General features: G+C 63.6%; 42 protein-coding genes, 2 tRNA genes and 4 pseudogenes. 31 read left to right on the plus strand and 17 right to left on the minus strand.

The genetic code is table 11. The features are described 5' to 3' along the window. The coding region (locus BMYO_RS07620) for a transposase (protein WP_143249143.1) at positions 1-611 on the plus strand (611 nt) is incomplete at its 5' end. Positions 612-695: 84 nt separating this feature from the next. Here BMYO_RS07620 and BMYO_RS07625 read toward each other — a convergent pair. Next, positions 696-926: a hypothetical protein gene (locus BMYO_RS07625; protein WP_169834093.1), complete on the minus strand. Its 231-nt coding sequence runs from the start codon at positions 924-926 to the stop codon at positions 696-698. Positions 927-1129: 203 nt separating this feature from the next. Between BMYO_RS07625 and BMYO_RS07630 the strand changes: the two genes are divergently transcribed. Beyond that, a complete protein-coding gene (locus tag BMYO_RS07630; protein ID WP_094667902.1) occupies positions 1130-1885 on the plus strand; it encodes a rhomboid family intramembrane serine protease in 756 nt (251 codons plus the stop codon). Positions 1886-2539: 654 nt separating this feature from the next. Here BMYO_RS07630 and crgA read toward each other — a convergent pair. Beyond that, complete coding sequence (crgA, locus tag BMYO_RS07640) at positions 2540-2989, minus strand: cell division protein CrgA (protein ID WP_094667904.1); 450 nt, start codon at positions 2987-2989, stop codon at positions 2540-2542. An 87-nt stretch (positions 2990-3076) separates the two neighbouring features. Here crgA and BMYO_RS07645 point away from each other — a divergent pair, with 87 nt between their 5' ends. The 3 genes from BMYO_RS07645 to BMYO_RS07655 all read left to right on the plus strand — a co-directional run bounded on the left by BMYO_RS07645 (position 3077) and on the right by BMYO_RS07655 (position 5888). Further along, positions 3077-3883 (plus strand): DUF881 domain-containing protein, encoded by an 807-nt coding sequence (locus tag BMYO_RS07645; protein WP_094667905.1) that lies wholly within the window; start codon positions 3077-3079, stop codon positions 3881-3883. A gap of 164 nt (positions 3884-4047) precedes the next feature. Continuing rightward, a complete protein-coding gene (locus BMYO_RS07650) occupies positions 4048-5175 on the plus strand; it encodes a class E sortase (protein ID WP_169834101.1) in 1128 nt (375 codons plus the stop codon). 68 nt (positions 5176-5243) lie between these two features. Continuing rightward, entirely contained in the window at positions 5244-5888 is a 645-nt protein-coding gene (locus BMYO_RS07655; RefSeq protein ID WP_094667907.1) for an anthranilate synthase component II, read from the plus strand. A gap of 1158 nt (positions 5889-7046) precedes the next feature. Here BMYO_RS07655 and pknB read toward each other — a convergent pair. The 7 genes and pseudogenes from pknB to BMYO_RS07690 form a co-directional block, all read right to left on the minus strand. Further along, on the minus strand, positions 7047-9152 hold the full coding sequence (gene pknB, locus BMYO_RS07660) for a Stk1 family PASTA domain-containing Ser/Thr kinase (protein ID WP_420807300.1): 2106 nt from the start codon (positions 9150-9152) through the stop codon (positions 7047-7049). Continuing rightward, a complete protein-coding gene (locus BMYO_RS07665; RefSeq protein WP_094667908.1) occupies positions 9149-10111 on the minus strand; it encodes a serine/threonine-protein kinase in 963 nt (320 codons plus the stop codon). Before BMYO_RS07665 ends, pknB begins: the two co-directional genes overlap by 4 nt. Then, positions 10108-11574, minus strand: a complete 1467-nt coding sequence (locus tag BMYO_RS07670; RefSeq protein ID WP_094667909.1) for a peptidoglycan D,D-transpeptidase FtsI family protein — start codon at positions 11572-11574, stop codon at positions 10108-10110. Before BMYO_RS07670 ends, BMYO_RS07665 begins: the two co-directional genes overlap by 4 nt. A 425-nt stretch (positions 11575-11999) precedes the next feature. Next, positions 12000-13448, minus strand: a pseudogene (locus BMYO_RS07675) (FtsW/RodA/SpoVE family cell cycle protein); the annotation flags it as partial. Further along, positions 13445-15118 (minus strand): PP2C family protein-serine/threonine phosphatase, encoded by a 1674-nt coding sequence (locus tag BMYO_RS07680; protein WP_094667910.1) that lies wholly within the window; start codon positions 15116-15118, stop codon positions 13445-13447. The pseudogene BMYO_RS07675 and the gene BMYO_RS07680, both read right to left, overlap by 4 nt. Positions 15119-15122: 4 nt before the next feature. Beyond that, a complete protein-coding gene (locus BMYO_RS07685; protein WP_094667911.1) occupies positions 15123-15644 on the minus strand; it encodes an FHA domain-containing protein FhaB/FipA in 522 nt (173 codons plus the stop codon). 30 nt (positions 15645-15674) lie between these two features. Then, entirely contained in the window at positions 15675-16376 is a 702-nt protein-coding gene (locus tag BMYO_RS07690; protein ID WP_094667912.1) for an FhaA domain-containing protein, read from the minus strand. 208 nt (positions 16377-16584) lie between these two features. On the opposite strand from BMYO_RS07690, the gene BMYO_RS07695 reads away from it, so the two are divergent. From BMYO_RS07695 to yddG, 7 genes are all read left to right on the plus strand, one after another. Further along, complete coding sequence (locus BMYO_RS07695; protein WP_094667913.1) at positions 16585-19218, plus strand: prolyl oligopeptidase family serine peptidase; 2634 nt, start codon at positions 16585-16587, stop codon at positions 19216-19218. 102 nt (positions 19219-19320) lie between these two features. Continuing rightward, entirely contained in the window at positions 19321-20412 is a 1092-nt protein-coding gene (locus BMYO_RS07700; RefSeq protein WP_094667986.1) for an alpha/beta fold hydrolase, read from the plus strand. 293 nt (positions 20413-20705) lie between these two features. Continuing rightward, entirely contained in the window at positions 20706-22385 is a 1680-nt protein-coding gene (locus BMYO_RS07705) for a substrate-binding domain-containing protein (RefSeq protein WP_169834094.1), read from the plus strand. A gap of 88 nt (positions 22386-22473) precedes the next feature. Further along, positions 22474-23166 (plus strand): 5-bromo-4-chloroindolyl phosphate hydrolysis family protein, encoded by a 693-nt coding sequence (locus BMYO_RS07710; protein WP_094667915.1) that lies wholly within the window; start codon positions 22474-22476, stop codon positions 23164-23166. After that, positions 23163-24269: a substrate-binding domain-containing protein gene (locus BMYO_RS07715; RefSeq protein WP_143249144.1), complete on the plus strand. Its 1107-nt coding sequence runs from the start codon at positions 23163-23165 to the stop codon at positions 24267-24269. Before BMYO_RS07710 ends, BMYO_RS07715 begins: the two co-directional genes overlap by 4 nt. 20 nt (positions 24270-24289) lie before the next feature. Next, on the plus strand, positions 24290-25462 hold the full coding sequence (locus BMYO_RS07720) for a toxic anion resistance protein (RefSeq protein ID WP_233428213.1): 1173 nt from the start codon (positions 24290-24292) through the stop codon (positions 25460-25462). A gap of 164 nt (positions 25463-25626) precedes the next feature. Further along, positions 25627-26625: an aromatic amino acid DMT transporter YddG gene (gene yddG / locus BMYO_RS07725; protein ID WP_094667916.1), complete on the plus strand. Its 999-nt coding sequence runs from the start codon at positions 25627-25629 to the stop codon at positions 26623-26625. A 109-nt stretch (positions 26626-26734) separates the two neighbouring features. Here yddG and BMYO_RS12195 read toward each other — a convergent pair whose 3' ends face one another. After that, positions 26735-27112 carry a hypothetical protein gene (locus tag BMYO_RS12195; RefSeq protein WP_233428214.1) on the minus strand — a complete coding sequence of 126 codons (378 nt, stop codon included), beginning with the start codon at positions 27110-27112 and terminating at the stop codon, positions 26735-26737. A 66-nt stretch (positions 27113-27178) separates the two neighbouring features. Here BMYO_RS12195 and msrB point away from each other — a divergent pair, with 66 nt between their 5' ends. Next, on the plus strand, positions 27179-28174 hold the full coding sequence (gene msrB, locus BMYO_RS07735) for a peptide-methionine (R)-S-oxide reductase MsrB (protein WP_094667917.1): 996 nt from the start codon (positions 27179-27181) through the stop codon (positions 28172-28174). Positions 28175-28485: 311 nt separating this feature from the next. On the opposite strand, the gene BMYO_RS07740 is transcribed toward msrB, so the two are convergent. The 4 genes from BMYO_RS07740 to BMYO_RS07755 form a co-directional block, all read right to left on the minus strand. Continuing rightward, entirely contained in the window at positions 28486-28860 is a 375-nt protein-coding gene (locus BMYO_RS07740) for a HepT-like ribonuclease domain-containing protein (protein ID WP_094667918.1), read from the minus strand. Then, complete coding sequence (locus tag BMYO_RS07745) at positions 28860-29432, minus strand: nucleotidyltransferase domain-containing protein (RefSeq protein WP_094667919.1); 573 nt, start codon at positions 29430-29432, stop codon at positions 28860-28862. Before BMYO_RS07745 ends, BMYO_RS07740 begins: the two co-directional genes overlap by 1 nt. Positions 29433-29782: 350 nt before the next feature. Continuing rightward, complete coding sequence (locus tag BMYO_RS07750) at positions 29783-33133, minus strand: DUF3427 domain-containing protein (RefSeq protein ID WP_094667920.1); 3351 nt, start codon at positions 33131-33133, stop codon at positions 29783-29785. A 174-nt stretch (positions 33134-33307) separates the two neighbouring features. After that, positions 33308-33724, minus strand: a complete 417-nt coding sequence (locus BMYO_RS07755; protein WP_094667921.1) for a (deoxy)nucleoside triphosphate pyrophosphohydrolase — start codon at positions 33722-33724, stop codon at positions 33308-33310. A 161-nt stretch (positions 33725-33885) separates the two neighbouring features. Between BMYO_RS07755 and BMYO_RS07760 the strand changes: the two genes are divergently transcribed. Together BMYO_RS07760 and BMYO_RS07765 are read left to right on the plus strand one after the other, a co-directional pair. Continuing rightward, positions 33886-34686 carry a hypothetical protein gene (locus BMYO_RS07760; RefSeq protein WP_094667922.1) on the plus strand — a complete coding sequence of 267 codons (801 nt, stop codon included), beginning with the start codon at positions 33886-33888 and terminating at the stop codon, positions 34684-34686. 293 nt (positions 34687-34979) lie between these two features. Continuing rightward, positions 34980-35312, plus strand: a complete 333-nt coding sequence (locus BMYO_RS07765; RefSeq protein ID WP_094667923.1) for a putative heavy metal-binding protein — start codon at positions 34980-34982, stop codon at positions 35310-35312. Between the two features lie 121 nt (positions 35313-35433). Here BMYO_RS07765 and trhA read toward each other — a convergent pair whose 3' ends face one another. From trhA to tgt, 3 genes are all read right to left on the minus strand, one after another. Continuing rightward, complete coding sequence (gene trhA / locus BMYO_RS07770) at positions 35434-36291, minus strand: PAQR family membrane homeostasis protein TrhA (RefSeq protein WP_094667989.1); 858 nt, start codon at positions 36289-36291, stop codon at positions 35434-35436. 442 nt (positions 36292-36733) lie between these two features. After that, positions 36734-36816: transfer RNA gene (locus BMYO_RS07775), tRNA-Leu, on the minus strand. Positions 36817-36948: 132 nt separating this feature from the next. Continuing rightward, on the minus strand, positions 36949-38271 hold the full coding sequence (tgt, locus tag BMYO_RS07780) for a tRNA guanosine(34) transglycosylase Tgt (protein WP_094667924.1): 1323 nt from the start codon (positions 38269-38271) through the stop codon (positions 36949-36951). 621 nt (positions 38272-38892) lie between these two features. On the opposite strand from tgt, the gene BMYO_RS07785 reads away from it, so the two are divergent. The 16 genes and pseudogenes from BMYO_RS07785 (at position 38893) to BMYO_RS07850 (ending at position 57402) form a co-directional block, all read left to right on the plus strand. Then, complete coding sequence (locus BMYO_RS07785) at positions 38893-40950, plus strand: S1C family serine protease (RefSeq protein ID WP_094667925.1); 2058 nt, start codon at positions 38893-38895, stop codon at positions 40948-40950. Positions 40951-41508: 558 nt separating this feature from the next. Then, positions 41509-42129: pseudogene (locus BMYO_RS12445) on the plus strand (hypothetical protein); the annotation flags it as partial. A gap of 171 nt (positions 42130-42300) precedes the next feature. Continuing rightward, positions 42301-43420 (plus strand): annotated as a pseudogene (locus BMYO_RS12625) (HAD-IC family P-type ATPase); the annotation flags it as partial. Positions 43421-43488: 68 nt separating this feature from the next. Beyond that, positions 43489-44121, plus strand: a pseudogene (locus tag BMYO_RS12630) (HAD-IC family P-type ATPase); the annotation flags it as partial. Positions 44122-44791: 670 nt separating this feature from the next. Then, positions 44792-46261: an FAD-dependent oxidoreductase gene (locus BMYO_RS07795; RefSeq protein ID WP_169834095.1), complete on the plus strand. Its 1470-nt coding sequence runs from the start codon at positions 44792-44794 to the stop codon at positions 46259-46261. Between the two features lie 427 nt (positions 46262-46688). Beyond that, positions 46689-47633, plus strand: coding sequence for a zinc metalloprotease HtpX (gene htpX, locus BMYO_RS07800; protein WP_094667927.1), 945 nt, complete (start codon positions 46689-46691; stop codon positions 47631-47633). 236 nt (positions 47634-47869) lie between these two features. Continuing rightward, positions 47870-47943: transfer RNA gene (locus BMYO_RS07805), tRNA-Gly, on the plus strand. Then, positions 47943-48878, plus strand: coding sequence for a DMT family transporter (locus tag BMYO_RS07810; protein ID WP_094667928.1), 936 nt, complete (start codon positions 47943-47945; stop codon positions 48876-48878). The genes BMYO_RS07805 and BMYO_RS07810 overlap by 1 nt, the downstream gene beginning before the upstream one ends. A gap of 252 nt (positions 48879-49130) precedes the next feature. After that, on the plus strand, positions 49131-50198 hold the full coding sequence (gene fbaA, locus BMYO_RS07815) for a class II fructose-bisphosphate aldolase (protein ID WP_094667929.1): 1068 nt from the start codon (positions 49131-49133) through the stop codon (positions 50196-50198). A 201-nt stretch (positions 50199-50399) separates the two neighbouring features. Next, positions 50400-51686, plus strand: coding sequence for an adenylosuccinate synthase (locus tag BMYO_RS07820; RefSeq protein WP_094667930.1), 1287 nt, complete (start codon positions 50400-50402; stop codon positions 51684-51686). 152 nt (positions 51687-51838) lie between these two features. After that, positions 51839-52690, plus strand: a complete 852-nt coding sequence (locus tag BMYO_RS07825; protein WP_094667931.1) for a fluoride efflux transporter FluC — start codon at positions 51839-51841, stop codon at positions 52688-52690. Next, positions 52690-53061, plus strand: a complete 372-nt coding sequence (locus tag BMYO_RS07830) for a fluoride efflux transporter FluC (RefSeq protein WP_169834096.1) — start codon at positions 52690-52692, stop codon at positions 53059-53061. Before BMYO_RS07825 ends, BMYO_RS07830 begins: the two co-directional genes overlap by 1 nt. A 156-nt stretch (positions 53062-53217) precedes the next feature. After that, positions 53218-54624: an ABC transporter permease subunit gene (locus BMYO_RS07835; protein WP_094667933.1), complete on the plus strand. Its 1407-nt coding sequence runs from the start codon at positions 53218-53220 to the stop codon at positions 54622-54624. A gap of 3 nt (positions 54625-54627) precedes the next feature. Continuing rightward, positions 54628-55611 (plus strand): branched-chain amino acid ABC transporter permease, encoded by a 984-nt coding sequence (locus BMYO_RS07840; protein ID WP_094667934.1) that lies wholly within the window; start codon positions 54628-54630, stop codon positions 55609-55611. Next, complete coding sequence (locus BMYO_RS07845) at positions 55604-56560, plus strand: ABC transporter ATP-binding protein (protein ID WP_094667935.1); 957 nt, start codon at positions 55604-55606, stop codon at positions 56558-56560. Before BMYO_RS07840 ends, BMYO_RS07845 begins: the two co-directional genes overlap by 8 nt. After that, complete coding sequence (locus tag BMYO_RS07850) at positions 56560-57402, plus strand: ABC transporter ATP-binding protein (RefSeq protein WP_094667936.1); 843 nt, start codon at positions 56560-56562, stop codon at positions 57400-57402. Before BMYO_RS07845 ends, BMYO_RS07850 begins: the two co-directional genes overlap by 1 nt. Positions 57403-57671: the final 269 nt, after the last annotated feature.

The following is a 57671-nucleotide window of genomic DNA, read 5'->3' on the forward strand; positions in this document are numbered from 1 at the left end:
CCGGGGACGGCGCCCGGTGGATCGACTCGTGCGTGCATGAATGGTGCCCTCAGGCGGAGCGCGTGCTCGACGGGTTCCATATCGTCAGCTGGATGACCGACGCGCTCGACGGGGTCCGCAAACGCCTCTGGAACGACGCGAGACGCGACGGCGACGAGGAGGGGGCGAAGCGCATGCGCGGCGTCAAATACGCCGTGTTGAAGAACCCGGACCGATTGACCGACCGGCAGGACGAATCCCTCGCCGCATTGGGGAACACGGACCCCAAGGGCCAGCTCTACCGCGCATGGCGGCTCAAGGAACTGCTGAGGAACCTGCTCAAGCACCCGCTCGGACAGGCCACGGCGGAGCTCAGGCACTGGGTGTTCTGGGCGTCCCACAGCCGCATCCCCGAGATCGTCGAACTCTCCCAAAAAATCCGCAGACGGCGGCCCGACATCCTCAGGACGATCGAGCTCGGCTACTCCAACGCCAGGCTCGAGGCGTTCAACAACCGGATCAAGGTCACCATCCGCATGGCCTACGGCTTCCACCACGTGAACAACCTCATCGCCCTGGTCATGCTCCGATGCGGCGGCCTCGACATCCGACTACCGAAACCCAACCCCTAACCCACGAAAACAGCAGAAGCCTCAGAAATCCCCTGCACCATTCAGGTTGCAGGGGTTTTCTTTATGTCTTGGATAAGCAGAAACTCAGGCCTCAGCCGGAGCCACCTCGCCTTCGGCTTCACCGTCGCCTTCGGCCTTGTCCTCGGCCTTGTTCAGGCCCAGGTCCACCGGCGAGGAGCTGTTCTCCCACGGCTCCTCCCACGGATCGTAATCCGGGTTCTGCTGCTTGTAGATGTACAGACCAACCACCGCTGCAAGCAATGCGCCGAACAGCAGTGCGAAGAACTTCCAACCGTTAGAAGACTTGTTCTCCATGACGGCTCCTTTCCCTGGGGATCGTCTGGTCGGCATGCCCATTCAGACCGACTCTGCTCCCTATTCTAGGCCCGTGTTTGTGTCGATTGGGTGGAATGACATGCGCCGGCGATTTACATAACCGTTCATACGACCGGCCGGTAGCCTAGACCCACAGCGGATTCCGACATTGGCGTTCGACGCGATTCGATACAGTGGAATGCATGCGTATGCCTACCAAACAGCAGATTCGATACCAATGGGAACGCGGCGGTCCGGTGGTGACTTGGGTGCTCATCGCCGTGTGCGTGGCGATATGGCTGGTGGAGGTGCTGGCGGGATTCCTCTCTCCGGTGCTCCAGAACCTGCTGATCGTGCGGGGTATGGTCGCCCCGGCCACGATGGTGCGCGAGCCGTGGACCATCGTCACGTCGATGTTCCTGCACGCGCCGAACTCGATTCTGCACATCCTGTTCAACATGCTCTCGTTGTACTCTGTGGGACCTGTGCTGGAACGGCTGATGGGCCACTGGCGGTTCCTCGGCCTGTACATGATCTCCGGCCTCGGCGGTGCCCTCGGACTGATGGTCTGGGGTGTGTTCGCTCCCGGCGGGCAAGGCTGGCAGTCGGCCGCATACGGCGCCTCTGGCGCGCTGTTCGGCCTGTTCGCAGCCCTGTTGGTGGTCTACAGGCGCATCGGTGCGGACATCCGCTCGATGATGGTGTGGATGGTGGTGAACTTCGCGCTGCCGTTCGTGGTGGGCGGCGTGGCCTGGCAGGCCCATGTGGGCGGATTCGTGGTCGGTGGCCTGCTTACGTGGCTGTTGACGGCCGGGCTCAAGCCGTGGCGCGGCAAGAGCCTGGCTTGGCGCATGCAGGTGTACGGCTGGTTCGTGACGATTCTCGTCGTGGCGCTGATTCTGCTATGCGACACCGCCAATCCCTATGGGTGGCTGCGGTTCGGCTACTTGTTCCAGTGATTGCAGCGTTGTGTGGATAACCGAATGCCGGGCATTGTGGAAAACACAGTGTCCGGCATTCTGGTATTTGTGGACGCGTGAATCTTGAGAGGGCGCGAATCTTGAGGGGTGCGAATCCGGAGATCAGTACGCCCTCGAGTTATGCACAGGAGTAAGCGTAGTGATTCCGCGGGCTACGTTGTTAAGTTGTGCACAGTTGTGCACAATAGTGGATAAGAATGTGGATAACTTGGTGTGGAGTAGGATGTCCACCGGGCGACGGTGCATAACTGTGGATAGCGAAATCGACGATGACGGTGGATAACTGCGATATCCACCGCTGATTTCATGCGGTTGACACCCTTGCAGAATGCGTCAAATACCGCAATGCACACGGTTGTACACCGCTTATTCACCGGAAATCCCGTGTTGTCCACCACTTATCCACGAGTTATCCACACGGTTGTCCACATTCGGTGGATAACTGCTCGCGGAACTACAAGCGTGTAATTCATCCACATAGAGTGGATAATCCTGTGGATAACTCGTGGATAAGTGGTGGACAACAGGTGGGTAACTACATCCAGGCAAACAAAAACCGGTCCCGTTAGGGGACCGGTTCAATCACAGGTATTGCGGACCGACACCAAGTGGATGCCGTCAGGCGCGCAAGGTTCAGCGCCAACCCATCGTCATCAGGAATCCAATCATGATCAGCGCGAAGCCGATTGCAAGATTCCACGCACCGATGTTCGGAATCGGCCATGCGCCGGCCGGGGACAGGTAATACACCACGCACCAGATCAGACCGATGATCATGAAGGCGCAGAACACCGGCACGAACCAGCGCGGGTTGGACTTGGTGCCCTTGATGGTCTCCTCCACGCGGCGGGTGTTCTCCTCCTGACGGCTCATCATGCGCTGCATCTGCGGGGTCATCGTGGACTTGTCCGCAGTGGAGTTCAGGACGGCCTGAACCTGATCCATATCGACGCCGTAATTCTCGTCCTCAGCGGCCTCGGTGCCGTCAGTGGTCTTGTCGCCGTCAGTGTCCTTGGCGGTCACCTCGTCCTGCCAGTCCTTCTGGTCGTTCGAGTCGGTTTCGTGCAGCTCTTCGTTTGCCATCAGCTTAGTCTCCATTCAATAGGCTAAAAGTCATAATAGTGGTTACACTCGAAACCAGCGAACACGCCGAGGAAAAGACGGGCATTTATGGTCAGACAAGTGGGTAAGCATGGTGTGAGGCGCTCGCTTGCGGCCGGTGTGGCGGCATTTGTCGTCATCGCGCTCAGTGGGTTCCTGTTGAGCACCAACGTGCGTGTGAACAAGACCGCCACGGTGAACAACGACACTGCCGACCTTATCGAGCACAGCGTGGACGAGGTGGCGGATCTGCAGAAGGACGTCACCGAATTGCAGTCACAGGTGACCACCCTGACCGACGTGCTCGGCAAGAAACCGTCACAGGGGAGCGGCACCGATACGTCGGCCGGTGACGGCTCCTCGGCGTCCGACGATTCCGGTTCCGGCCTTATGCTGCCCGAGCTCGAAGGACGGGGCGTGACCGTCACCCTCGACGACTCCCCGTTGTGGGAGAACGCCGTGAACAACAACGGTTCGACCTCGAACATCGATGATTACGTGATTCACCAGCAGGACGTGGAATCGGTGGTGAACGCGCTGTGGGCCGGCGGCGCGCAGGCCATGATGATCATGGACCAGCGCGTGCTGTTCAACTCCGCCGTGATCTGTTCGGGTAACGTGCTGTCCCTGCACGGCAAGAAATACGCGCCTCCGTTCACCATCTCCGCCATCGGCGACCCGCAGGGCATGCGCAAGGCCCTCAACGATTCCAAGGCCATCACCATCCTCAAGCAGTACGTGACCGCGTTCGGCATCGGATACAAGGTGGACAACCGGGATGATCTCAAGTTCCCGGCTACCACGGCCCTGTTGCAGCAGCTCAAGTACGCCACGGTGGATACGTCCAAGGTCAAGGATGAGGAGGCCGGGCAATGAGCCGCGGCCGGCACGCTGGCGGCCCCGTCCGCAGCGGTAGGGATGGCGGCAGGGGCGACAGCAGGAGTGGTGGTGATGCGATTCCCGGGGGCGACGCGTTCCCCGCAGCGTCGCCCCGGATTCTGGCATCCCAAACTTCAACGTCCCCAGCCGCAGCATCCCGGATTCCAGCCCCCCGACCCTCGACGCCACAAGCCTCGGCATCTCAAACGCGGCGAGGTCCGCTATGGCAGGCGCTCGGCATTTTGGCCGAACTGCTGATCACCGTGGCCGCAATCTGCGCGCTGTACATCCTCTGGCAGATGTGGTGGACCGGCGTGGAGGCCGAGCAGACCCAGAACCAGACGCTGCAATCGGTGTCATGGAGCGATCCGGCCGGCGCGGACGGCGATGGGGCCACCAGCATCGCCAAGGCCCAGGAGGGCGATCCGCCCGTCGAACCGGAGGACCCGCAGTACGGCGACCTCATCGCACAGGTGTATATCCCGCGCTTCGGTTCGGGCTGGCATCGCAATCTGGTGGAGGGTACCACGCTCGAACAGCTCAACCGCCACGGTCTCGGCCGGTACCAGACCAGCCAGCTGCCCGGTCAGGTGGGCAACTTCGCGTTCGCGGGCCATCGCAACGGCTACGGACAGCCGCTCGGCGACGTGGACAAGCTCCAGACCGGCGACCCGATCATCATCCGCACCAAGGATTACTGGTACGTGTACCACTACACGCGCTATCAGATCGTGCTGCCGACCGACACCTATGTGATCTCCGCCAACCCCGAGAACCCGGACGCGGCCCCGACCAAGCGCATGGTCACCATGACCACCTGCGAGCCGAAGTACTCCACACCCACCCACCGGTGGATCAGCTACGGCGAATTCGCCTACTGGGCCAAGGTGTCCGACGGCGTGCCCGAGGAGCTGGCCACCACCGACTCGTCCGGCGCGGTGAAATTCGCGGTGACCGAGACGCCGTCCGTGGCCTCGCGCATCGGGTCGATGGAGCGCGTGGCAATCTGGGCGTTGGTGGCATGGGCGATCGTGTTCATCGCAGCCGCCGTGGCCTGGCGATGGCCGGTGCTGCGTGCGATCCGCATGGGGGAGCGCCGTCGCCCCGACGCCAGCATCTACGGGACCGTGCTGCGGCTGCAGCCCGGCGTGCTGCCTATCCGATGGCTACTGCTCGCGCTGCTGCTCGTGGCCGCGTCCGCCGCGCTGTTCCAGTGGGGCTTCCCGTGGGCCGCCGCCCACATCCCCTTCCTCCAGCAGATGTCCAATTACGTGGCCGTGCCACAGTGACGTGGCGCGCGGACTGAGTAGTATGGCTTGCAAGACCCGCCTTTTGGACAGCAATCAGGGGAGCAAGCATGACTGATTCCGCGCATATTCTGGTGGTGGACAACTACGATTCGTTCGTCTACACCATCGTCGGATACCTGAAAACCCTTGGCGCCACCGTTGACGTGGTGCGCAACGACGCCATCGATCCCGCCAAGCCCGGTGTGCTGGACGGCTACGATGGCGTGCTGATCTCCCCCGGCCCCGGCGCCCCGGCCGATTCCGGCGCCAGCGAGGGCGTGATTCGCCTCGCCGCCGAGACCGGCACGCCGATGTTCGGCGTATGCCTTGGTCTGCAGGCGCTCGCCGAGGTCTACGGTTGCACGGTGGACCACGCACCCACGATCATGCATGGCAAGACCAGCCTCGTGGAACACATCGATGACGAGATCTTCGAGGGCGTGGCCAATCCGATGACCGCCACCCGCTACCATTCTCTGGCCGTTGAACCCGACTCCGTGCCGGACACGCTTGAGGTGACCGCATGGACGCAGGGCGACCACATCATCCAGGGTATACGCGTCAAAGGCAAGCCGATGTACGCCGTGCAGTTCCACCCCGAATCGGTGATGACGCAGGACGGCTACCGTCTGCTCGCCAACTGGCTGAAGGTCTGTGGCCAGGACAGCGCCGTCGCCAAGTCCGCCGGACTCCAGCCCAAGGTCACGAAGTAGTAGGGCTAGGGCCCACAGCTTGTCTCACACCGATGATTTTGGCCCCCTCAGTAATGAGGAGGCCAAAATCATCGGATTCATGTCGGCTGCTAGTGCGTCCTACGTCAAAAGTCCGCTGATTATCCAGCTTCCACAGTCTAATCGCGGTTTTACGTACTAGACTCGCCCAAGTCCGAGTGCCACAAAACGTTGCAATAATTACCAGAACTCGCCAAGCCAGACAATCCGGCACAGCCTTCTATTCCGTCTGAGAATACGCCTCCCGATAAGCTTGTCAATACGGCTCTGGGATTATGTTTTGTCATCGCAGTCGCCGTCATCCTTGCGACGACTGGCATTGCAATCTTCGTAGCGCGTCGGTGTAGGAATGGGTACGACGGGCGTGTATAACCGATGAGCCATGATTCGGGTCGCCCATGAATGCCATCACGGTATCATGAGCGGCCCGAACTGATTTGTCGTTACCTGTTTTCGGACTGATAGCTGAGAATCAAATCTGATTGATTCATTTGCGGTACGATGCGTCGATTCAACGTTTTTCGAGCTGTTGTACCGCAGCAGTGTGCCCCGACAGCCGAAGCAAACGTTTTCAATCCGTATCGGGGCAATACGCCTGTTCTAAAAACCGCGGAAACAAGCCATTCCTGGCGCATGGGCGAAATCGACCGCCCTCAGCCCTGCGGTACGATACACGAAAAACGCGCGATTTCGCACATCGTACCGCGCCTTCTTGTACACAACACGCCAAAAAGAGCCTTCTGAAGATTTCGTACCGCAGCCATATGCCACGCACTCCTCACGAGCATCACCCACCGCAGTTACCGGCCACATAGTACAGCGCTGCGCCACACTATAAGCGGCTCCGTATGGGACAAAACCTAGACACATTCCTCGTTTCTTAGGCAGGCCCCAAAGAACAGGACGGCACAACAAGGCAGGCAGTGCGCGCAAGACGCCGATGAATAGTTGACCGCGCCTAAGCAATGGAAACACATAGCCCTTACACGCCAAAATCGGAAGAACTGTCTAAGGTGTAATGATAATAAGCTTCTGACGCAAGCCTAGAAATACGATTGGCTTCCTCAAGTAATCCAGTGTTGATCACTTGAGGAAGCCAAAACCATATCCGCTTATGCGTGGGGTTGCCCCTGTTGCGGGCTACTCCTCCGGGGTGGTGGGCTTGGTCTCGCCGCTGTTGCCGTTGCCATTGCCGCCGGTCGTGCCGCCGCCGGGGGTGACGGTGCCTGAGCTGCCATCGCGGGTGGTGACGGTGACCGTCGAGCCCGCATCGGCTTCCGAGCCACCGGCCGGGCTGATGCTCACCACCACTGCGGAGGCGTCCGTGGGCCCGTTGGCGACCACGGCGAAGCCCTTCGCCTCAAGCATGAGCTTGGCGGTCACATAGCTGGTGCCGGCCGCAATCGAAGGCACGGTGGCCTTCTGTTTGCCGGTGGACACCCAGATGGTGATGGTGCCGCCCTGCTGGATGTCGGACCCCGAGCTGGGGTTCATCCGCGTGATCGAGCCCTCCGGCACCGTGTCCGATTCCTCGGATTCCACGATGAAGTTGAACTTGCCCGGGCCGGTGCCGCTGTACTGCGAAAGCACGCTGTCCTTGGTCTGGCCGACCAGATCCGGCACCTTGGTCATGCCGTTGGAGACGTAGATTGTGATGGTGGTGCCCTTGGGCTGCGACTGGCCCGCCGCCGGGTCGGTGCGCGTCACCAGATCGGCCTCCACCGTGCTGCTGGGCTCGCTCTTGACCGAGGAGCTCACCTTGAATCCGGCGGCCTCCAGCTCGCTGCGGGCCTCGTCCTGCGACTTGCCCTTCACGTCGGGCACCTTCGTGCTCTGCGGGCCGTCCGAGAACCAGACCTCCACCTGGGTGCCCTTGGCCACCTTGGAACCCGCCTCCGGCGACATCTTGGTGCAGGTGCCGGCCGGTTCGGTGGACTCGGTGTCGTGCTTCTCCACCATGGTCAGGCCCAGCGCCTTGAGCTTGGCGTCGATGCCGTCCTTCGAGATGTTGGCGGTGCAGGTGGGCACAGTGACCGTGTCCGCGGCGGTCGTACTCGGTTCGCGCAGCATGAACACCACGCCGAACACGATGGCGACGACCGCGATCACGCCGATGATCGTGCTGACGATGATGGTCTTGCGCTTCTTGGCCTTGGCCGCGGCCGCACGTTGCGCCGCGCGGGACTGCACCGAGGCGAAGCTGCCGCTGGGAGGCATGATCTGCTCGAACTGGCCGGTGGCCGGGTTGTAGGCCTGCGTGGGCTGTGTGCCGGTCGCCGGCGGCACCGGACCCATCGGCATGGTGCCCTTGGTGGTCTCCGCGTTCTTGCGGGCCTGCACGTTGGCCATGTCGCTTAGCGGGTTGAACGCGGCCGCCACCGGCATGCCGCCGTTCATGAAGGTCAGGATGTCGTTGCGGAACTCCGCGGCCGTGGCGTACCGGTTCTGGCGGTCCTTGGCCATGGCTTTGGCGCAGATCGCGTCCCAGATCTTCGGCAGACCGGGCACGATGGCGGACGGCGGCGTGGCCACCTCGGACACATGCTGGTAGGCGATGGCCACCGCGGAATCGCCGGTGAACGGCGGTCGGCCGGTGAGCATCTCGTAAAGCACGCAGCCGGCGGAATAGAGGTCGGAGCGCATGTCCACGGTCTCGCCGCGCGCCTGTTCGGGGGAGAGGTACTGCGCGGTGCCGACCACGCCCTGCGACTGGGTCATCGTGGCGGCCGAATCGTCCAGCGCGCGGGCGATGCCGAAGTCCATGACCTTGACCACGCCCTGCTCGGAGATCATGATGTTGCCGGGCTTGATGTCACGGTGGATGATGCCCATGCGATGCGAATAATCAAGCGCCGAAAGCACGCCGAGCATCACCTGCTCGCAGTCGCGCTGGCTCAGCGAGCCGTTCACCTTGAGGATGTCGCGCAGGGTCTGGCCCTTGACGTACTCCATGACCAGATACGGCAGCAGCTCGGTCTGGCCGCCCTCGGTGGGTACGGTCTCCTCGCCGGAGTCGTAGATGTTGACGATGTTCGGGTTGTTCATCTGCGCCACGGCGTGCGCCTCGCGGCGGAAGCGGGCGAGGAAGATGTCGTCGTTGGCCAGGTCGGCGCGCATGATCTTGATGGCCACCGTGCGCCCCAGACGGGTGTCGAGGGCCACATGGACCTCGGCCATGCCGCCACGGCCGATGAGCTGGCCAAGCTGGTATCGGCCACCGGCCAATGCAGTAGGCATGTTGCTCATTGCTTATCCCTTCCAATCCTCGAGATCATCGACACCGGGGTGTCCAATACGATGCGCGGAGTACTGGTGACCCTGCGCGGCAATCGGCCGCCGGTCGCCACCGTCATGGTCCGGTCGTTCATTTCGGTCTGCTGGTCCAGCAGCCTCCGTTCGATGCGCGCCAGCGTACGGGAGACCACCAGCGCGTCCTTCGGACGGTCCAGCGGGTCCTTGGCCAGCATCGACATCACGAACTCGCGCAGCTGTACGTCCACCGAATCAGGCAACGGCGGCACCGGATCGTTCACATGCGCGGCAGCGATGTCCACCGGCGTGGCACCGGTGAACGGGCGGTGGCCGGCCAGTCCCTCGTAGGCCACCACGCCGAGCGAATAGATGTCCGATTGCGGCGTGGCCTGCTGGCCCTGCGCCTGTTCGGGGGAGATGTACTGGGCGGTGCCCACCACCATGCCGTCCTGGGTAATCTGGCCCTGACCGGTGGAGTAGCTCACGCCGAAGTCCGTGATTTTGACCTGGCCGGAATCGGAGACCATGATGTTCGCCGGCTTGACGTCGCGGTGGATCACGCCGTGGGAGTGCGCGACGAATAGGCCGCGCGCGGTCTGGATGAGAATCGGCAGCAGCTCGGTGGCCTCCATCGCGCCCTGCTCGTGGAACAGGTCGGCCAGCGACTTGGAGGGCACGTATTCCATGATGAGGAACCCGATGCCATCGTGTTCGTAGTATTCGAACAGCGCGGCGATGTTCGGATGTGCCAGATTGGCGGAATTATGGGCCTCGGCGCGCAGTCTGCGCAGTTTGGCCTCGGCGTTGGTCACGTCCGAGCGCAGGGCCTTGATGGCCACCTCGCGCCCGAGCTGGATGTCGTAGCCCTTCCAGACCTCGCCCATGCCGCCTTGCGCCAGACGGGAGTCCAGACGGTATCGGCGGTGGATCAGCTGTCCTTCGACCAGTCTCATTGCTGCAGAGCCTCCTCAATCATCGCGCGCATGATCGGGCCAGCGGCGAACGAACCATACAAATCAGTGTTATGCACCATCACGGCCACGGCGATCTGCGGATCGTCGGCCGGAGCGAAGCCGATCACCCAGCCGTCGATGCTGGTGTTGCCCACGCCGATCTGGGCGGTGCCCGTCTTGGCGGCCACCTGGATGCCGTCGATGCCCAGCTGCGGATTGGCCTTGGTGACCACCTGCTCCATCATCGAGGTGAGCTTGTCCGCCGAATCCTTGCTGAAGGCGTTCGCCATCACCTGCGGTTTGGTCTGGGAGAGCACGGTCAGGTCGGAGGCGCGCACGCGGTCGACGATCGTGGGGTGCATGAGCTTGCCGTCATTGGCGATCGCCTGGGCCACCATCGCCATCTGCAATGGCGTGGCCGTGGTATCGCCTTGGCCGATGGAGGCCAACGCGAGCCGGTCCGGAGTGGGATCGCTGGGGAAGGTCGAGGCGGTCGCCTTCATCGGCGTGCCGGTCGAATCCGAGCCGTCGATGGTGATGGTGCTGCCGAAGCCGAGTTTGGTGGCCATGTCGCTGACCGTATCCGCCCCGAGCGCGACGCCCAGCTGGGCGAACGCGGTGTTCGACGACCACGCGATGGCGTCCTGCAGGGTGATCTGGCCGTTCGTGCCGTCCGCCTGCGATTCGGCGTTCGGCAGCTGGGTGGCCGTGCCGGGCAGCGTGTAGGCCGCGCCGGCGGGAATCTGCGTGTCCGGCTGGTATTTGCCGGTCTCGAGCGCCGCCGACGCCACGATGGTCTTGAACGTGGACCCGGGCGGGTAGAGCTGCGAGGTGACGCGGTTGATCAGCGGGCTGTCCTCTTGGGCGGCGAGGTCCTGATACGCCTTGCTGGCGGCTGCGGCGTCATGCGAGGCCAATGTGTTCGGATCGTAGCTCGGCGTGCTCACCATGGCCAGGATGCGGCCGGTCTTCACCTCGATGGCCACGGCTGCGCCGTCGCGCGAACCCAGCTGGTCGTAGGCCACCTGCTGGAGCTTGGGGTCGATGGATGTTTCAATCGAGGCGCCCTGATTCGACCCGCCGGTGAGCATGGCCTTGGCGCGCTGCCAGACCAGCGAATCGGCCTCGCCATTGAGCAGCATGCTGCGCGAGGCCTCAAGGCCGCGGTCGGCCGTCTGCGAGATGGAGAAGAAACCGGTGACGGGCGCATACAGCGGGCCGTTGGAGTAGACGCGCTGGTACTTGAAGGCGTCGTTGACCGGTTCGGATTTGGCCATCACCGTGCCGTCCGAGGCGAGGATGGCACCACGGTCGGCACCGAGCTGGTGGTACAGCGACCGGGCGTTGCGCGAATCGTTGTTGAGCTCGTTGGCGCGGATGGCCATGAGAATCGTCGAAGACAGGCCCAGCACCACGAACAGCGCCACCACGGCGGTGAACAGCTGGCGCAGATACTTGTTCATGCGCGGTCACCTCCATTGATGGTCGGGGCGCTTGGCGTGGCTGGAACGGTTGGTGCAGTCGGAACGGTTGGTGTGGCTGGAACGGTTGGAATAGTCGGAATGGGCGGCACCGGTGGCACCGGTGGCACCGGTGGCACCGGCGGCAGGGAAGCCGTGCGGGTCGACGGCTCCGGGATGTCGAACCGGGAGGGGTCCTGCTTGGTGATGTCGATGATCGGCTCGTCGTCGTCCAGCGGCTCGTCGCGGTATGGGCGGTACCCGGGCTCGTCGGCGGAGCGGGCGCCGTGGGCGGTGGAAGGCACGGTGTGCGAGGCATGCGCGGCGTGGGCCGCGTGCGAGCCATGCGGTTCCTCAATCGCCTCGATTGCCTCGGACAGCGCTGATTCGGGCGCGTCAGGCTTGCCGAACTCCCCGGTTTCCCCCGACTCATACGGTTCGCCGGGCGCCGCCGAGGAGACGGCGGAGGCGCTGCGCGGACGGATGATTTCCTCGGTGGCTTTGGCGCGCGCCTTGAGCTCCTTGTCGCGCAGCACGGCCAGCGCCTCGTACTGGAAGGTGTCGGAGGTGAGCTCCGGCTCCGGCGCGTTCGCCGCGTTGGAGATGATCACCAGCAGGGCCGCGAGGATGTAGTTGGCGATGAGGCTGGAACCGCCGGCCGCCATGTACGGCAGGGTCAGACCCGTGAGTGGGATGACCAGCGTGATGCCGCCCACCACGGTGAACACCTGGAACGCCATCGTGAACACCAGTCCGGAGGCCAGCAGCTTGCCGAATCCGTCCTTGACCTTCATGGCGGTGATGAATCCGGAGGCGATGATGATCAGGTACATCATGAGGATGGCCAGCAGGCCCACGAGGCCCAGCTCCTCACCCAGCGAGGCGTAGATGAAGTCCGAGTTCGCGAAGGTGGTGAGCGCCGGATGGCCCTGACCCAGACCGGTGCCCAGCAGACCACCGGAGGCGAGGCCGAAGATGCCGGTGACCAGCTGCCACGAGCCGCCGTACGGCTTGTTGTATTCCTCCGCGCTGAACGGGTGGAGCCAGGCATCCACGCGCTGTCCCACATGGCTGAAGAGGCCTGCGGCCAGGACCGCGCCCGCCGCGAAGGCGATCAGGCCGATGATGATCCAGCTCTTCCGCCCGGTGGACACGTACAGCATGGCCACGAACATGGCGAAGAACATGAGCGAGGTACCCAGATCGTGCTGCATGATGAGCACGCCCATCGAGGCGAACCACACCACGATGATCGGGCCGAGGTCCTTGATGCGCGGCAGTTGCAGGCCGAGCACCTTCTTACCACCCACGGCCAGCTGGTCGCGATGGTCGAACAGGTAGGCGGCGAAGAAGAACGCGAGGAACAGCTTGGCGAATTCGCCGGGCTGGAACTGCCCCAGACCGGGGAGCTTGACCCAGATGCGCGCGCCGTTGACCTCCTGGCCGAGCACCGGCAGCATCGGCGAAAGCAGCAGCACCAGGCCCACCACCATCGACACGTACGAGAAGCGCCGCAGCACACGGTAGTCCTTCAGGAAGATGATGAGCGGCGCCACGATCACCAACGCCAGACACAGCCACATCAGCTGGCGCATCGCCGCGGCCTTGCCCAGACTTTGGTCGATGCGGGCGATCATCGTCACGCCCGTGGCCGTCAGCAGCAGCACGCATGGGATGATCGATTGGCTGGCGTACGGCTGGAACCTGACGGTCAGCCCCCACAGCACGAGGAACAGCGCCACCACGACACCCAGCATGATGAGGTATTCGCGGGGGAACGAGCCGGTGGTCCGCTGGAACATCTGCACGAAGGCCAGCGCACCCACCCCTATCGAGAACAGCAGCAGGAAGATTTGGCGCAGGCGGGTCGCAATCATTGCGCACCCCCCGTGGCGGCGTCGTCCGCCGCGCCGATGCCGGACTGGTCGGACGAGCCGGAGTCGGCGCCGGATGAGCTAGATGAGCCGGAGCTAGACGAGCCAGACGACCCGGCGGACGAATCAGCCTTCGCCTTGTCCGTGCTCTTGGCCAGCGCCTTGGCCTTCTCGGCCTCGGCTTGCTTCTGCTGCTCCTCGAGCTTGGTCATCTCGCTGCGGATGATGTTCACATGCGACTGCGCCTCGGCCATCGAATCCACCGTGATGCCCTGCGACAGCTGGTCGCGCCATGTGGCTGGCAGATCGGAGGCGGCGATGTCCGTACGCTCCACCTCGTGGGACAGCTCAAGCCCGAACAGGTTGGTCGGAATGCCCTGATAGATGGTCACGTTGCCGCTGGCGCTGCCCACGTAATACCGGGTCTGGCTCCAGGCGTACGCGCCCCAGGCGGCGCCGGCCAGAGCTGCCACCACCAGTACGCAGGTGACGATGGTGGCGATCATGTTGCGGCGCCTCCTGCCGCGCTTGGCCTTCTTCTGCTCGGCCTGCTCGGCGTGGATGGCCTTGGCCACCTCGGGGTCGTTCGGATCGGCCGAAAGCCGGCCGTCGGGCTTGCGAACCACCGGGATTTCGCCGGTGTCGGGATTGGTGCGCTCGCCGGTCTCCTCGCGGACGGTGGACGGCTGCGCCACGCGTATGGTATCGGCTTCGGCCGCGGTGCCGTCCTTGGTGTCGTCGTGGGCGCCGGCCGGCTGGATGAGTGCGGCCGCACGCTGGGCCGGGGAATCATCCTCCTTGAGCGCGGGGGCGGTGGCAACCGGCGCGTTGATGATGTCGGCGATGGGCTCGAGATTGCCGCTCGCCGCGCCGCCGATGAGCGGCGTCTGGTGGGGCAGGTCGAAGGCGCTGGCGTCCAGGGCCAGCGTGGCGTCCGCGATTACGGCGGTCACGTTGTCGGTGCTGCCGGCGCGCAAGGCCATCTGCACGAGTCGCTGCGCGCATTCGCCCTGATCGGACAGCGCGGTCATGGTCTCCTCGATGGTCGAGTCCTCGAGCACGCCGCACAGGCCGTCGGAGCACAGCAGCCAGCGGTCGGCCGGATGGGCCTTGCGGATGGAGATGTCCGGGTGCGGGTCGATGTCGAAATCGCCGAGCACACGCATCACCACGTTGCGCTGGGGATGGTTCTTCGCCTCGGCGGGGGTGATGCGGCCGGTGTCGATGAGGTGCTGGACGTAGCTGTGATCGCAGGTGACGCGGCTCAGATGGCCGTCGCGGAGCAGATAGGCTCGCGAGTCGCCGATATGCGCGATGACCCAGTACCCGGCCACCAGCGCCACGGCGGTCACGGTGGTGCCCATGCCGGCGAGCTTGCGTTCGCGCTTGGCCTTGCCGACGATGGCGTCGTGCGCGGCCATGATGGAGGTCTCCATCATGCGCGAGATGGTTTCGATGTCGCCGCCGGTGTCGTCCTGTTCGATGTGCGCCAGCGACCGGATGGCGATCGAGGATGCCGTGTCGCCGCCGGCGTGACCGCCCATGCCGTCGCAGATGGCGATGAGATGCTCGCCCGCGAAGGAGGAGTCCTGGTTGTTCGCGCGTACCGTGCCCACGTCGGACACGGTGGTGGAGTACAGGAACAACGGTTGCGAAACGGCGGAATTGGGCATGCGGCTACCTCAGTTCGAAGGTGGTGGCGCCGATGCGCACGGGAACGCGGGCGGGCAGGATGGTCGGGCGGTTGATGCGCTGCATATTGACGACGGTGCCGTTGGTGGAGCTCAGATCCTCGATGGCCCACTGGCCGGAACGGGAATCCTTGTAGACGCGGGCATGGTGGGAGGAGACGAACTCGTCGTCCAGCACTACGGTGTTCGAGGCGGCGCGTCCCAGCGTGATCTCGGCGCCGTTCAGCGGTACGGAGCTGCCCGCCAGCGGGCCGTCGATGATGACCAGCAGGGTAGGCTCCGCCTGCGGTCCGGCGGCCTGGGGATGCCGTGAACGGATTGGTGCCTGCGGTGCGGCCCCCTCGGTCTTATGGGCTTCGCGTTCACGCTCGCGACGGCGGCGTGAACGCGACGGCTTCGGGCTGAACGTTGCGATGTCCCGATGCAGCGAACGTATGCACAGCCACACGAAGACCCACAGCAGGACCAGTAATCCGTACTTGAGAAGGGCGAATGTCAGTTCGGTCATGTGATGCCGACTTTCGGGCGTTGCGCTCGGTTACTCCTGGGCTTGCGCCGAGGCCCAGTAGAGGATGCGCGTGCGGCCGATGGTGATGGTGTTGCCGTCCAGCAGCGTGGCGGCGGGCACCTGATGGCCCTCGACGTAGGTGCCGTTCGTGGAGCCGAGGTCGCGCGCGATCACGCCGTTGTCAGTGATGTCGATCTCCAGATGCTTGCGGGAGATGCCCGGATCGTCGATGACGATGTCGCAGCCGGAGCCGCGGCCGATCACGGTCTTGTCCTTGGTGAGCAGGTACTGGTTGCCGTTCACCTCGAGCACCGGGCTGTCCTCGGTCTGGGCGTCCGTGGTGACGGGCACGGCGTTGCCCTGCACGGATTCGGAAGTGAGGTTGAAGTTGCCCTTGGACAGGTCCAGATCCTCCTCGAAGATCACGACCACGGGCCCAACGAAGGCGTAATGCTGGCTCTTCGCGTACTCGGTGAGGTTGTCCGCGAGCTCGTTGGCCAGCGTTTCGCTGCCCCAGGCCTCGATGCGGTCGAAGTCCGGCGTGCTCAGCTTGAAGCGGTATTCGTTCGGGGCGACCGTGCGGTCGCGGCCCACCGGCATGGCTTCGGCGTCGATCTCGCGCTCCAGGGCGCTGGAAAGGTCGACAGGCTGCAGGTCCTTGGAGCCGAATTTGGCGAATACTCCGTTGACCGCACCCTCCACGCTTTTTTCAAAACGGTCGAGAACGCTCATAGTCCTCCCTTTCTAATCTTCACCCATCCTACGCGGCCATGGGAATTTGGCGCAAAAAACAGGGCCCGTGTGTGGTGATGGGTGCAAAATTTCCAAAAATTAGGCATTTCTATGGAGCTTCCATGGGCGTGGCGCACCACTCCGCGCCACGGTGCGGCATGCTGGCGAGCCCACTGGTTTTGACCGCACGCCTGCGTAGGTTGGTGGTATGAGTGAAACGCCTGATATCAATGACGCAATCAAAGATTTTCCGCGCCGCAAGGCCCGTACGCTGCGGTTCTCCTGCGGTGCTCCCCGTTCCGCACGCGTGATCGGCGACGGCTCGCGCGCCTTGTTCCTGCGCTCGGATGGCCCCGAGGATCTGGTCACCGCACTGTGGATGAGCTGGTTTGATGCCGCCGGCGAGCATCACGAGACCAAGCTCGCCGACCCGCGCGACCTGCTGGGCGCGGTCGCCGACAGCGAGGACGTGCCGGCCGAGGAGCGGGCCCGCCGCGAACGCGCCCGTGAGGGCGGCGCCGGCATCGTCAGCTATTCGGTCTCCGACGCCGGCGATCGCGTGGCCTTCACCATCAACGGCCGTCTCTATCTGAGCGAGATCGGCGAGCAGGCCGCGGACGGCGCGCCCGTCGCCCGAACCCGCGAGCTGGCCGGCGCCTGGCTGGACGAGGACCCGCAGATGTACGCGCCGGTGCTCAACCCGCGCATCTCCCCTGACGGCACGCATGTGCTGTACACCACCGGCTCCTACCTCATGCTGGTGGATATCGGCGATTGGCCGGACGACGCGGCGGATGCCGCCGATGTCATCGCCGAGGAGCCGGCCGGCGAGGTGGCCGACGGCGTGGAGGTCGAATCGGATGCCGTCGAGGAGGCGTTGAGCGAGGGCCTGTACGGCGAGGATGACGAGGATGACGACGTCGCCATTGACGCGGCGGAGGGCGACGATGCGACGCTCGACGACCGCATCACCGCGATCTATGGCGTCTCCGTGGAGGACGAGGACGGCAATCCGGCCGAAAACACCTGGAAAATCGGCCTTGCGGAGTTCGTGGCCGGCGAGGAGATGGACCGTTACGACGGTTTCTGGTGGTCCCCGGACTCCCAGCATGTGCTGTTCGAGTCGTTCGACACCGCCGACGAGCCGATCTGGTACATCAGCGATCCGGCCGATCCGGAACAGCCGGCCGTCGGCCGTCGCTACCCGCGTGCGCTGACCCGCAACGCCGACGTCTACCTCACCGTCATCGCGCTCGCGTTCGACGAGGACGACCGGTACGTCGGCATCACCGCCAACGCGGATGTGGAATGGGACCGTGAGGCTTACGAATACGTAGGCGCCGTGAGCTGGAGCCGCGGCCATGACCCGCTCGTGCTGGTGCAGAACCGCCGTCAGACCCGCGATCAGGTGCTGGAGGTGGCCGTTGCCGCCGCCGAAGCCGACGATTTCGCCGCCGCTGATTCCGTGGAGTCCTCTGAGTCGGCTGATTCCGCCGAGTCCGTCGCCGATCAGCCAGCGGCATGGCCCGCGTTCGGCGCGACCCGCGTGCTGGAGGAACACGCCAATGACCAGTGGATCGATCTGGTCGCCGGCACCCCCGCCTTCACGCCGGACGGTCGCCTGGTCTGCGCGCTCAACGACATGGAGGCCGACACCAACCGTCTGACCGTGGACGGCCGCCCGTTCACCCCCGCCGGTTGGAACGTGCGCTCGGTGCTGCATGTGGATGACGCCGGCGTCGTCGCCGTGGTGCAGCGCGAACCCGATCTTGCCGGGCCGATGCCGGACGTCTGGCAGGCGCGCGGCGGCGAGCATGACGCCCGCAGCTTCGACGTGGTGCTCTTCGACTTCGACGACGCCGTGCCGCCCACCCCGTACACCACGCGCCCCGGCGTGTGGACCGCTTCGTGGGGCTCACGAGGCGTGGTGCTTTCCGGCCGGGATATGGACCACATCCGTGCGCAGATGACGCACAGCGTCGGCGACGGCTTGTCCGCCGACATCGCCAATGACGCCGACACCCCCGGTTTCACGCCGAACGTGTACTTCGCGCGCCTTGGCGAGCACCGCCTGTACACGGCGATCGTCGCGCCGAGCCCGTCCAGCCCGTACGCGCACGCCGAGAAACTGCCGGTGCTCATGAAGCCGTACGGCGGCCCCGGTTTCCAGCAGGTGGTGGATTCGCAGTCGTACTACTACGAGAGCCAGTGGTGGGCCGATCAGGGCTTCCTCGTGGTCACCGCGGACGGCCGCGGCACCACCGGTCGTGGCCCGGTCTGGGATCGCGCGATCTTCGAGGACATGAAGGACGTGACGCTGGCCGATCAGGTGGAGGCCGTGCAGGCGCTGCCGGATGCCGTCAAGGCGCTCAACGAGGCGGCCGAATCCGGTGATGCGGCGACCGCAACCATCCCCGCCCCCGATCTCGACAAGGTGTGCATGATCGGCTGGTCGTACGGCGGATTCCTCTCCTCGCTCGCCGTGCTCGATGCGCCGGACGTGTTCAAGGCCGCGTGCGCCGGCGCCCCGCCCACCGACTGGACGCTGTACGACACCCACTACACCGAGCGGTATCTGGGCCTCGACCCCGAGGTGTACCGCCGCAACGGCATCATCCAGGACGCGCCGAAACTCAGCCGTCCCTTGATGCTCATCCACGGGTTCGCGGACGACAACGTGACCATCGCCCACAGCCTGCGCCTCTCCCAGGCGCTCATGGCCGCGGGCAGGCCCCACACCTACCTGCCGCTCACGGGCATCACCCACATGACCAACGACGAGACCGTGGCCGAGAACCTGCTCACCCTCCAGCGCGACTTCCTTAAGGACGCCTTGGCGTAGGCCGTCGCGGACGGGATGCCGTGGGCCGGCCGCGACGATACACCATCGCGCGGCCTGCCCAATAATGCCCGCCATCCCGTCGTCTGCCCTAAGATGGGTGGCATGCAGGTGACGATGATCGACGAATCGAAATACGCCGAAACCATGACGAATCTGGTGCTGCCCGCCTTGGCCCAATGCCGGGAGGAAGGGTGGTTCGACCCGTCGTCGGCCGAGCGCGCGGCCGGTCTGGAGCCGCTGGCCGGCGAGGCCATCGGCGGCGGGCATCCCGGCCAGCTGCACTATCTGTGCTACGACGCCGCCAAGTTCGACGCGATTCGCGAGCAGGGGGCGACCGCCACCTTCCGCGGAGCCATCGTCATCAGCCACGGATTCACCGAGTTCGCCGACAAATACAACGAACTCATCTGGTACTTCCTGCTCGCCGGCTATTCGGTGTGCGTGCTGGACCATCGGGGCCACGGCAAGTCCGCCCGCAACGTGGACAACCACTGCATGGTGTGGATCGATGATTGGCGCCGGTATGTGGTCGATCTCGCCGCCTTCTCCCAGACTATCGGCCAGCAGTACGCGGCCGGCCTGCCGATCAACCTGTTCTGTCATTCGATGGGCGGCGGCATCGGGGCCGCGGTGCTTGAGCAGTACCCCACGCTGTTCGACAAGGCCGTGCTTTCCGCGCCGATGATCGCCCCCGCGACCGGCATGCCGCTGCGGGTGGCCCGCGTGCTGGTCAGCGCGCTATGCGGGCTCGGGTTTGGCAGGAAGCGCGTGTTCGGACAGAGCGACTTCACCCCCGAATTCTCGATGAAGGGCAACGAGGGCGCCTCCGAAGCCCGCGAACGCTGGTATTTCAAGCTGCGCTGCGACAATCCGGAATACCAGACATACTGCGCGTCGTTCGAGTGGGTGCGTCAGGCGCTCAAGCTCAGCCGGGCGCTGCTCAGCCCCTCGGCATGCGCCGAAGTGGAGACGCCGGTGCTGCTGTTCCAGGCGGGGAGGGACATCTGGGTGCTCAACAAGCCGCAGAACCGGTTCATCGACCTCATCAAGGACGGCGGCGACGAGGCGACCCTGGTCCGGTTCCCCGAATCGCGCCACGAGATCTTCTCGATGCCCAACAGCACCTACAAGCCCTATCTGGAGCGGATTCTCGCCTTCTTCGACGACCCGATGATCGCCAGCGCCTCGTACTGATATCGGAGGCGATGCGGCGGACGCTGTTGGGCCATAGCGGTTCCCCTCCTTGAGGGGAGCCGTTTGAGTTTCGGGTTTCTCGCGTCCTTCCTGGCTAGCGGCTCCCTCCTTGAGGGGAGCTGTCGCCGCAGGCGACTGAGGGGAGAAGTAGCGAGCAAGGGGTCAATGCAGCCGTCATCGGCCCCGACTCAACTACGTAGCCGAGTGTTGCTCTTCATCTAGAGTTCACTTTGCATCCATCTTTCGGTCCAACGCATTTCAGTCGGCGGGAGAACAATGGAAGTATGGGCATCATGTCTTCTCTTCGCCGTCGCGCAGTTGCGGTCGCCGCTGTGATCGCTGCCGCCTCGTTTGCGCTTGCCGGTTGCTCCACTCAGCAGAACGAAACCAATGGTAGCGGTGTCTCCGACACCAACACACAGACGTTCACCCCGGCGGATGGCAAGCCCACCGCCACCCTCTCCGTGGCCTCCGGCTCGGAGAACAAAGAGGTCGCCGCGGCGATCCAGAAGGCCGCTGACCAGTCCAAGGTGGCCATCACCATGCACTACATGGGCTCGCTCGAAATCATGAACGCGCTCAAGAAGGGCGGCGAGAACTTCGACGCCGTCTGGCCCGCCTCCTCGATGTGGATCTCGATGGGAGACACCAAGCACATCGTCAAGGACGCCACCAGCACCTCGACCACCCCGATCGTGTTCGGCATCGCCAAGTCCAAGGCCGTCGAACTTGGCTGGGCGGACGCCAACGGCACCACCAAGCCCGTGAAGACCACGGACATCATCGACGCCGTCAAATCCGGCAAACTCAAGTTCTCGATGACCTCCGCCACCCAGTCGAACTCCGGCGCCTCCGCATACCTCGCCTTTATGACTGCCCTGCGCGGCGGCGAAGGCCCGCTCACCGACGCCGACCTCGCCAACCAGACCCTGAAGGACCAGGTCAAGACGCTGCTGACGGGCGTGGACCGCTCCTCTGGCTCCTCGGACTGGCTCAAGGATATGGTCGTGGCCAACCCGGACCGCTTTGATTCGATGGTCAACTACGAATCGCTGGTCATTCAGGCGAACAAGACCCTCGAGAAGAACGGCCATGACCCGTTGCTCGCCGTCTACCCGGCCGACGGCATCGCCATCTCCGACTCGCCGCTCGGCTACGTGGACCGCGGCCAGAACCTCAAGTCCGCCTTCGACTCCTTCGCCAAGGCGCTCGCCGCCAAGGACTCCAAGCTGGAGTTCGAGCGCGCCGGTCGCCGCACCGGTCTCGGCGGCGTGCTCGCGTACGCCTCGGACAGCAAGGTCAAGGAATCCTTCCGCGCCGATTGGGGCATCAACACCGACGGCTCGGCCCTGAAGACCATCGCTCTGCCCGCCGCGTCCGTGATCAACAGCGCGCTCAACGTCTACCAGACCGCGCTGCGCAAACCCAGCTGGACCGTGTGGGTGGTGGACTACTCCGGTTCCATGTACGGCGAAGGCAAGGACGGCGTGGTCAAGGGCCTGAACGCCGCGCTCGATCCGGCCCAGGCCAAGGCCTCGTACATCGAGCCCGGGGACGACGACGTGAACATCCTCATCCCCTTCGAATCCGAGGCGCACAGCCCGATCAAGGCCAACGGCCAGAACACCGGCAAACTGCTGAACGAGGCGCAGAGCACCGAAGCATCGGGCGGCACGGACATCTATCTCGGTCTTGAATCGGCCCTCGAACAGTTGCCGGATGAGTCGGAGGCCGCCAAGTACACCACCGCCATCGTGCTCATGACCGATGGCCGTTCGGAGACCGGCAGCCGTTCCCGCTTTGAAAGCGACTACAAGAACGACAATCTGGATCTGCCGATCTTCTCGATCATGTTCGGTGACGCCGACCCGAGCCAGCTCAAGGAACTCGCCACGCTCAGCAACGCGAAGGTGTTCGACGGCCGGTCCGGTGATCTGGCCTCCGTGTTCCGTCAGGTCAAGGGCTTCAACTGATGGGGCAAGCGATGGGCCGTTCGGCGGGTCGGTCGGCTGACGGACCGGCCCACCCGCCGATGGGTCGCACGACAGAGGGGAGATAAGCATGCTGCAGGTGATATGCGGATTCGTGGCCGGACTGCTGTTCGCCGGATTGGGCTTCTGGCTCGCCGGCGGCGGCGTGGTGGGCCTCGTGGTGGCCGTGGTGCTCGCCGCGCTCGGATACGTGGCGGCCTCCACCCTGACCGAGCCCGAGCGCCGCATCGGCAAGATGCTCGCCTCCGCCCTGCCCAACGGTCAGAAGGCGGCGGACGCCATCGACGCGGCCAACGCGCGGCTCAACAACATCAACATGCTGACCCGTCAGGTGCGCGACCCCGTGGTGCGCAAGGAGGCCAACGACTTCGTGGTGGCCACTCAGGATCTTGTCAAATACGTGACCCGTGACCCCTCCGCCTACCAGACGCTGCGCCATTACATCACCGTGTACGGCGAGCAGACCGAGAAGCTGCTGCGCTCGTACGTGGACGTTGAGAGCTCGGGCGCGCACGACCAGATCGCCAAGGCGCGTCAGGAGACCATCGAGGCGCTGCAGGTGCTCGAACAGACCGCGGCCGGCGAGCTGAGCCGGGCCGTGAGCTCCAAGACGCTCGGCATCGCCGCGGATTCCGACGCCATCCAGCGGCTCGCGCGCATGGACGGATACGACACGGATACGGCCGTCGCCGAGAAAGCCGCATCGGCTGCATCGGCTGAAGCGGCTGAAGCGTCCAAGGAGCCCAGGGAAGGGGCACAATGAAACTCTCCAAATCGAAGATCATCGGACTGATCGCGCTCTTGGCGGTCGTGGCCGTGGTGGGCGGCACGCTGGTGTGGCGGCAGGCCCAGCCCAAGCCGGCGGCCCCCGTCGAGCAGGTGAAGATCACCGGATACCTCGGCGGCGAGAAGATCGGCCTGTTCGACGACCCGAAGTTCCAGGAGGCCGCCGCCAAGCAGGGCATCGACATCGACTACCGCAAGGCCGGTTCGCTGGCCATGATGGACGCTGACCGTTCCGGTATGGACTACCTGTTCCCCTCCTCGCGTGCGGCAGTCGAATACGGCAACGCCAAGGGCGTCAAGGCCGAACAGAGCGACATCGCTTTCAACTCGCCGATCGTGCTCTACTCGCATAAGGCCGTGGTGGACGGGCTCGTCTCCGGCGGGCTCATCACCAAGGACGGTTCCGGCGCGTACCACATGGACATGGCCAAGGCCGTCGAGGCCATGAAGGGCAACAAGACATGGGCCGATGTCGGCTATCAGGCCGGCTACGGGCAGTTCCGCATCGACTCCACCGACCCGGTCCAGTCGAACTCCGGCAACGAATACGCGGCGCTCATCGCCACCGTGCTCAACGGTGGACAGCCGGCCACGGTCGATTCCGTGACCCGCGACAGCGCCACCATCGCCGACATCTTCGCCAAATCAGGCTGGATGGAGACCTCCTCCGAGGACTCGTTCAACCAGTTCCTCACCTTGGGCGTCGGCTCCAAGCCGATGATGGTGGGCTATGAATCGCAGATTCTGGATCTGGCCGTGAACCAGCCAGACGCCTTCAAGCAGATCAAGGATGACGTGGTCATCGTCTATCCGACGCCGACCGTCTGGAGCACGCACACGCTCATGGCGCTGGACGACAAGGGTGTGAAACTGCTCAATCTGCTCAAGACACCCGAAATCCAGAAGCTGGCGTGGGAGCGTCACGGATTCCGCGCCGCCAACTTCGCAGGCACCGACTCGATCAGCCGTTTTGGCGTGAACGGCACGCTCGACCAGATTCCGGCCGTCTCCGAACTGCCCAACAACGACGCCATGCAGAAGCTCATCACCACACTCCAAGGCGTCCAAGCCAAGCAATAACAACAAGAAAGAAACCAATCATGGCCAATCAAATCACCCTTGCGGACCTCGCCAAGGGCAACTCGCCCGTCACCAACCCGATGCTCGCCACCCAGTCAACCGGCGGCGACCTCGTGCCCAGCCCCTCCGAGGCGCAGGCCGTCGCCGCCCTGACCCCGGACCAGCAGATCGCCAAACTGCCGGCCGCGGACCAGCAGACGGTCAACCAGCTGGCCGGTCAGATCGACTTCACCCGCGACGGCATCGAATCCAGCTATGGCAAGGACGCCCAGCGCGCCACCTCCACGTTCGCGGACGAGATCCTCTCCGACACCCGGTCCAAGGACACCGGCGAGGCCGGCGAGCTGCTCAACACCATGCTCGTGACCATCGATGAGGCCGAGCTCGGCGGCTTCCGCAAGATCCCGATCATCGGACAGGTCGCCGTCTCCATCGACAAGCTGCGCCGCCGCTACCAGAAGGTCGACTCGCAGATCGACGAAATCATCACCAAGCTCGAGCGCGCACAGGCCAAGCTGGTGGCCGACATCTCGATGTATGAGACGATGTACGCCCAGAACGCGCAGCAGTACCGCGAGCTCAAGATCACCGTGCTGGCCGGCAAGAAGGCGCTCGCCGACTTCCGCGCCAACCAGCTGCCGGCACTCGAGGCCGAGGCAGCCAAGAGCGGCGACCCGATGCAGGCCCAGCTGCTCAAGGACTTCAAGTCCAAGCTCGACCGCTTCGAGAAGCGACTGGACGACCTCGACCGCATCTCCGTGGTGACGTTGCAGACCGCCCCGCAGATCAAGATCATCCAGAACGCGGACCAGACCATCGTGGACAAGATCGACACCACCATCTCCACCACCATCCCGGTGTGGAAGAGCCAGATGGTGATCGCGCTCGGTCTGTCCAACCAGCGCAAGGCCCTCGACCTGCAGAACAAGGCCGACGACGTGACCAACAAGCTGCTGCAGAAGAACGCCGCCGCCCTGCACAAGGGCGCCGTGGACGCCGAGAAGGCCAACCAGCGTTCCGTGGTGGAGATCGACACTTTGGAGAAGATCAACTCCGAGCTCATCGCCACCCTCAAGGAGACCGTGCAGATTCAGCGGGAAGGCAAGGCCAACCGCGAGGCCGCCCAGGTCAAGATGCGCCAGATCGAGTCCGACCTCAAGCGCGCCCTGCTGGAGAACGCCCAGCAGATGTGACCTGATTCACGCGGGGCCCGTTTACGGTTTCATGCCTGACGGGTCGGTGACGGGGTCAGTCGCGATACCGAAATGCCGGACAAGGCCGATGCCTGCGTCCGGCATTTCGGCGTCTTGGAGCATGTAGAGTGGCCCCGGAACCGAGAATTGGGGAGGTGCGGCGCATGGCGAACGATGGCAGCGGGCAGAAAGGCTCATCGACGGCGGCTTCGGCTGGGACTTCGGCTCCGGCCACGACTCCAACCACGACTTCGGCCGCATCGGGTGGCCATGTGGTCTCCGCGCGCGCCACGACGATTGGGCTTATGGCCATCCTGCTGTGGAGCTTCATGGCCGGCACAGTGCGCATCGTGGCCGAGGACTTCGGCGCCACGCTCGGGTCCGCGCTGATTTACACCGTCGGCGGCATCCTGCTCCTGATCTTCCGCAGGCCGGCGCCGATCCGGCAGTTCCCGAAGAAGTACCTCATCGTCGGCGGACTGCTGTTCATCTTCTACGAATCGTCGATTTCCCTCTCGCTGGGGCTGGCCTCGACGGCCGCATCGTCGGTGGAGGTGAGTCTGGTCAACTACCTGTGGCCGACGATGATGGTGCTGCTTGCCGCCGGGGTCTCCCACCGCCGCCATGCGGTGCTCAAGGTGTTGCCCGGTGCGGTGGTGGCCACGGTGGGCGTGGCGCTCGCCGTCGGCGGCAACTCCGGACTTGACTGGCATCTGGCCGCCACGCACATCGCGGCCAACCCGCTGCCGTATGCGTTGGCGTTCATGGGGGCGTTCGCGTGGTCCATCTACGCCGTGTTCACGCCGGCCATGGCGCATGGCGTGGACGGTACGTCCCTGTTCTTCCCCTGCGTGGCTGTGGCGCTGTGGATCATCCATTTCGCGTCCGGGCAGGGCATGCCGGCCACGACTCCGGGGCCTGTGGCCTGGCTGTTCGTGCTGCTTGCCGCCTGCGCGATCGGCGGCGGATATGCGTGCTGGGGGTACGGCATCCTGCACGGTTCGATGGAGCGGTTGGCCATCGCATCCTACGCCACGCCGGTGCTGTCCACCGCGGCCAGCGCGGTGCTGTTGGGGCTGGCGTTGTCGCTGCCGTTCTGGTGCGGTGCGCTGCTGGTGGCCGCCGGCTCGGTGCTCAACTATCTCGTGAGCGCCCGCAAATAGGCCGCACGCTCGACGCAGCTACTTGATGTTTCCCGTGAAACAGGTCTGAGGGTAGTCGTTGTGTCACCTCTGACCTTGCAGCGATATGCCGGCCGGTGCTGCGACGGCCCTATTTGCCGCGTCGCTCGGACGGCCGACGCAATGGGTCCAGCAACGTATTCGGGTCGGAGATGCCCAACATGCTGCGGCCGCCGGTCGAATCGGGGTGGCGGGCCAGAATCGCCAATGAGATCGCGCCCGGAATCATGATGATCGCCGCCATCGCGGCCAGTCCCCAGCTCACGAACGCGCCGAGGCATATCAGAATGACCGCCACGGCAACCACCGTGCCGATGATCGTCAGCCGTGCCCGGGCGGGGCTGGACTCCTTGGTCCATGTACCCGTACGGGGGTTATCGGCCGTCGTGCGCCTATCGGCTTCCATATCGTGCCTCTGTGCGCCGCCTGCGTTCGTCCCGCGCCCGTCGCTGCCATGCGTATTGCTCATAGTCTCCAGCATATTCCCGTGGAAAGTCATGTGTCTGGAGCCGCGAGGCGTAGTAACGTTGGCCGCATGAGCGAGAACGTGAGCAACGCAGAGGCCAGCACCCAGACCGCATACTTCGCCGGCGGCTGTTTCTGGGGTCTTGAACGGTACTTCCAGAACATCGACGGCGTTACCGACACCACGGTCGGCTACGCGCAGTCGACCGTCGAGAACCCCACCTATGAGCAGGTCTGCTCCGGGGCGACCGATGCAGCCGAAACGGTGAAGGTCACGTTCGACCCGTCTCGGGTGAGTCTGCGTACGTTGACGCTGCTGTTCCTCGAGGTCATCGACCCGTTCTCCGTGGATCGTCAGGGCGCGGACACCGGCCGTCAGTACCGTACCGGCCTGTTCTACACGGACGGCGCCGCTGGCGAGGCGCAGAAGGCCGTGTATATCGCGGCGCTTGAGCAGCTGGTGGATCGCCAGCCGCAGCGTCCGGCCGTGCTGGTCGAGCCGCTGCGCAACTTCTACCCGGCCGAGGCGTACCATCAGGATTATCTGGTCAACAACCCCGGCGGTTACTGCCATGTGCCGGTTGCGGCCATCGCCAACGTGAAACGTCGCCAGAAGTATGTCGAGAAGATCTGGGATCTGACGCTTGAACAGTTCGCGGTCACACAGAACGCGGCCACCGAGCGCCCGTTCGTCAACGAGTACGACCACGAGTTCGAGCCGGGCATCTATGTGGATATCGTCAGCGGGGAACCGCTGTTTTCCTCGCGTGACAAGTTCGATTCCGGCTGCGGTTGGCCGGCGTTCTCGCGGCCGTTGAACGCCTCGCTGCTCACCGAGCATGAAGACCATCGCATTCCGGGCCGCGACCGTATCGAGGTGCGCACGTCCGAAACGCAGATTCATCTGGGTCATGTGTTCGAGGACGGCCCTGTCGACCGCGGCGGCCTGCGCTACTGCATGAACTCCGCCGCGCTACGGTTCGTGCCGCGCTCGCGGATGGAGGCCGAAGGCTACGCCGCTTGGATTCCGGCCGTGGACGGTGAGGCTGGTGCTAAGGACGAGTAGTCGGTAATTGGTAAGTGCCGCAGGCGAAGGCGGCATTGCTTACCATCCATGGCTAGCTGCCGGCGTTACCGTTGCCTGATATAGCGCGTGCTGCGCCCGGCGCCGATTTTGATGATTGAGCCTGAGCTCACCAGCGATCGTAGCGCGCGTTCCACTGTGGTTTCGCTGATGTCCGGCAGTCGTTCGAGGACTTCTGCTTTCGATATGCCTCATGTTCCGATTTTCTGCATCATATCATGCCAGAATGATGCAGAAAACTTATGCTGATGCAGCAAATGATGCAGAAAACAGTATGGCGCTGGATTGATGGACTAGTCGTCAATCGCGTCCACCAATGGCCGCAATTGTGCGACAAGACGTGGTGCATCCCTGGTTACGGTGTCGTACAGTGATTCGACATCGATTTCGTCGGAATCGTGGACGATCACATTGCGCAATGCACGCAGTTCTTTCCAGGGCAGATTCGGCATGGTATCACGGAAGCCGTCTGAAAGGTTGCGGGCACACTCCTGCACTTGTGTCATTTCCATCGCCACGGAATTGAAGCGTATGCGGTTGTCGTCCAGTGCTGCGGGTGACGGTATCCCGCTGATGTCGTTGATGGCGTTCTCGAGATGCTCCAACAGTCGGATCAGTGTGCTTCGATCGCGGAATGCTTGGTCTTGGTGATGGTGCGATGCCTGCATTATGCCACCTTGATAAGGTCAGGGGTGATGTGGTCAAGAAAACGTTTGCTGGAGCGGCTCCTTTTGGCGTGGCGGAGCAAGGAGTCGTAGGAGATAAGGGATACTTTTCGCCTGAGCAGGGATTCCAAGTCGTCGACGAGCTGTTGCTTTTCCATTATCGAGTAGGAGGCACCGGGTTTGAGGCGATAGATGAGGTCCACATCGGAGTCCGGCCTTGCATCTCCTCGCGCCACCGATCCGTATACATACATTTCGTCGATATGATGTCGCTCTGCGAGCTGGGCCACGATGAGCTTCAGCGTCGCAATCTCCAGAGGGCTATTGGAGCTGGCGGGCGACGGGTTTCCGATATTGGCCGTATCGCTGCCGGCGTTCGTTGTGCTGTTCGAAGGATTGTCCGAGATCAATGCCGCTAATGCGCGTTCATATCGCTGTAGAAAATCCTGCGTCGGGTTACCCTCGCGCTCCGCTCGGGAAAGTGCCGACTGCGTGGTTCCCATCGACTGTGCTGCAGCGCTCTGGCTGATGTGTGAGCGCACGCGTTCCTCGCGCAACTCGGCAATTGACTTCATACCGTCAACATATAGCGTATGCGCTATATGTTGAGGCCGGCGCGGGGTGCGGGCGCAGGAGCAACGTTGTCGGCCGGACGTCCGCTGCCTGTTCTATCCAGGGCGATAGCGATGGCCGCTTCCGTCCGCTTTCCGTCAGGAGATGGCTGCTTCTGACGGAAACGGGACGCAAATCCGCGGATTTCCGTCCGTTTATGGTCAGTAGTTGGGTGCTCCTGACCAGAAACGGACGCTATGGGGCTCTTGAACGTCCGGTTGTGGTCGGAAGAACGTCACTAATGACCGCAACCGGACGCTTGGCGGCCTTCGCTGCGCCGCGGAAGCGGCATTCCGTCGGTCGCGAGGCCGCCTCACCCCGCCAGATGCCGGTATAGCTCCGGGTCAAGTGGCCGCGCGAGCCTCAACGTGGACAGCGTGACGTTCACCGTGCCGGTCCCGTCCGCGTTTGGTTTGGTGGTCAGACGCGGATTGTCGAAGGCGGCGACGTGCCCCACGTAGTAGTACTTGCCGTCCTTGGCCTCCGCCTTGCGCATGACGAACAGCGGCACGAAATGCGTGCGCTCCCATTCCATGGCGTCGCCAGCGCCTTCGCGCACCCAGCGGAACTCCGGTGACTGCGGGGTGCGCCCGTTCTTGCTGAAGTACTTCATCTCTTGGGCGTTGAGGAATTCATCCTCGTACTGACTGGCAGCGTATTTCACGAAGATCGGCATGGTGCCGGTCTCCTTGTCCAGCAGGTAGCCGCCCACGTTCTGTGGTGTGTTCTCCTTCCTCCATCCGCACAGCCGCATCACGTCAGCCAATGAATACTTGCGTTCGTAGAGGAACGCATGGTCGAACGAACGCTGCTTGTCCTGCGCCTCGCGGAACAGATCGCGGCAATTGACGAGCCCGACTCGCACGGTATCCGCAAGGAACATGCGGAAGGTGCGGTTGCCTGCCAGCATGGAGGCGAATCGGTTGCTCAGCCGATATCGGCGTTCCCCGGAACCATCTGTGGAAGCCAATTCCTCGATCAACGGCAGATTCCCGAAACGCTTTCGATTCGGGTCGGTGAAGTACGAGTAGTCCAGCACGCGCAATGCGGAATCGAACTGCGCATCGGACAGGTCAGCCTGCGGGAAGCCGCGCCGAATGGCGGCCATCAGCTCGTTCCTGCTCATCGGTTCCGATGCTTTCCAGACGGTTGTGGTACCGGAGACGTCACCGATAGAGGGCCCATCGACCCCGGTCTGCTCATCCGCAAACTGGCACAATTGCGACAGTACCACCAGCTCATGCGGCCTCAGGCCCGGCAGCAGCAGTTCCGTCGCCATCTTCAGCACCGCGTCTTCGGCGTCGGACACCGGCTCCAGCTGGTCGAGGAAACTCGTCTCCTCCGACTGCCCACCACGCTTGCGTCCGCCGAAGTTTTTCTCGCGCGATCGAACGAAGTCCAGATAATTGCTGCGCTTCGATGCCAACGTGAACGGCAGGGACGGGTCGAAGCGATAGACGTCCATCAGCATGGGGATGCGTCCGAGCTCGTACCTCATCTGCCGGTACTGTTCGGACAGCCTCTTCATGTCGGACCAATCGGCCGTATCCAACGAACGCAGCACCCGCTCCTTGGCGATGGGGTCGAAGCTGATGGATGACAAGCCGATGGACCGGCGCTGCAGATTCTTCCGCGCGATGTCACGATCGCCGGTATTGCCGTACAGCGCAACGGGGATGAGGAAGTTGTTGGCGTAGTTGCCGATGAAATCGATGACCACCACGCTGTCCTTGTGCGGGAACTTGCGCAGGCCACGGCCAAGCTGTTGGGTGAAGACGATGCTTGATTGCGTGCTGCGGAGCATGACCACCTGATTCAGCGCGGGGATATCGATGCCCTCGTTGAACATGTCCACGGTGAACAGGTAGTCAAGCTCGCCGGATTTCAACTGGCGTACGTATTCCTCACGCTGCTCTGGCGAGATGGTACGACCATCCGCATCCTTGCTGGTCACGGCTGTCGTCCGATAGAGGCGTTCATCCTGCTGATTCCACTGCTCGTTGAACAGGCGGGAGAGCTCGTGCGCCTCCTCCTGACGGCTGCAGAACACCAGTCCAGTGACCGGGACGTTGTACTGTCCGTATTCCTGTAGCTTGTCGATGATGTAGCGCACGCGTTCTTTGGTGGCGAGCTGGCTGATCTCGTACTTCAACTGGGCCGCGTCCTCGGCAGTGGTCGTGCCGTCGGCGACTTGAATACGGTGGCTCTCCTGGTCTGCGTCCGCGTCCGAACCGAGATATTCCGCGACGCCGTAGTAGTGGAACGGGCAGAGCATGTCCTCGTCCAAGGCCCGTTGCAGGCGGATCTCATAGGCGATGTTATGGCCGAACAGCTCGAAGATGTTGATGCCGTCGGTGCGTTCCGGCGTGGCCGTCATGCCCAGCATGAAATCGGCGTCCTTGAAATGGTCGATGACCTTCTGATAACCGTCGGCGCCGGCGTGATGCACCTCATCGACCAGAATGTAATCGAATTCGTCCGAAGCGAACTGGGCCAGCACCTGAGGCTGACGCATCGTCTGTACGGTGGCGAACACATAACGACGATCATGCTGTTTGCTGGTGCCGGTGTACAGGCCCAGGTCTTCGCTCGGACAGCCGAGCACTTTCTGATATGACTCCTTCGCCCTGGTGAGGATCTGTTGTTGCTGGGCGATATACAGCATGCGCTTGGGACGGTAGTCGCGGACATCGAATGCGGAGAGGTAGGTCTTGCCCGTACCGGTGGCCGAAATGATGATCGCGCGGTGCTCGCCTTGTTCGCGCAAGGCCTTGAGGTTGGCCAGAGCCTCCCGTTGCATCGCATTGGGCTGGATGTCACGGCGGCGCTCAAGGGACTCCAGAATCGTGCGGCGCGGGGGAGCGTATCGCTTGAAGTCCTCCTCGTATTGGCGTATCCATTCCTCGGTGAGCGGCACCGAGTCACGTACCTGCGAGTCGATCTCCTGACGGAACTGGTCCACCAAGGTGCCGTCGGCCAAGGAGGAGACCTTGAGATTCCATTCGCGCTGCCGGCTCAAGGCGAATGTGGTGAGGTTCGAGCTTCCGACGTAGAGATCGTAATATGGGCGTCCGTCCTGCATATGGCGGGCGAACACGTACCCCTTGGGATGGAACGGCTGGCCTTGCGCCTTATCGGCCTTCGGCGCGCCAGGCTCGCCGGACCGCGCGGATTCTTCGGACTCGCCACGCTCTGACCAGATGCGCACGTCGATATCGGCCGTGCGGCCCAGATGCAGCAGTTCCCAAAAAGCCTTCGGATCGTTGAAATGATTCTTGGTGGAGGTGATGATGCGGCTGGGCGTGGTGTTGCGTGAGGGAGCGCCGTGCGATTGCGGCTGAGCGGCATTGGCTGAGGCGGCGGTTCGGGCGTTGGCGTTGACCCGATGACTGCGGAAGTCCTCGAACAGGCTAAGGATCGCCTCCGACGATACAAAGGCAACGGACATGTCAAAAGAATCGCTGGTGGCGAGCTCACGCCTCAATTCGCCGTCCATGGTCAACCCATCCGGCCTGTTGGAGATGAGCGCCGGCGCATATGTGCCAGGGGCGTCTTTGCGTGATTCGATCAGACCGGACACCACATCTTCGAGGATGGACTGTGTGCCGGAATCGTATGATGCATCGTGCGCGGGGCTATCGGCGACGGCTGACGTGCGGGGCATATGGATTGGGGATGCCGCAGAAGCCGGGAAGGCCGATGCTGCTATGACCTGGGTACTGGACGGTTCCATGTCTCATCGCTTTCGAACGTGCAGGGAATGTGGTCGGCTGGTCAGGTTTGGTCGTACGGAGTCAGTCGGAGCCGGTCGGGGTGCTGGGCGGAAGAGTCGTGCCCGTCAATGTTTCACGTGAAGCATTCCTGTGGCGAGTATCGCCACGGCTTCCCGGTCAACCGGCGCCCAGTCGAGTTCAGGCATTGCGGATGGCACGAGCCAGCGGATATCCGTATGCTCGGTCAGCCTTGGGGTGCCGGAAGTCAGATGGCAAACGAATGTGGTGAGGCGCACGGTGCCGAAGTCATAGTGGTACTCGCTGGTGCACACCTCATCCGCGACGTCGACCTCGCACAGCAGTTCCTCTTCGATTTCGCGGCGCAATGCCTCGCGTGCGGTTTCGTGAGCCTCGATTTTGCCGCCGGGAAACTCCCAATAGCCGCTCAGTGATTTGCCGGGGCCACGCTGGGCGCATAGTACGGTCCCGTCTTTGACGATGGCGGCTCCGACGACGTTGATGATCTTGGTTTCCGGCTTCATGCTGCCCAGGATACCTCGCCGCAAGATCCACTATCGATCCACGATCCACGGCGGTTTTGCAGGGCCGATCCTGATTCAATGAACAGCGTTGGAAATCGTTGGAATGCGGGCGCTTTGGGGATGCTCTGGCGTCTGTGGATTGAATGGCAGAGGAGATAGCGATGACGAACGTACAGCGACTTGATGAGCGGGCCTATATGGCGAGTGGACGACGACGAGAGAGAACCTGTGGCGAGGCTGGATTCCAATACGAAATTGCTTTCCCATCCTGGGAAAGGGTCGAGCAACAGATGCATGAATTAGACAAGCGAGTGGAGGCCGAAGCGCGCAAGCAATATGAGCGACGTGAAATCTATCCTCTTGACTGGTGCTACCAGCTGGATGCTACGACGTTCATCTCGATGGCGGCCTTCGAGAGGATTCTTGGCGAAGAGCAAACACATTATATGCTGTGGAAGAACCGCAATGCAGATGTGTGGACGACAACGTATTGGGAGCTTCCTGAGGTCGTGGATTGCTTGTTGGAGCGCAGCATTGCTGACGGTGATGGGAATGAATGCTGTTTCACAGATGCGCAGCCGATCGACTATGCAAGGTCATGCACGTTCACGCCGGGCGAGATGTTGCGGCGTCAAAAAGCCGAGCAGGATGTGGAGCATGCTGCGGACGATGGGCTCAATTACGCGCTATATAGGCACCCTGACGTCGATGTAATCGAATGTGCGGGATATGCTGTGTTCGTTTCAACGCGCAATCCGAGCCGGACGGTCCGTGTCGAATATCGCGGAGATACGTGGATCATGCAGGCATTCGAGCAGTGTCGTCCTTGGGGTATTCCCGCACGCTTCGATTGGCGTGATGCACCGCTTGATATACCCGGGACCGAGTATCGGCAACGATTCCAAGCGGCACGGTCGGCGTTCGACTACGCGATTGCATGGGTGGATGCTGAAGTGCGGTAAACGCGGTGACCGTATCGAACATAGGTGCCGGGCGCAGCGTCGTCCGCCAACGACTTTTCCGACCATACTAGTAAAAGTGCCTCAGAAGTGTGGACTTTTACTAGTATGACCGGAAAAGTCAGGCCACATCCCTCGAAAGTCCTTGATTGACTCAGCGATTGATGCGCAAAGCATAGCCGGACCGCACTTGGGCGGGTTTCTCCGAGTAGCATATGAGGTGAGGGCATTTTCGCGATATGCGCGGAAGACGTCAGGAGACGTCACGCCACATGCCAAGCCAAAGGAGACCGGCCATGATTCTCGTCACCACCACGCCGTCCGTGGACGGATATGTCATCACCAACTATCAGGGCATCGTGTTCGGCGAGGTGGTCGCCGGCGTGAACATGTTCAAGGACATCGGCGCAGGGTTCCGCAACATGTTCGGCGGACGCAGCCAGGGTTATGAGGAGGAGCTGACCAACGCCCGCAACGAGGCCATCGCCGAGATGCAGCAGCGCGCCGAGGCGCTGGGTGCGCACGCGGTGGTCGGCGTGGACGTCGATTACGAGGTGCTCGGCACGGACGGTTCCATGCTGATGGTCACCGCGTCCGGCACCGCCGTGCAGCTCGCGCGCAGGGGCTGATTCGTACGTTTGCCGAGGTTCGTCGCCGAGGCTCGGCATGGTAACGGCGCGTACCCCGATCTGCGTGTCGTTGCATGATGCGCGCGCCTGCTCAGACGCCTAAGATGCGCTAAGAGAAGGTCTACAACGCGCACACAATCAGATAAATCGCCACAACGTGACATGTATACCCGACTATCGTGCCCACATGAAACACCTCGTGAAACTCGAACCATCCGGGAATGGGATTCGGCTTGCGCAGTGCGAAGCATACGGCGCCGGCGATATACGCCGCGCCGCCGCAGGCGATGAGTATGGTCGCCGCCGGACCCACCGCGGGCGCCGTCCATAACTGCGGGATGAGCGTCACCGGAGCCAGTCCCAGCACCACGTAGACGGTGGTGAACACCCAGTTCGGGGCCTGAAGCCAGACGATATGCAGTATCGTGCCGATTGCGGCGGTCACCCAGATCACCGTGAGGTACGGCCTCCGGATCGCCGGACTGAGCGCGAACAGCACGGGCGTATTGGTCCCGGCGATGATGAGGAAGATGTTCGAGTAATCGATGCCGCACAGCACGCGGGTCACCTTCGCGCTGTGCCAGGATACGACGTGCAGCAGCGCGCTGTTGCCGAACAGCAGTATTGCCGAGGCGCCATACACCGCGCAGGCCGCTTTGACGGGACCGGCCGGCGCGATGCAGATCAGTACGATGGACGCCGCAATGCACAGCGGCAAAGTGATGAGGTGCAGCCATCCGCGCAGGCGGGGCTTGCGATTGCCGAACGCGTCGACGGGGACGATCTGACGCCTAGCCGCTTTCAGGGCCGCTTTGGCCTGACGGTAACGGTCGCGTGCGTCCCGGTAATGCGCTGCGGCACGCGCCAAAGCGGCGGCGTCCGTTCGCGCACGGCTCCTTTGGTTTGCGGACGCAGAAGGCGCGACCGATGTGCCGGAAGCCATTGTCCGCGTGGCCGGTGCGCTGGTGGAAACGCTCATGTTCATCACCTCGGTGTGGCCGGCGTCGCTTGGCCGGCCATTAACTTACGCTACCGTAACCAAGTATAGGCGGCCGGGGTCTCGGATGTGTGACGTTCGCGCTCGCGTGAATTGCAGCGAGAATGGTTGTGGCTAGGCTCGGCGGCATACGACGGACGATCTGGTCGGCGTGCAGACGCTGCTGTTCGAGCCGTGCGGGCATGAGATCGTGGGCGGCGGTGATCACTACCGGGATTCGGACGCTGACAGCATGGTTGCGGATTGGTGCAGACGCTGCTGTTCCGTCCAACTCAGTGGGATTGAATAGTGAGTCATAGCTGAAGCATGCTCTCGGATGCGGGAGTCTGAAAACGGCATATTCTCCGGCATATTTTCCTGTGTCGGCATATGAAAAAACCTCGGAACCGTTGATATTTCAACAGTTCCGAGGTTTTCATCTGCGTGCGAGTGGGGGGAGTTGAACCCCCACGAGCATACACTCACTGCCACCTGAAGACAGCGCGTCTACCATTCCGCCACACTCGCAGACAATCGACTAACTTACACCCGGACCCGGGATTGCGCAATCGTCGGCGTGTCGCGGTTTGGGTGTGTCGATGATTGTCGGCGCATGGCGATGGCGTGAAAAGCGCTGCCATCGCCATGCGCCCCTCATACTTACAGCCCCGGCTTGCGTGTGCCGTTGCCGTAGAAATGCGCCAGCGTCTCGTCGCGGAACTCGTCGAAGTATCCGCCGTCGATCGAGGCGCGGATGTCGTCCAGCAACTTCACGAAGAAGTGCTCGTTGTGAATCGTGGCCAGCGTGAACCCGTTGAACTCACGGGCGCGCAACAGGTGATCCACATAGGCGCGGGAGTAGTTGCTGCATGTGTAGCAGTCGCAGCCCTCTTCCAAAGGCCCGAAGTTGAACTTGTTCTCCGCGCGCTTGATGTTGTATCGGCCGTTACGCGTGAAAATGGCGCCGTTGCGAGCACAGCGCGCGGGCGCCACGCAGTCGAACGTGTCGCCGCCGTTCTCCACGCATGCGAAGATGTCATCCACCGAGGCGATGCCCAGAACGTGACGCGGGCGGCTTTCCGGCATGGCATCGCAGATCCACGCGCAGGTGTCGCCGATGATGCGCTTCTCGATCGCGCCGCCGATGCCTACACCGTCGAAGTCGAGCGAGGCGATCTGCGCGGCGGCTTTCCGGCGCAGGTCCTCGTAGTTCGCGCCTTGCACCACGCCGTACAGCGCCTGATACGGCTTGCCCACTCGTTCCGCGGTCAGGCGCTCGTGCTCGGCCACGCAGCGCTTGGCCCAGCGGAACGTGCGCTCCACCGAATCCTCCTGATACGACCTCGTGTTCATCAGCGTGGTGAGCTCGTCGAACGCGAACATGATATCCGCGCCCAGCTTGTGCTGGATGCCCATGGAGATCTCGGCGGAGAAGCGGTGCGAATCGCCGTTCAGCGGCGACTTGAACGTCACGCCATCCTCGTCCACCCACGCCATGCGTTCCTTGCCCTTGGCGATGATGTCGTCCGACTTCATGCCGGTCACATCCATCGCGAGCGTCTTCTTGAATCCGACGCCCAGCGACATGACCTGGAAGCCGCCGGAATCGGTGAACGTCGGTCCATCCCAATGCATGAAGCGGGCGAGGCCACCGGCGGCGTCCAGCACGTCCTCGCCGGGGCGCTCGAACAGGTGGAAGGCGTTGGCCAGCAGGCATTGTGCCCCGAGCGCCTTCATCGACTCGGGCAGTACGGCCTTCATTGCGGCCTGCGTGCCCACCGGCACGAACGCGGGAGTGCGGATGTCGCCGTGCGGCGTGTGGATGATGCCGGTGCGGCCGTACCGCGCTCCGTCGTGGCCCAGACCGTTCGCGGTGGAGGGCAGACGTGTGATGGTTTCGAAGTGGAAGGCGCCTCGATCGCCGGGCTTGCCCGGTTCGGCGCCGAGAGGATGCTCAAGAAGGCTTGTTTGGCTCGTCGTCATACGTTCACTTTAGGCAAAAGGGCGGGAAATTGTGAATAACTCGGTTGCAAGGGGTACATTTCCGCTTTCCCGGACAGCTATCTGCTTTGCAAGGGGTACCTGCCCAAGTAGCGAACCTGTCAAAACGGCGGAATGACATAGACATTGGGCGTTCAATACCTTGGGTAAGCCATTCGAGGTACCCCTTGCAAAGCAGATAGCTGTCCGCACAGTGCGGAATGTACCCCTCGCAACGGAGAAAGGCGTTTTTGCCTGGTTGATTGTCTGAACAGGTACCTGTCCATGGCGCAGATGGGGCACGGATGGGGAGCGAGTGAGACGCTCCCGGCGGCGTTCACGGACCGCGGAATTGAAAAAGGCCCGGAGAAGGCGCGCGCCATGCGCGGGGATACCCGTAGTATGCCGGGAACGGCTGCCTGATTCCCCGCATTGAGCGCGCCATGCCACGTTGCCCATAAGACTCCTCGGAGATTACTCATAGACTTTCAATGAACGTTCAGAAAACCTCCAGATTGACTGCCTTTACTACAGGGTAGAGCACGAAAGGCATCGGGCGGCCGATACGATAGGCGCGGTCCCGAGGCCAAGAGACGTAACGAACACATCCACAAAGGAGCAGCAATGGCTGACGAATTCAACCCGCAGGGCGTCGACCAGACCCCGCACGGTAATGACGCGCATGAGACCTCCACGGCCTCGACCGGTGAGCACACGACTCCCGTGCCCACCCCGTCCATGTCCAACATTTCCGGCACCTCCAACGCCGGCGAGCCGACCGAGCAGGAGCCCGCCCAGACCGCGGTCACCGAGCCCATCCCGGACTATGCTTCCGCCAAGGGCGAGAGCACTGTGGTCTCCAACGCGCCGACCACTCCGAGCGCACCGACCGCATCCACTACGCCGGCCGCGCCCGCCGCCGGGCAGGACACCCAGACCGCGCCTACGGCCCCGCTGTACCGCCCGGCCCCGGAATACGGCGCCTATGGCCCGGTACCCACGCAGAACGCCGCGACCCCTCAGAGCACGAACGCCCAGAATCCCCAGTCCGGTCAGCAGAACGGCTTCCATTTCCCGTTCGGCGGCAACAACGCCGCACAGACCCCGCAGGGCCAGCCCGGCAACCGCAACCCGTACTTCACCAACAACCCGCAGCCCAGCAGCAACGGCAACCCGTTCGCGCCGGCCGGCTCCCAGAACGGCCACAGCGGTAATGCCAACAACGCCGGCGCCAACAACGGCAACCCGTTCACCACCCCCAATGGCCAGAACCCCGGCGGCATGTTCGTGGGCAACGGCGCGCCCGGCCAGCCCGGCACCCCGAACGGCCAGAACCCGATGCAGCCGGGTCAGCCCGGCCAGCCCGGCAACGGCCCGGTCGCCGCGGGCAAGCCCAAGGCTGCCGGTTACGTCCTCACCGCCGTGATCGCGGCCGTGGTGGCTTCCGCCCTGTGCCTCGGCCTCGGCTATGGCGCCCTCACCAGCGGCCTGGTCAAGGTGCCGACCACCAGCTCGCTGACCAGCGTGAGCTCGAACAAGTCCGGCTCCGGCACGGCCACCGCCAAGAGCGGCGAGGCCGTCGACTGGACCTCCGTGGCCTCCAGCGTCTCCGACTCCGTGGTCTCCATCCAGACCCAGCTGAGCAACGGCACCGCCAAGGGCTCCGGCGCGATCATCGACACCGACGGACACATCGTCACCAACAACCATGTGATTTCCGGCGCCCAGCAGATTCAGGTGACGCTCGCCAACGGCAACGTCTACAGCGCCACCCTCGTGGGCACCGACACCACCACCGACCTCGCCGTGATCAAGCTCGACAACCCGCCGAGCGACCTCAAGGCCGTGACCTTCGCCGATTCCGACAAGCTCGCGGTGGGCGAGAACGTGATGGCCATCGGCAACCCGCTCGGCTATGACGACACCGCCACCACCGGCATCGTCTCCGCCCTCAATCGCCCGGTGACCGTGACCGACGACAACAACAACGAGATCGTCACCAACGCCGTCCAGATCGACGCGGCCATCAACCCCGGCAACTCCGGCGGCCCGACCTTCAACGGCGCCGGCCAGGTGATCGGCATCAACTCGTCCATTGCCTCCACCGCCACCTCCTCCGACTCGGCTGGCTCGATCGGCATCGGCTTCGCCATCCCGTCGAACCTCGTCAAGCGCGTGGCCGATGAGATCATCAAGGACGGCGCGGTCAAGCATGTGGCCCTCGGCGTCACCATTTCCTCGGCCACCGTCGAGGCCGATGGCGTGACCCGCGGCGGCGCGAAGATCACCACCCCGTCCACCGGCGGTTCGGCGGTCGTCTCCGGCAGCCCCGCGGCCAAGGCCGGTCTCAAGGCCGACGACACGATCGTGGCCTTCAACGGCAACGCCGTCAACAACAACTACTCGCTGCTTGGTTACGTGCGCGCCGCCGCTCTCGGCGACAAGGTGACCCTCACCATCGTGCGCGACGGCAAGACCATGGATGTGGACGTCACGCTTGATCAGGAGGAGGCCTCCGTGAACGGCTCGTCCAGCTCCAACACGAACGGTAACAGCCAGAACAACCAGAATGGCAATGGTCAGAACGGCTACGGCAATGGCTCCAACGGTAACGGTAACGGCAACAGCGATGGCGGCACCGGTGACGACGGCGGCTTCTCCGACCCGTTCGGCCTCTGGTAAACCCAAGTTCCGGTGAGGCTGGGCCGAGCTGGCCGGGGCAGTGCCTGACCGATAAGCGAGCAGTGCCGGAACTTGCATAACTGAAAATACGTCACATGACGCTGGACGGTCGCCGCCGAGCGCCATGTCGGACAATCGAAGGACCGTGGAGGGTGAGCTCCCACGGTCCTTTTGTTATGCGTCGTACGGTTCGTACGGTTGCCGCCGCGCCCTGCGCGATATGGGCTTGCGCCGCCGCGTTTCTCCGCGCTGCTTGGCCGTTCGCCGGCAAGCACGCTGATTGCGGCTTGCGCGGCTGGGATCATCTTCCGCGCGGCTCGACTCGCGATGCGACGAAAGTCCCATATATCCGGCACCATAGGAGATGCAAGAGTTTGCAATAACTGAATACCGATTCTTTACGCCGTGTATCGGAAGGTCGCGCGGGGCTCGCAACGGGTCCGGCACAGACGCCGATGGGTTAACAAGGCGTGACCACAGTGCCGATCACGGCAGGCCACGCACGTATACCCGCAATGCCGCCGCGATGGGCTCCGTATACGATCGTAAGGAGCAGTGATGAGCGATCTCATCGGTCTCTTCAGATTCTTCAGGCGAATCCTCGCCGCCGCAATCCGCGTCTGCCGGCTGGTGCCGATGCTTCCCGTAGTGGTGCTCTCGGCCATCCCGTTGGCGTTGCTCGGCGATTGGCGTCCGTGGGGCAGCATGGCCTCCCCAGGTGCCGTGGCATCGTCCGCCGGTGGGGCGGCGAACGGCGTCTTGCATATCCCGGTGCTTGGCGACCCCGGCGTGGGACAGTGGATTACCATCGTGCTCGTGCTCATCATCGTGATCGACACGGTGCGCGGCATGATTGATGACCTGCGGCACGGTCAGGTGGGCGTCGATTTGCTCGCGGTGATGGCGATGCTCTCCACCGTGGCGGTCCATGAATATTGGGCGGCGTGGGCCGTGACCCTGATGATCACGTCCGGCGAGGCCATCGAGGAGTACGCCCAAAGCAAGGCCGAGCGCAACCTGACCGCGCTGGTCGAGGCGGCGCCGCGCACCGCCCACGTAGTGAACCTGCCCGGTGTGGGGCGTGGCACGACGGATGGCGGGGACGATGCGCAGGGCGTGGGGGATGCCGGTGGTGACGGTACCGCCGCGCAGGGCGGATTCCGCCGCGTGTCCGCGAGCGTGGCTTCCCCGCTACGGGCGGAACGACCTGCTGTTCGGCCGGTGCCGCAGACCGGGCGACGGCTGCGCGCCGAAGACCGGCCGGATGCCTGCGCCATCACCGGCCGCAGTCCCGAAGACTGTGATTCCGTAGTCATCAAGGCGGATAAAGCCATGCGATCGGCGACTCTGGCCGCCGTTGCCACGGCCCATCATTTCGATACGTTGCCGGTAGAACAGGTCAGGCCGGGCGACGTGCTCATGGTGCTGCCCGGCGAAACCGTGCCGGTCGATGGCGAGTTGCTTTCCGGCGTTGCCACGCTGGATCTGAGCGCCATCAACGGCGAGCCGGTGCCGCGTGAGGTGTTCGCCGGTGCGCGCGTGATGTCCGGCGCGGTCAACGGTTCGACGGCGCTGACCATGCGGGCCACGCAGGCCGCCGCCGACTCGCAGTACCAGCGCATTCTGGCGCTGGTGCATTCCGCGCAGGAGTCACGCCCGGCCGTGGTGCGGACCGCGGACCGGCTCGCCGTGCCGTTCACCGTGCTCTCCTTGGTGATTGCGGCCGTGGCGTGGGCCGTGTCCGGTGTGCCGACCCGCTTCGCGCAGGTGCTGGTGCTTGCCACGCCCTGCCCGCTGCTCATCGCCGCCCCCGTGGCGTACATCGCCGGAACCGGGCGGCTTGCGGCGGCCGGCGTGCTCATCAAGACCCAGGACGTGCTGGAGAACCTCGGCAAAGTCACGCAGGTGTTCTTCGACAAGACCGGCACGCTGACCGTCAAACAACCGCAGGTGGTGCGTGTGGAGATGCTGCCCGAAGCGGTGGTCGCGCAGCCGTGCGACGGGATTTCTTCTGCCGGTTCGGTTTCCCTTGATTCGGTGGCCCCTGGTTCGGTTTCCCTTGATTCGGTTTCGTTCGGTTTGGTTTCTTCCGGTTCGGCCGGTGCCGTTCCGAGCGTTCCCGCGTCGCGGGCCAGCGGTGCCGTGCCGTCTGGCCACCTCCTGCGTTTGGATGAGGATCATGTGCTGATGTTCGCCGGCGTGGTGGAGAGCTATTCCGTGCATATCCTGTCCAAAGGCATCGCCAAGGCCGGCGCCGCGGCGATGGAGCGGTTGCGCAAGCGCTATGAGGACGGCCAGCGGCTCTGCCCGGAACCGGAGGCCAGCTGGTCGGGCCACGGCCGCGATTATCCGGTGGTGAAGAACGTGCAGGAGGATGCGGGCAAGGGCGTGTCCGGCGAGGTCAACGGGCACATGGTGCGCGTCGGACGACTGTCGTTTGCCGCGGCGCGGGATGATGGGTTCCTGACGGCCAACCCCCTCAGTCCGCTTCGTGGCCGGATCCCCTTGCAAGGGGGTGCCGAGGAGGGCGGCGAATCGTTGCGCACGCGCTTCGGCCGGTTGCAGCCGGATGAGATGGCCTCCTACGTGTCGGTGGATGGCCAGCTGATCGCGCGTATCGTGCTGCGTGACGTGCCGCGCGTCAATGCCAAGGCCGCGCTGGACTCGCTGCACCGTCTGGGCGTCGCCAAGCTGGCGATGCTCACCGGCGACAAGCGCGCTTCGGCCGAGATCATCGCGCGCGAGGTCGGCATCGACGAGGTCCACGCCGAGCTGTTCCCGGAGGACAAGGTGGCCGCGGTCAAGGCAGCGGCCGGCGGCAGCGGAACCGTCACGATGATGGTCGGCGACGGCGTGAACGATGCGCCGGTGCTCGCCGTGGCCGACCTCGGCGTGGCCATGACCGACGGCACCTCCACCGCCGCTTCGGAAAGCGCTCAGGTGGTCATCATGAACGACGACATCGCCGCCGTGCCACGCGCCATCGCCATCGCCCGCCGCACCAAGCGCGTCATGTTGCAGGCTGTGGTTGCGGGTCTCGCGCTCGCCGTGCTCGGCATGATCGCCGCCGCCTTCAACCTGATTCCGGTCGTCGCGGGCGCATTCCTCCAGGAGGCCATCGACGTGGTGAGCATCCTCTGGGCGCTCACCGCCGTCCTCGACCGGGAGTAATGCGGGCGGTGCTATGGCGTCGTCCGTGAATCCTTGCACTGGCCGACACCTGGTGCAAGGATTCACGGTGCAGCTAGGGAGGAAAACCGCAATCCTACATTAGAAAAGTCCATAATCCTACATTAGGGAAAGCCATAATCTGACATTAGCGACGCCCATAATCCTACAGTTCATCTTGTTGGGGCCGTGACTTCGCTGAGATGCGAAGGGGCCCTGTGCCAGAATCACCCATTTGGTGGATTGCCCAATCGTTTGGTAAGTGCCATGGCCGAGCGGCCGCTGAAACCCCGCCATTTCAATGGACGGTTCAGGTGGATACCTGCCAAGTGAACGTCGAATCTACCAAATGAATGAACAGAGTGGTTTGTCTCGCAATTGTTTGATTGGTATCGGCCTTCTCTGATGAGGGGGCTGTCAGCGAAGCTGACTGGGGAAGAGAAAAGCTGAAACCCTCAATTATTTAAGAGACGGACCAATAGGAGCATCAAGCGCGAGCTGCCTGTGAATTGGGTGTTCATGAGTTACTGGCTCGTACCCGTCGTCAATCGCGCCTCGTCAATCGTGCCTAACCAAGCGCGCCTTGCCAAGCACGCCGTCTATGGCCAAACACGAAGAATTCCCACTGCTTGCCCCCTGTTGCAACGGAAGGCTTTGCGTTACGCTAGAGCGCGTGACTGAATCTTCGAATACTGCTGCAAACACCGCGAACGAACTCCGCATCGCCGTGATCGGCGCCGGTCCGGCCGGCGTCTACTCCTCCGACATCTTCCTGCGCCAGCTCAAGAAACTGGGCGACGAGCTGGGCGTCGGCACCGAAGCCCGCATCGACCTGTTCGAAAAGCTGCCGGTGCCGTTCGGCCTGGTCCGCTACGGCGTGGCCCCGGACCACCCGTCCATCAAGTTCATCGCCTCCGCGCTCGAGAAGACGCTCGACAACCCGGACATCCACCTCTACTGCGACGTGGAGTTCGGCAAGGACGTCACCCTCGACGACCTGCTCGCTCGCTACGACGCCGTGCTCTTCGCCACCGGCGCCGTCAAGGACAAGCCGCTCAACCTGCCCGGCGCCGACCTCGATGGCGTCTACGGCGCGGCCAAGTTCGTGGAATGGTACGACGGCTATCCCACCGGCGCCCGCGAATGGCCGCTCACTGCCGAGAACGTCGCCGTGATTGGCGGCGGCAACGTGGCCATGGACGTCGCGCGCGAGCTCATGCGCAACGCCGACGACCTCAAGGCCAAGACCGACATTCCGGACAACGTGTACGAGGGCATCGGCAAGAACAAGGCCAAGGTGCTGCACTTGTTCATCCGCCGTGGCGTGGCTCAGGCCAAGTTCAGCGTGCAGGAGCTGCGCGAGATGGAGAAGCTGCCCGGCGTGCAGCTCATCATCAACGAGGACGACTTCGACCTGGACGATGAGACCATCGAGGTGGCCGGCAAGGACAAGCTCACCCGCCAGATGGTCGAGGAGTTGTTCGCCGTGCGCGAGATGGCCGAGGACATGGAAGACGACGGCGACGTGGACTTCGAAGGCAACCCGGCCGACCGCAAGTACTACATCCACTTCAACTCCGCTCCCACCGAGATCCTGGGCGAGGACGGCAAGGTCAAGGCCATTCGCGTCGAGCGCACCGAAACCGGCGCCGACGGCAAGATGCACCGCACCGGCGAGTTCACTGACTATCCGGTCGAGGCCGTCTACCACGCGATCGGATACAAGCCGGCCGAGGCGCCCGGCATCGCCTACGACGAGCACGGCGCGCACCTCGCCAACGCGAACGGTGACGGCCGCATCACCACCGAGGCTGATGGCGGCGAAGTGCGCGAACGCCTGTACGCCACTGGCTGGGCCAAGCGCGGCCCGGTCGGTCTGATTGGCTCCACCAAGTCCGACGCGCTCGCCATCGTGACCAACATGCTCGAGGATCTGGCCAAGGCCGCCGAGGGCGGTCGCGTGGCCGAGGACCGTGACCCCGAATCCATCGATCGACTGCTTGCCGAGCGCGGCATCAGGCCGATCGACTTCGCCGGTTGGAAGAAGGTGGACGCCTTCGAGCGCGCCGAGGGTGCGAAGGAAGGTCGCGAGCACAAGAAGGTCATCGAGCCAGACCAGATGCGTGAGCTCGCCCTCGCCTGATCGGGGCGTCCGGCCGGCCTCTGCCGGTCGGTTGACTGATTTATTGGCCGGTCGGTGGCCGGGCCGCGGCTGGTCTGGCCGTGTCTGGCCCGGACGGGACGAAACGTAAGTCAGCGACGAGGTCGTGTTACGTTTCGTCCCACTTTGGCATCCAAAAACGGGACGAAACGTAAGTCGGTGTCGTCTGAAACTTACGTTTCGTCCCGTTTCGCGTGCTGTGCTGTGTGCCATGAGCTGTGTCGTGTGCCGTGTGTCATGTGCCATGTTGTGCCGTATGCCGCGTCGCATTGGCCGCGGTCCTGTCCGATCCCCTTTGATTTCGTAACTTTGATGCCGCAACTCTGCGGTTCCCACGGTGCATTGCGCCCGGTGTAGCCCTCGGCGTACGTCCAGCTAAAACTCAGTTAGTGAATTTAGTGTGTGAACCATGGATGCCAAAGTACGGGTGCATGGCCATATGAATGGCCTGAAGACGACGCTGCTGTTCGCCCTGATGTGGGGCATCATCATGCTGATTTGGTGGGCCACCGGTGGCGGTCGCCAGACGTTGGGCATCTATATCGTCATCGGTCTGGCCACCACGTTCTTCTCCTACTGGTTCTCCGACAAGCTCGCCATCGCCTCGATGGGCGCGCGCGAGGTCAGCGAGCAGGAGGCCCCCGAAATCTACCAGATCGTGCGCGAACTGAGCGCCAAAGCCGGCAAGCCGATGCCGCGCATCTACATCGCGCCGACCATAAGCCCCAACGCCTTCGCCACCGGCCGCAACGAACGCCACGCCGCCGTGTGCTGTACGCAGGGCATCCTGCAGATTCTCAACGCTCGCGAACTGCGCGGCGTGCTGGGCCACGAGCTCATGCATGTGTACAACCACGACATTCTGACCTCCGCCATCGCCTCCGCCATGGCCACCGTGATCACCTACCTCGGCTACTCGCTCATGTACTTCGGCGGCGGCAGCTCGCGCGATGACCGTGAAGGCGGCTCCGGCGGTTTGGGATTGATCGGTGTGTTGCTGAGTATGATTCTGGCACCGATCGCCGCATCCTTGATTCAGATGGCCATCTCCCGCACGCGCGAATACGACGCCGACGAGGATGGCAGCCTGCTGACCGGCGACCCCGAAGCCCTCGCCTCCGCGCTCAACAAGATTTCCTACGGTGCGCAGACCACGCCGATGCGCAAGACCGCCGGCACCCAGTCCGTCTCCGCCATGATGATCGCCAACCCGTTCTCCGCCGCGGGATTCTCGAAGCTCTTCTCCACCCATCCGCCGACCGACCAGCGCATCGCGCGCCTGATGCAGATGGCCCAGGAGATGAACGGCACGCCGGTTTCCGCGCCTGCGTACTCCACCCGCGTGCTGCGGTAATTCCAGTGGCGGATGCGCTGCCGGGGTGGCCGGGGCGCTTATTCCGCCCGTGTGCTGCGGTGGCGCGGCCGCGGCGGTGCTTTCAGTGAGTGATAGCGGGCCGGGCGCGGCGCTTGCACGACGCGTGCGGGGCGTGATGATGAAACACGGCCGTGAGCCATGATTGCGAAACGGTCGCAGCGTTTTCGGCGGGGTCATGGTAGACTGGCCCTCTGTGTTTCGCGAAAGCGGCACATGCGGATGTAGTTCATCGGTAGAATGAAAGCTTCCCAAGCTTTAGAGGCGGGTTCGACTCCCGTCATCCGCTCCATGTGTACTTCATTACATACCTCTGAATCGCCGAAACCAAAGCCCACCCTCGAGCGCACGCCGCGCGACATCCTCGTCGGTGGCGCACTGGCGCTTGCCGGCGGCGTGTTGTGGGGTGTCAACGCCACGGTCTCCAAGATTCTGATGGGTACCTACCACGCCGATCCCATGTGGATCGCGTGCGTGCGCGAGCTGCTGGCCGGCCTCATTTTCCTGATCTGCTCGGCCGCGTTCACGCCGAAGCAGCTTGTGGGCGCGCTCAAGGACCGCGGCTCCTACGTCAAGCTGCTGGTTTGTTCGGTCGTATGCGTGCTCATGGTGCAGGTCTCCTACCTCAAAGCCATCGATTGGACCAATTCCGGTACCGCCACGGTGCTGCAGACCCTGAACCTGCTGTTCGTGCTGGCGTTCGTCTGCATCACGGGACGCAGGCTTCCGGGCAAACGCGAAAGCATCGGGGTGGCGCTCGCCTTCGTGGGCACGGTGCTCATCGCCACGGGCGGTGATCTGACCCAGCTCAGCTTGCCGTTGCCGGGACTTCTCTGGGGACTGGTGGACGCCGTGTGCACCTCGGTGATGTCCATCGCGCCGATCGCGCTGATGGCCAAGTGGGGCAACTTCACCGTCAACGGCATCATGTTCGTCATTTCCGGCGTAATACTGCTGCCATTCGTGCGCCCGTGGGCCACCGCGCCGGCGCTGGACGGATGGGGCGTGGCGCTCATGGCGTTCACGGTGGTCGCCGGCACGTTCGCCGCGTTCTGGTTGTTCCTCGCCGGCACGCAGCGCTGCGGGGCGATGCGCGCCACGATGCTCGGCACCAGCGAACCGGTCACCGCCACCATTTCGGGGGTGCTGTTCGCCGGTGCCGTGTTCACGCCCACCGATCTGGTGGGCTTCGCGATGATCATCATCATGGTGTTTCTGGTGCGGTGAGGATGCGTTGGCTGCGGGTTTGCTGCTCGTCAGGGCTCCCCTCAGTCACTTCGTGACGGCTCCCCTCAGGAGGGGAGCCATGTGAGGCCATTGCGCAATAGGGTGTTCTCAGTCAAATGGTGACTACGGGGGCGCATGTGAGCCAATTGCACATGGACAGATGCCCTCGTCTTGTGCGCGGTGTGACCAATTGCACAGCCGCATCGCACCTGCGGTCCTCCCGGCGGGCAGGGCTCGAGGGATAATGAAGCCATGACGATCGCAACACCGGAACGTTATGCCGAAATGCTCGACGCCGCCCGTCGCGGCGGATATGCCTATCCTGCCATCAATGTGACCAGCTCCCAGACGCTCAACGCGGCGCTCAAGGGTTTCGCCGATGCCGAATCGGACGGCATCATCCAGATTTCCGTGGGCGGTTCCGCATATGTGTCCGGCCAGGGCGTGAACGACCGCGTCACCGGTTCGCTGGCGTTGGCCGCCTTCGCGCATGTGGTGGCCGCGAAGTACCCGAACATCACCGTGGCCCTGCACACCGACCACTGCGCCAAGCAGTATCTTGACGAGTGGGTGCGTCCGCTGCTCGCCTACGAGGCGGACGAAGTGGCGCACGGCAAGGAGCCGACGTTCCAGTCGCACATGTGGGACGGCTCCACCGTGCCGCTCAAGGAGAATCTGGACATCGCCGAGGAACTGCTCGACAAGTCCCAGGCGTCCCACACCGTGCTCGAGATCGAGATCGGCGCGGTCGGCGGTGAGGAGGACGGCCACTCCGCCGAGATCAACGAGAAGCTGTACTCCACTCCCGAGGATGGATTGGAAGTGGCCCGTCGTCTCGGCCTGGGGGAGCGCGGCCGCTACATGGCCGCCTTCACGTTCGGCAACGTGCATGGCTCCTACAAGCCCGGCGTGGTCAAGCTGCGCCCGGCACTGTTGGGCGAGATTCAGGCCCGCGTGGCCCAGGCCGTGGTCGACGGCGAACTGCCCAGCGCGGCCGGTAACGTGGCCTTCCCCAACGGCAAGCCGTTCGAGCTCGTGTTCCACGGCGGCTCGGGATCGCGCCCGGAGGAGATCGCCGAGGCCGTGAGCTATGGCGTGGTCAAGATGAACATCGACACCGACACCCAGTACGCCTTCACCCGTCCGATCGCCGACCATGTCTTCGAGAACTACGACAAGGTCTTGAAGATCGACGGCGAAGTGGGCGAGAAGAAGTTCTACGACCCGCGTTCCTGGGGTCGCAAGGCCGAGGCGGGTATGACGCAGCGTGTGATCGAGGCCTGCCAGCAGCTCGGCTCCGCCGGCAAGGCGCTCAAGTAGCGTCAGGAATTCGGGCGGAACGAGGATTGGGGACGAGCGAATATCGGGTGGAGCGTCATACGTGACATCATCACCCTTGGGGATTCCATCGATTCCCCTGGGAATCCCAACGATCCAAAAAGACGTGAGACCGCCCTTCCACGGGTAGAGGCCGTAAGGTAACCTTATCCCCGGCGGAAACGTACGAGCGGGGAGGCTAACATGCCGGGAATTGTTCTTATTGGCGCGCAGTGGGGCGATGAGGGTAAAGGCAAAGCGACCGATCTGATCGGCACCAAGGTCGATTACGTGGCCCGCTTCAACGGCGGCAACAACGCCGGCCATAGTGTGGTGGTGGGCAACGAGTCGTATGCGCTGCACCTGCTGCCCTCCGGCATCATCAACCCCCACCTGACCCCGGTGATCGGCAACGGCGTGGTGGTCGATCCCGAGGTGCTGTTCCAGGAGATCGACGGCCTTGAGGCCCGTGGCATCGACTGCTCCCATCTGCTGGTGAGCGAGGCCGCGCACATCATCGCCCCCTACCACCGCACGCTCGACAAGGTGACCGAGCGCTTCCTCGGCAAGCACAAGATTGGCACCACCGGCCGCGGCATCGGCCCGGCCTACGCCGACAAGATCAACCGCGTGGGCATCCGCGTGCATGACCTGTTCAACGCCCAGCATCTGCACGACAAGGTCGAGGCCAGCCTCCACCAGAAGAACCAGATGCTTGTCAAGCTGTACAACCGCCGTCCAATCGACGTGGACCAGACCACTGAGGAGCTCCTGAAGCTCGGCGAGCGTCTCAAGCCGTACGTGGCCAACACCGGCCTGATCCTCAACAAGGCGCTGGACGAGGGCAAGACCGTTCTGTTCGAGGGCGCCCAGGCCACCATGCTCGACGTGGACCACGGCACCTATCCGTTCGTCACCTCCTCCAACCCGACCGCCGGCGGCGCCTGCACCGGCACCGGCGTGGGCCCCACCAAGATCACCCGTGTGATCGGCGTCTCCAAGGCGTACGTGACCCGCGTGGGCGAGGGCCCGTTCCCCACCGAACTCTTCGACGACTCCGGCGAGTGGCTGCGGAAGCAGGGCCATGAGTACGGCGTGACCACCGGCCGTCCTCGCCGCTGCGGTTGGTTCGACGCGGTCGTCAACCGCTACGCCTCCCAGGTCAACGGCCTGACCGACATCGTGCTCACCAAGCTCGACGTGCTCACCGGTCTCAAGGAGATTCCGATCTGCGTGGCCTACGACGTGGACGGCGAGCGGTACGACGACATGCCGACCGATCAGGCCGCCTTCTCCATCGCCAAGCCGATCTACGAGACCATGCCCGGCTGGGATGAGGACATCTCCACCTGCCATTCCTTCGACGAGCTGCCCGCCACCTGCCAGGCGTATGTCAAGCGTCTGGAGGAGATCAGCAACTGCCGCATCTCCGCCATTGGCACCGGTCCCCAGCGCGACCACATCATCTCCATCCACTCGCTGATCGACTGATTCGTCGGCAGACGAATCGGACGGTGACTGGCTGATGAGCTGATTGCCTGATTCCGGCTGTCCGTGTGGGCCGAGCCCGTGCCTACTACGGCACGTTGCCCATGGATATTACCCACGGACGCCCGGAATCGCGCCGATGAGCGAGGCTGAGCATGACCGAACACGACGATTACCGGACACCCCGACCGGCATCGGGGCAGTGGGCCGCACCGGACCGGCGGCAAGGGCCCGAACCTGCGCCCAGCACGCAGGAGATCTCCGCGGCCCAAGTGCGCGCCGAATCCGTACCTACGCCGCAAGGAGCGGCTGCGGCTGCCAAACCGCCGCAGATTCCGCTCGCGCCCATCAAGCGCGTGCAGGCCCGGTTCAACCCGTTGGCCGACGGCATGATGTATCTCGTGGTGTTCCTCGGCGGCATGCTCGGCACGGCCATGCGGTACGCCCTGAGCTTCGCCCTGCCCGCCACCGCGGCTCCGGAGGGGTTCTGGAGTTCGTTCCATGTGCCCACCTTCACCGCCAACATGGTGGCGTGCTTCGTCTTCGCGTGTCTGGCCTCCTATCTGTCGCAGGCCGCGTGGATTCGCAAGCGCACCCGCCAGCTCACCTCGCGCGGCATCGGCATGGGCATGTGTGGAGGTTTCTCCACGCTGTCCGCGCTGGCCATCGAGGAGCTCGTCTCGTTGCAGGCCGACCGCATCGCCGCCGCGGTGACGTATCTGCTGATCAGTTTCGCCTGCGGATTGCTCGTGGCCTATCTCGGTGCCAGACTCGGCCTTCTGGCCGCCTCCCGTAAGACCGCCAAGGCCGCGGAGAACGCGCTGCTGCAACGGGCCAAAGGCGGGGAACGGCATGTGACCGCCGGTCAGACCGTCGTCATGGCGCCGGATGCCGCCGACGCCGACGCCGCCGGTGCCGGTGCCGGCGCGCCGCCCTCCTATGAGCCGGCGCCCATCACCGATGAGATTCCACTCACCGGCGACCCAACCACGGGGGAGGCCCGCTGATGACGTTCCTGCTCGTATGCCTGTGCGGCGGTCTCGGCGCGGTGGCCCGGTTCGTGCTCAACACGTCGATTCAGCGGTGGTGGAACCGGCTGTTCCCGCTCTCCACGTTCGTGATCAACGTGATCGCCACGTTCTGCGCCGGCGTGGCCGCGGCCGCATTCGCCCATCAGGTGGTGGCCGAATCCACGTACCTGCTGTTCGTCACCGGGTTCCTCGGCGGTTTCTCCACGTTCTCCACCGCAATCAACGAAATGGTCTCGCTGGGACGCAACAGGCATTTCGTCACTTTTGCCGTGTATCTCCTGCTCACCATCGTGGTGCCGGTGCTGTGCGTGGCCGCCGGCTGGATGGTCGGCTCGCTCGGGGATTAGCCGGGCATCGGCCGCGACCAACCGGGCGCCGGTTCGGCCGGCGATGTTATCCCCTCGTAACGAACCGGCGATCCGGTAACGCGAGGGAAACTTGGGCGCAACCGTGCGCGCCGATTGTTCTCCTAGGTTGAAAACCAATCCAGAGAGGACAGTTATATGACAGCCGTACACATTTCCATGCGGCGTCATCGACTGGGATTGTTACTGTTCACCGCAGTTTTCGCCCTATTGATGGCGCTGAGCATCGCCGCACCCGGCCGCGCGTCTGCGGCCGAAGCTGTGCCCACATGTAACCCGACCGCCACGAACGGATGCGTCAACGGCATCCTGCAGGATGCGGACAAGAAACCCATCGCCGACGTGACCCTGAAGCTTTCCGGCAAGGAGGAGGCCACCGTCACCACCGATGCGGAAGGCAAATGGGCGTTCTCGGTGACCGCCGACGGCGAATACACCGTCACCATGGACGAGTCTGTGGCCAAGGAACACGGTCTCAAGGCCTCCACCGCCACCGTCGACATCGAGAAGAACAGCTTCGACAAGGCCCGTCAGGTGGTCCGCTTCGACAAGCCGGCCACCGCATCCACCGGTTCTGCCGGCTCGGGCTCGACCGCCGACGGCAAATCCGGCTCGCAGTCCGGCGCGTCCGCGGACACCAACGGCTCTGCGGCGACCGCCAACATCGGCAAGCGCATCTGGCAGCAGCTGTTCTCCGGCATCATCTTCGGTCTCATGCTGGGCCTGATGAGCGTAGGCATGAACCTCGTCTACGGCACCACCGGCCTGAGCTCCTTCTCGCACGGCGAGCAGGTCTCCCTGGGCGGCCTGATGGCGTATGTGGGCACGCAGGTGCTGCACTGGCCACTCATCCCTTCCGCCATCTTCGCGGTGGTGATCGGCGCGCTCACCGGCCTGATCCAGAACGAACTTGTCTGGGCGCCATTGCGCCGCAAGCGCGTGGGCACCATGCAGCAGATGATCGTGACCATCGGCCTGTCCATGGCGTTGCAGTACGTCTTCCAGTTCTTCTTCGGCGGCGAGATCAAGGGCATCACCAAGTCCGTGCCGGCCAGCTTCGAGATTGGGCCGATCACCACGGATGCGCCCACGCTCATCTCGGCGGCAATCGCCATCCTCGTGATCGTCGGCGTATCCCTCTTCCTGTACCGGACCAGACTCGGACGTGCCACCCGCGCCGTCTCCGACAACGCGGCGCTCGCCTCCGCCTCGGGCATCAACGTCGAACAGGTGGTGCGCATCGTGTGGATTCTGTCCTGCGGCATGGCGGCGCTCTCCGGCGTACTGCTCGGCATCTACCTCAACGGCATCTCGTGGAACACCGGCGCCACCCTGCTGCTGCTCATGTTCGCGGCGGTCACTCTCGGCGGCCTCGGCACGGCGAACGGCGCCCTCGTCGGCTCCCTGATCATCGGCATCGTCGCGGATATGAGCTCGCTCGTCATCCCCAACGACATGCGCTACGCCAGTGCGCTGGCGATTCTCATCATCGTCCTGCTGATCCGTCCGCAGGGCCTCTTCGGCAAGCAGCAAAGGGTGGGCTGAGCCATGGATTTCCTTACCATCATCTCCAATACGCTGGGCGAACTCATCGCCCCGACCACGGCGGCGTACGTGCTGGCCGCCATCGGTCTGAACATCCACTTCGGCATGACCGGACTCATGAACATGGGCCAGGCCGGATTCATGCTGCTCGGCGCGTACGGGTTCGCCATCACCCAGTCCATGGGCGGCAACCTGTTCGCCTCGGTGTGCGCGGCCATCGCGCTCGCGGTGATCTACGCGCTGCTGCTGGGCATCCCGACCCTGAAGCTCGGCCCCGACTATCTGGCCATGGTCACGCTGGCCGCCGCCGAGATCATCCGCATCATCGGGCGTTCGACAGCCATGACCAAGATCACCGGCGGTTCGGCCGGCATCTCCCCGCAGGACTTCACCACGCAGTTCGAAGAGACCTCGCCGCTGCCGAACGGCGCCACCACCTTCCTGCTGTGGACGTACAACAACAACATCGCGAACTCATGGTGGCTGCGCATCGTGGCCTGGGTGCTCGTGGCGGTCGCCGCGCTGCTGTGCTGGCGCTGGTTCCACTCGCCGTGGGGCCGCGTGCTCAAGGGCATCCGCGAGGACGAGAACGCCATCCGTTCGCTGGGCAAGAACGTGACCAAGTACAAGATGCAGGCCCTGATTCTCGGCGGCATCTTCGGCGCGCTCGGCGGCATCATCTTCGTACTGCCGCGTTCCGTGCAGCCTGATTCGCTCGGTCGTGCGGTCACGTTCTACACATGGACCATCCTGCTGCTGGGCGGCGCGGCAACGATCTTCGGCCCGATTCTGGGGTCCTGCCTGCTGTGGGTGCTGCTTACCTTCGTCAAGGAGCTCATGCGCGGCACCATCCCGGACACGCTCATCTCCTCGAACCAGGTGGAGTCGCTCGGCTGGGTGATCGTGGGCGTGGCGCTCATGTGCCTGGTGATATTCAGACCGCAGGGCCTCTTGGGAGACCGAAAGGAGCTGGCGTTCAATGCCTGAGACAAAGCCATTCCAAGACATCACCAAGTGGGCCACCAAGGCCCCCGAAGGCGAGACGCTCATCTCCACCGCCTACCGCGACAAGGTCTCCTCGGACTTGAAGTTCGTGGAGAACACGCCCGGCGTCCACAAGCCCGACCCGATTCTCGTGGCCAGCAACGTCACCCGCAAATTCGGCGGCATGACCGCCGTGGACGTCAAGCACTTCGAGATCGAACGGCACGGCATCACCGCGCTCATCGGCCCGAACGGCGCCGGCAAGACCACGTTCTTCAACCTCATGACCGGCTTCGACACCCCGAACACCGGCGAGTGGCGGTTCGACGGGCACGATATGGCCCATGTGCAGCCCGAAAAGGTGGCCCGCATGGGCATGGTCCGCACCTTCCAGCTCACCAAGGTGATGAGCCGCCTGACCGTGCTCGACAACATGCTGCTCGGCGCGCCCGTGCAGCCCGGCGAAGGCATGTTCCGCTCGCTGATGCCCGCGCTGTGGAGACGTCAGGAGAAGGCCAACATCGAGAAGGCCGAGGCACTGCTCGAACGGTTCCTGCTCATCAAGAAGAAGGACGACTTCGCCGGCTCGCTGTCCGGTGGCCAGCGCAAGCTGCTCGAAATGGCCCGCGCGCTGATGAGCGACCCGCAGCTGGTCATGCTCGACGAGCCGATGGCCGGCGTGAACCCGGCGCTGAAGCAGTCGCTGCTCGACCACATCATGTCGTTGCGCGAGGAGGGCACCACCGTGCTGTTCGTCGAGCACGACATCAACATGGTCCGTCACATCGCCGACTGGGTCACCGTGATGGCCGAAGGCAAGATCGTGGCCGAAGGCCAGCCCAAGTCCGTGATGGAGGACCCCGCCGTGATCGACGCCTACCTTGGCGCCAACGCGAACATCGACCTCGGCGACGATTCCGTTCTCGATCTCAAGGAAAGCGAGGAGAACTGATGAGTGCGTATTCTGATGCCGTTGTCGCTGGCGGTGCCGTCACCACCGATGCCCGCCCGCGTTCCGAAATCCACGTCGGGGAGCCGGAAGGCGAGCCGCTGCTGGACGCCGTGGACCTTGTGGCCGGCTATCTGCCGGGCGTGAACATCCTCAACGGCGCGTCCCTGACCCTGCACGAGGGGGAGATCGTCGGCATCATCGGCCCGAACGGCGCCGGCAAGTCCACGCTGCTCAAATCCCTGTTCGGACTGGTCCACATCCATTCCGGCAAGCTCATCCTCAAAGGCAAGGACATCACCAACCTTCGCGCCGACAGGCTCGTCTCCATGGGCGTGGGCTTCGTGCCGCAGACCGAGAACGTGTTCCCCTCGCTGACCATCGCCGAAAACCTGCACATGGGCGCCTATCAGGCCCCGAAGAAGTTCAACGAGCGGTTCGACTACGTCTGCTCGATCTTCCCCAAACTCGGCGCCCGCAAGGATCAGCTCGCCGGCTCGCTCTCCGGCGGCGAACGCCAGATGGTGGCCATGGCCCGCGCCCTGATGATGAACCCGTCCGTGCTCCTGCTCGACGAGCCCTCCGCGGGCCTCTCCCCGATGCTCCAGGACGAGACCTTCATCCGCGTGCGCCAGGTCAACAAGGCCGGCGTCTCGGTGATCATCGTCGAGCAGAACGCCCGCCGCTGCCTGCAGATCTGCGACCGCGGCTACGTGCTCGATCAGGGCCGCAACGCCTATTCCGGCCGCGGGCGCGATTTGCTGGAGGACCCGAAGGTCATCAGCCTGTACTTGGGCAACCTGGAAGAGGAGGTCAAGGAAGAAGGCGTGGTTGGTGTCGGTTGACGCGTATACAGCCTTTCTTCAGCCTCGAAGTGCCTGTTGTGTTGCGCGCAACCGTCGCGGCGTAGATGCTCCCCTCGCCTAAGGACAGTCCACTGGACTGTCCTCTTCACGGCTCGGCGCTTTCCCTCGATGCGCCTCGAGGCCGCGCGCAAGCATGCCTGAGAATACCCCTAAAACCGCATGTTTCCAATAGTTTTCGGACTTCATCAGGCGGTTACATGGGAACAACGCAATCGAAGCAACCGGCGTTTAGTGTCAAGCCCAAGATT

The sequence above is a fragment of the Bifidobacterium myosotis genome (genome assembly GCF_002259745.1).
In the GTDB taxonomy this organism is placed as follows: Bacteria; Actinomycetota; Actinomycetes; order Actinomycetales; family Bifidobacteriaceae; genus Bifidobacterium; species Bifidobacterium myosotis.

Coding starts and splice junctions, on each gene's coding strand:
- BMYO_RS07625 (WP_169834093.1), bottom strand. CDS start 926: ATGGAGAACAAGTCTTCTAACGGTTGGAAGTTCTTCGCACTGCTGTTC.
- BMYO_RS07630 (WP_094667902.1), top strand. CDS start 1,130: ATGCGTATGCCTACCAAACAGCAGATTCGATACCAATGGGAACGCGGC.
- crgA (WP_094667904.1), bottom strand. CDS start 2,989: ATGGCAAACGAAGAGCTGCACGAAACCGACTCGAACGACCAGAAGGAC.
- BMYO_RS07645 (WP_094667905.1), top strand. CDS start 3,077: ATGGTCAGACAAGTGGGTAAGCATGGTGTGAGGCGCTCGCTTGCGGCC.
- BMYO_RS07655 (WP_094667907.1), top strand. CDS start 5,244: ATGACTGATTCCGCGCATATTCTGGTGGTGGACAACTACGATTCGTTC.
- pknB (WP_420807300.1), bottom strand. CDS start 9,152: ATGAGCAACATGCCTACTGCATTGGCCGGTGGCCGATACCAGCTTGGC.
- BMYO_RS07665 (WP_094667908.1), bottom strand. CDS start 10,111: ATGAGACTGGTCGAAGGACAGCTGATCCACCGCCGATACCGTCTGGAC.
- BMYO_RS07670 (WP_094667909.1), bottom strand. CDS start 11,574: ATGAACAAGTATCTGCGCCAGCTGTTCACCGCCGTGGTGGCGCTGTTC.
- BMYO_RS07680 (WP_094667910.1), bottom strand. CDS start 15,118: ATGCCCAATTCCGCCGTTTCGCAACCGTTGTTCCTGTACTCCACCACC.
- BMYO_RS07685 (WP_094667911.1), bottom strand. CDS start 15,644: ATGACCGAACTGACATTCGCCCTTCTCAAGTACGGATTACTGGTCCTG.
- BMYO_RS07690 (WP_094667912.1), bottom strand. CDS start 16,376: ATGAGCGTTCTCGACCGTTTTGAAAAAAGCGTGGAGGGTGCGGTCAAC.
- BMYO_RS07695 (WP_094667913.1), top strand. CDS start 16,585: ATGAGTGAAACGCCTGATATCAATGACGCAATCAAAGATTTTCCGCGC.
- BMYO_RS07700 (WP_094667986.1), top strand. CDS start 19,321: ATGCAGGTGACGATGATCGACGAATCGAAATACGCCGAAACCATGACG.
- BMYO_RS07705 (WP_169834094.1), top strand. CDS start 20,706: ATGTCTTCTCTTCGCCGTCGCGCAGTTGCGGTCGCCGCTGTGATCGCT.
- BMYO_RS07710 (WP_094667915.1), top strand. CDS start 22,474: ATGCTGCAGGTGATATGCGGATTCGTGGCCGGACTGCTGTTCGCCGGA.
- BMYO_RS07715 (WP_143249144.1), top strand. CDS start 23,163: ATGAAACTCTCCAAATCGAAGATCATCGGACTGATCGCGCTCTTGGCG.
- BMYO_RS07720 (WP_233428213.1), top strand. CDS start 24,290: ATGGCCAATCAAATCACCCTTGCGGACCTCGCCAAGGGCAACTCGCCC.
- yddG (WP_094667916.1), top strand. CDS start 25,627: ATGGCGAACGATGGCAGCGGGCAGAAAGGCTCATCGACGGCGGCTTCG.
- BMYO_RS12195 (WP_233428214.1), bottom strand. CDS start 27,112: ATGAGCAATACGCATGGCAGCGACGGGCGCGGGACGAACGCAGGCGGC.
- msrB (WP_094667917.1), top strand. CDS start 27,179: ATGAGCGAGAACGTGAGCAACGCAGAGGCCAGCACCCAGACCGCATAC.
- BMYO_RS07740 (WP_094667918.1), bottom strand. CDS start 28,860: ATGCAGGCATCGCACCATCACCAAGACCAAGCATTCCGCGATCGAAGC.
- BMYO_RS07745 (WP_094667919.1), bottom strand. CDS start 29,432: ATGAAGTCAATTGCCGAGTTGCGCGAGGAACGCGTGCGCTCACACATC.
- BMYO_RS07750 (WP_094667920.1), bottom strand. CDS start 33,133: ATGCCCCGCACGTCAGCCGTCGCCGATAGCCCCGCGCACGATGCATCA.
- BMYO_RS07755 (WP_094667921.1), bottom strand. CDS start 33,724: ATGAAGCCGGAAACCAAGATCATCAACGTCGTCGGAGCCGCCATCGTC.
- BMYO_RS07760 (WP_094667922.1), top strand. CDS start 33,886: ATGACGAACGTACAGCGACTTGATGAGCGGGCCTATATGGCGAGTGGA.
- BMYO_RS07765 (WP_094667923.1), top strand. CDS start 34,980: ATGATTCTCGTCACCACCACGCCGTCCGTGGACGGATATGTCATCACC.
- trhA (WP_094667989.1), bottom strand. CDS start 36,291: ATGAGCGTTTCCACCAGCGCACCGGCCACGCGGACAATGGCTTCCGGC.
- tgt (WP_094667924.1), bottom strand. CDS start 38,271: ATGACGACGAGCCAAACAAGCCTTCTTGAGCATCCTCTCGGCGCCGAA.
- BMYO_RS07785 (WP_094667925.1), top strand. CDS start 38,893: ATGGCTGACGAATTCAACCCGCAGGGCGTCGACCAGACCCCGCACGGT.
- htpX (WP_094667927.1), top strand. CDS start 46,689: ATGGATGCCAAAGTACGGGTGCATGGCCATATGAATGGCCTGAAGACG.
- BMYO_RS07810 (WP_094667928.1), top strand. CDS start 47,943: ATGTGTACTTCATTACATACCTCTGAATCGCCGAAACCAAAGCCCACC.
- fbaA (WP_094667929.1), top strand. CDS start 49,131: ATGACGATCGCAACACCGGAACGTTATGCCGAAATGCTCGACGCCGCC.
- BMYO_RS07820 (WP_094667930.1), top strand. CDS start 50,400: ATGCCGGGAATTGTTCTTATTGGCGCGCAGTGGGGCGATGAGGGTAAA.
- BMYO_RS07825 (WP_094667931.1), top strand. CDS start 51,839: ATGACCGAACACGACGATTACCGGACACCCCGACCGGCATCGGGGCAG.
- BMYO_RS07830 (WP_169834096.1), top strand. CDS start 52,690: ATGACGTTCCTGCTCGTATGCCTGTGCGGCGGTCTCGGCGCGGTGGCC.
- BMYO_RS07835 (WP_094667933.1), top strand. CDS start 53,218: ATGACAGCCGTACACATTTCCATGCGGCGTCATCGACTGGGATTGTTA.
- BMYO_RS07840 (WP_094667934.1), top strand. CDS start 54,628: ATGGATTTCCTTACCATCATCTCCAATACGCTGGGCGAACTCATCGCC.
- BMYO_RS07845 (WP_094667935.1), top strand. CDS start 55,604: ATGCCTGAGACAAAGCCATTCCAAGACATCACCAAGTGGGCCACCAAG.
- BMYO_RS07850 (WP_094667936.1), top strand. CDS start 56,560: ATGAGTGCGTATTCTGATGCCGTTGTCGCTGGCGGTGCCGTCACCACC.